The organism is Xenorhabdus griffiniae (genome assembly GCF_037265215.1).
In the GTDB taxonomy this organism is placed as follows: Bacteria; Pseudomonadota; Gammaproteobacteria; order Enterobacterales; family Enterobacteriaceae; genus Xenorhabdus; species Xenorhabdus griffiniae.
Window position 1 is genome coordinate 2,558,087 of the sequence record NZ_CP147737.1, and the last position, 57,671, is coordinate 2,615,757.

Genomic DNA, 57,671 nt, shown 5'->3' on the forward strand with positions numbered 1-57,671 from the left:
CTACTATTCACTTTCGATTGCTACCCGTTTTTCATTATGTTGCGCAACTTAAAACACCAGATGATGCTGGCATAAATGTTAATGGCTAGCGATTCACTCTTTTAATCCATTAAATCAGTAGATAGATTGTCATGAAAAAAACCAAAATTGTTTGTACTATCGGGCCAAAAACAGAATCCGAAGAGAAATTGACCGAACTGCTTAATGCTGGTATGAATGTGATGCGCCTGAACTTTTCTCACGGTGACTACGAAGAGCATGGTCAGCGCATTAAAAACATTCGCTCAGCCGTAGCAAAAACGGGCAAAAAAGCCGCAATCTTACTGGATACTAAGGGGCCTGAAATCCGCACCATGAAGCTGGAAGATGGCAAGGATGTCTCCCTTACCGCAGGCCAAACTTTCACCTTTACAACAGATAAATCTGTTATTGGCAATCATGAGCGTGTCGCTGTGACTTATGTCGGTCTGCCAGAAGATCTGAAACCAGGAAACACCATATTGGTTGATGATGGTTTGATCGCCATGACAGTTAAAGCCACTAGCGCCACTGAAGTCATCTGTGAAGTATTGAATAACGGTGATTTGGGTGAAAACAAAGGCGTTAACCTGCCAAATGTTTCTATCAACCTGCCTGCACTGGCAGAAAAAGATAAACAGGATTTGATCTTCGGTTGTGAGCAAGGCGTGGATTTCGTTGCCGCATCTTTTATCCGTAAACGTTCCGATGTGCTGGAAATCCGTGAACATCTGAAAGCTCATGGCGGCGAACACATCCAAATCATTTCCAAAATCGAAAACCAGGAAGGTCTGAATAACTTCGATGAAATTCTCGAAACGTCTGACGGTATCATGGTTGCCCGTGGTGATCTGGGTGTTGAGATTCCGGTAGAAGAAGTTATCTTCGCGCAAAAAATGATGATCGAAAAATGTAATGCAGCTCGTAAGGTTGTTATCACTGCCACTCAGATGCTGGATTCAATGATCAAAAACCCACGCCCTACCCGCGCTGAAGCAGGCGACGTAGCTAACGCTATTTTAGATGGTACCGATGCGGTAATGCTTTCAGGTGAAAGTGCGAAAGGAAAATATCCTGTTGAAGCCGTTTCCATCATGGCAACAATCTGTGAGCGTACAGATCGCGTTATGGGCAGCAAAATTGAACATACCAGGACTCAGAAACTGCGCGTTACCGAAGCAGTATGCCGTGGCGCGGTTGAAATTGCAGAAAAATTGGAAGCTCCATTAATTGTCGTGGCAACATATGGTGGTAAGTCTGCAAGATCTATCCGCAAATATTTCCCTAATGCCTCAATCCTTGCGTTGACAACGAATGAAATCACGGCTCGTCAATTGCTGTTAGTCAAAGGTGTTTCCACTCAGATTGTCAAAGAAATCGCTTCTACCGATGATTTTTATCGTATTGGTAAAGAAGCGGCATTGGCAAGTGGTATGGCACACAAAGGGGATACCGTTGTCATGGTTTCCGGTGCATTAGTGCCAAGCGGCACCACAAACACGTCCTCTGTTCACGTGCTATAAGCTAAACAACAGCGCTGTCTAAACTTGGGCAGCACTGGGATCTTGACATCCTCCCCGCCCTAAAGGACGGGGATTCCTACAGCGTTCAGACCGAAGCCTGACTCACCTCGGTGGGTTCCTGCTTCAACGGGCGGTCTGACTGCACCATCCCTCCACAGGCAAGCACGGCATGTCCTGCCGCTAAAATATTACGTGCGGCGTTTACATCCGCGTTCGCGCTGTAGCCGCATACCTGACACACGAATTGACTTTGCGTCTGACGGTTTTCTTTCGCCGTATGACCACAGCAGGCACACCGCTGGCTGGTGTATGCCGGCGGTATCGCCACTACCTGACCACCGCGCCAGAGCTGCTTGTACTCAAGCTGACGGCGCATTTCATGCCAGCCTTGATCCCGTATCGAGCGGTTCAAGCCTGATTTGCCTCTGACGTTTCTTCCGTGCTTCTCTGCCGTGCCTTTTGCCGATTTCGACATGTTACTGACCTTCAAGTCTTCAATGACGATCATCGCGTGGTTTTTGCTGATTTCACTGGTGACTTTGTGAAGGTAGTCGCGCCGGATATTGGCAATGTGCGAGTGCAAACACTGGATTTTCCGTTTTTGTTTCTGCCAGTTTGCGCTGAATTTTACTTTGCGACTCAACTGCCGCTGGAGTGTTGCCAGCTTACGTTGGTTTGCTTTGAAGCTGCTTACTGGCTGATATACCGTGCCATCTGAAAGCGTGGCAAGTTTTGTTACTCCGGCATCCAGTCCGACCATGGATTCTGCATTGTGAGCAGGGTCAGTCACTTCGTATTCAGTCTGGATACTGACGTACCATTTGCCGCATGACTGGCTGACCGTGACGTTTTTCACTTCGCCAATGACTTCACGGCTGTTGCGATAGCGTATCCACCCTAACTTTGGCAACGAGATTCGACTGTTGGGCTGATCGAGCTTCACGCCCTGCGGGTAGCGGAATGAGTCATGTTGACCACGTTTTTTGAAGCGGGGGAATGCAGCCCGCTTCTGGAAGAAATTTTTGTAGCCGCGCTCCAGATCTTTCAGTGACTGCTGCAACGGTTGCGAGGGAGATTCTTTCAGCCATTGTGTTTCAGGTACGGATTTCCACTCAATCAGCCATGAAGCCATTTTGGTGTAGGGGAGATATTTATTCCCTGCTGCATGGTTCTCATTCTGGAGTGCCAGTGCACGGTTAAAAACGAAGCGACAAGCCCCTGCGAAGCGTCGCATATCGCGCTCCTGCTGACCATTTGGTCTTAACTGGAATTTGAAGGCTTGAAGTCGTTTCATGACTATCATTATACTTTGGTCTATGACAAAAGAAACTGATATTCGACGCGGAAGACACGGTGTTTTCCTGATGCACGTCCACTTGGTATTCGTCGCCAAGTATCGACGAAAGATATTCGATCTGGATGCCATCGAAAAGCTACGCAGCTACTTTAGCAGCGTATGTGCTGATTTTGGTGTTGAACTGGTTGAAATGGACGGCGAATACGACCACGTGCATTTGCTGATCAACTACCCGCCAAAGCTCGCAGTATCGAATCTGGTCAACAGTCTTAAAGGCGTTTCCAGCAGGCTGCTTCGGCGTGACCGTCCAGATATTGCTCTACGCTATTACTACAAAGGCGTTCTGTGGACACCGAGCTATTTTGCAAGTAGTTGCGGAGGTGCGCCGATCTCGATCATCCGGCAATACATCGAGCAGCAGAAAACACCAGGTTAGTCGGAAAACCGCGCCTTATATCCCCGCCCTGAAGAGGGTGTCGTAAAAGCTCATGTTATCTATTAAGATCGGCGCTCTTCCTTTAGGCGCCGATCTTTTATGACCTTATTCACCCGAAAACTGGAATCGTCTGTTCACACCCAACGTCAATTTGTCAAAGCGCAGCATTTACCTGTATTGGATGGCTCTCTTTCCCTTGGGGATTATCTCAAGCAAATGGGAGAACACAGTGCACTTATTGTCGCGGAGATCCTGGATGAACAAGACTGGGGACCTTTCGAACGTCATTATGCTTCAACAGGCAGGGCTCCTTATTCTCCCCGCTCCATGATGGGGATCCTGCTTTATGGGATCATGAAAGGACAGCGTTCGCTCAGAGCACTTGAACGCTTGGCGCGTTTAGATTTGGGCTGTATTTGGGTCAGTCAGGGAATTACCCCTGATCATGCCAGTCTTGGACGTTTCATTTATCAGCATCAAACTGTCCTGACGGGGATGTTTTTTAAAGAGCTGACCTTATCTGTTTTGCGCCGCAGTCAATCCGGTATTTCGTGTCTGGCGGGTGACGGGACAGTGATTGAGGCCATGTGTTCTCATTATCATCTTTTGACTCAGGCAGCCATTTCCCGCGAAAAAAAGACCCTCAGTGCAGCGCCTGCCACGGGGCAGACAGAGAAACGTCTTCAGCAATTGGAACAGGGCACAGAAGTATTACGACGCCGGCAAGAAAACCGGGCAAAAAAGGGGAAAGATGGTAGCCAGTTACGTATTAATCCCACAGAGCCAGACGCTGTCGTCCAGAAACTCAAGCGGGGAAAGGGATTTTCAACAGCCTATAAACCGTCTGTTTTAGTCAACACAGGACGTATTATCGTCGCCCAAACCGTAGATCCATCCAGTGAGACACGGGTAATGGCGGATTTATTGGTGCAGAATTTCAATTTATCGGGATATCATCCGGACAAATTGTTGTTGGATGCCGGTTATTTCCATGACGCGGTGATGGCTGAGGCACAAAAATATCAGATCCCGCTGTTTTGCTCTGAAAATTCAACCCGGCAGAGCCCCCGAACAATCGCCCCCAAATCGTTATTTATCTATGATGCTGAGAAAGACACTTATCTCTGCCCGGCCCATCATTCATTATCGTTGAAAAGCACCGTGGCCGCGTCAGAAAAAGCGCGAGGTTATCGGGTCTATGGCAGTGCCAATGGCACTCAATGCCGGCAAAAAACCCAATGTACACGGGCCAAAGGTGGAAGAAAAATAAAACGCTATCGGGAAGATGAAAAGCGGGATGAACTGCGTTTGCATATGGCTAACCCTGAGTCAAAACGGATATTGAGTCAACGAAAAAGCAGAGTAGAACCGGTATTTTCAGCTTTGCGGGGAATTCAGGGACTGGAGCGCTTTCGGCGTAGAGGATTATCAGCGGTAAAGCTGGAATTTACCCTGCATGCGATGGCCTATAACTTATCAAGAGCAGTGGCTCTGATATTATGGATAATTTTCAGCCTGTTATTGGTTCAAATAACAGGCACTGAAAAATGGGAGAGGATCTCAACTTAACGCGTTGCAAAAATGACCTCCCCCCTTTTACGACACCCTCTGAAGGACGGGGTTTTACGGCGCACCTGATAAAAAAGCCCATATTTGTATTATGCAAATTGGGCTTTTTATATTTCTATACCAATCTAACTTCAAGTTTGCCGCTTGCAAATCAATGTGATTATTGATTTCTCTCCTCTAAGCGGGGAAAAATCAGGTTTCATAGCGTGTTGTAAATTGCAATTTGACGTTTAATGCGTATAAACGGATAAGCCACACTTTGTTTATGCGGAATTTTTTTCGTAGCAAAAATTTATTCTCTTTCTAAAATAGTTTGTGTAATACTTAGATGGCTACTTGGAGATTAACTTAATCTAGAGGGTAATGTAATGAATCGTACTAAAGTTGTATTTGGTGCAGTAATTCTGGCTTCTACTCTGTTAGCGGGTTGCTCAAGCGCAACTAAAGTTGAACAACTCGCCTCTCAGGTTCAAACTCTCGGTTCTAAAGTTGACCAGTTGAGCAGTGATCTTAGTTCTATTCGTTCTGATGTACAATCAGCCAGAGACGAAGCTGCTCGTGCTAATCAGCGCCTTGATAACCAAGTTCGTTCATACAAGAAATAATCTTTATAGTAGGTAAAAATTGTTGATAACAAATGGCGTACAGTGGTACGCCATTTCTATTTCTTCAGCTTACCCCTATCTTTCCCAATTTCTTAGGCATCAGGTTGATAGATTGGCCCTGGTTGATGTAATGGTGGTATCTTAGCTGGTTTAATTTCGGGGGCGGTATCTTCAATTGGTTTTAAAATCGCCTTTTTCACTTGGCTATTCGCAACCCGCCCTGTATTTACCTGTACTGGCATACCTGAACGACGAATAATCGCTTGATCAACAAGGAATTCATCTGTTTCACGATGATTAATGAACTTCACTAAGCCTTCAGAACGTGGGATCGGCACTGTTTGTGGATCATCTGTCTCTTTATTAGACAATGGCTGATGAACTTCCACATAGCGCTTACCATCTGGCTCTATGGCATATTTCACCGGTTCATTAATGATCTGGACTCGCGTTCCGCGTGGGACAGTCCGAAACAAATCTTCAATATCTTCAGGCCGCAAACGAATACATCCTGAACTGACACGCATACCAATGCCAAAATTCGCATTTGTACCATGGATCAGATATTCACCGCGTCCAGCCGCCAAACGTAAGGCAAAATCCCCCATTGGATTATCTGGGCCGGCGGGAATGACAGCAGGCAAAATAATTCCCCGGCTAGCGTAATCCTTGCGAATATTAACGGTTGGTGTCCATGTCGGGTTTTTAATTAATTGGCTGACTGACGTTGTCATAATCGGTGTGTTACGCCCAAGTTGACCTATTCCAATAGGATACACAACGACATAATTTTTTCCCTCAGGGAAGTAATAGAGCCTAAGTTCGGCCAAATTGATAATAATTCCCTGGCGGGGAGTGTCCGGCAATAGCATCTGTGATGGAATAATTAACTCAGTGCCAGGTTTAGGTAAATAGGGATCGACACCAGGATTTGCTTCCAACATCGCCAATAATCCTATTTGGTATTTGGCGGCAATGGATTCTAACGGACGCCCGTCATCGGGCACAATATGGGTAGAATTTTCGCCAATCAGGCGGCTATTGGCAGGAGGCAATGGATATTCGATAGCATGGGCGATATGAATCAATCCACTTAACGACAACATGCCAATCAAGAACATGCCGATAACAGTTAAAAATCGCTTCATACGTGCTTCCTGAAAATGATGCTTGAGGCTTGAGTGTTGGTGGTTAATTAATAGCCTACTTTGCAAAACTATTCTATCTCATTCGTAGTAATCAAAGCAGGATTTATATCGTTCAGTTGTTCCCGCCAGCCAAATACTGACAGGAACAAAAATGTAACAGGTAAGGTAATTAAGACAGAACTGCTGTTGTCAGGCGAGACGTACAGCATAATTGTTGTTGATCATTATAGATATCAATCTGCCAAACCTGATGTGAACGACCAAGATGGACAGGTTTACAAATGCCTTTAACCATGCCTTCATGAACAGATTTAAGGTGGTTAGCATTAATCTCTACTCCCACCACTTTCTGTTCGCCTTCCGAACAGAGATAACCTGCAATCGAGCCAAGTGTTTCAGCCAATACCACAGATGCCCCGCCATGCAAGATCCCGAATGGCTGTTTAGTTCGTTGATCGACTGGCATTGTTCCTTCGATAAAATCATCGCCAATCTGGGTAAATTCGATCCCGACATGTTTTACCATACACTCACTATTAAATTGATTCAGTGTATTTACATCTATATTACGTTTCCAAATCACGACATTATCTCCAATAGGGCTTGTAATGGATGTTTAAGCTGTTTTCCTTCTATGCGCTTCACTTGGCTACGACACGAATACCCTGTACTTAGGCAGTGTTCTAAGAATAAATTTTTCAGTGCCGGAGCCCATGACAGTTTGTAGATGCCAATGGATTTCTCCAGATTTTTCTTTTCGTGACCATAAGTACCCGCCATGCCACAGCACCCAACATTGACATGATTCAATTGGTGACCAAAATGGCAGAAGATATCAGCCCACTGTTTGCCGCTATTAGGCAATGCTGTTACTTCGGTACAGTGTCCAAGCAGATACCAGGCATCTCTGGACACGGAATCATCATTTTTCACTTGTGATATTTTTTCCGGCAGGATGCTGATTAGCCATTCATGTACCAACTGAACGTTAAAATCTCCTCTCCGCTCACCGAGAATAGCGTTGTATTCATCCCGATAACACAGAACTAAAGCAGGATCGACACCTACCATAGGAATATTCAGGCGCGCTATCCGATTAAGGAAGTCAGCCGTTTTTCCCGCGGTTTTGGCAAATCGATTCAAGAACCCTTTAACATGCTGCGCCTTTCCATTGGGTGAAAATGGCAATAAGACAGGCTTATACCCCAACTTTTCTGTCAACAATACAAAATCGGTGACCACTTTCGCATCGTAATAACTGGTAAAAGGATCCTGGACAATCAGCACATGTTGGTCACGCTGTAATGATGACATACCTTCCAATTGTTCCAGTGTTGTCCTTGCTGCATAATGACCAGCAAGTTGCTGTTGCAATGTCGGGTAGGAGAGTAACGGCAAGTCAGCCATGCCAATGGTATGCTGGCTGATTTTTTGTACCCACGGTTGTTTCAGGAAAAAATTAAATATTCGCGGCGCTTTTGCCATCAATGGCGTACTGTGTTCAACATTAGCAACAATATGATCACGCAATGGACGCAAATAACGGCTGTGATACAAAGCCAAGAAACGTGAACGAAACGAAGGGACATCAATCTTGATCGGACATTGTGTGGAACACGCTTTACAGGCTAAACAACCTGACATGGCCTCTTTAACTTCATGTGAAAAATCATATTCACCTCGCCACGCCAGCCAGCTATGACGAGTCTTTTCAATCAATCCCCGCAAACTGGGGCGCGCTTGATCCAGCCCATGCTCCAGCAATTTGGGTTCAACCCCTTGTTCGGTCAAAAGCCGCAACCATTCTCTCACCAGAGTCGCCCTGCCTTTGGGAGAATGTATGCGATGATGGCTGATTTTCATTGATGGACACATTGGGCTTTTGACATCGAAATTGAAGCACAACCCATTACCATTACATTCCATTGCGCCACGAAATGCGCTCCTTACATTGACAGGAATGGTACGGTCGTAAGTCCCACGCTTGGCTGCATCAACTTTCATCATGGGTGCATCGACGCCAATTGGTGGACAGATTTTCCCCGGATTGAGTCGATTGAGTGGATCAAATGCCGTTTTTATTCGGCGCAATTCGTTATACAAAACCTCACCAAAAAAGGCAGGGCTATATTCTGCTCGAAAACCTTTTCCATGTTCTCCCCATAACAAACCACCATATTTGGCCGTCAAATGAACAACTTCATCAGAAATCTGTTTCATCAAGATTTCCTGTTGAGGATCACACATATCTAACGCAGGACGCACGTGTAAAACACCTGCATCTACATGACCAAACATGCCGTAATTCAGTTGGTGATTATCCAAAAGCTGGCGAAATTCAGCAATGTAATCGGCAAGGTGTTGAGGAGGAACACAAGTATCTTCGACAAATGGAATGGGTTTAGCTGGACCTTTACTGTTGCCTAACAATCCGACGGATTTTTTCCGCATGGCATAAATGCGCTCAATATCCCTCAAATCATGGCATATCTGATAGCCAATAATGCCCGCCTGATTTTTTTCCATCAATTCATCAAGGCGTAAGCAAAGCTCCTGCAACTGCTGATCAATTTTCTGTTCATCATTACCACTGAATTCAACAATATTCAGACCTTGCATATCCTTATCAGGCACATCCGTAATCAATTCCTTCACTGAATGCCAGATGATATCTTCGCGCGCCAGATTGAGTACCTTAGAGTCTACCGTTTCCACTGAGAGCGCTTTGGCTTCGACCATAAAGGGAGCATTACGTAGGGCTGAATCAAAGGAATCATATTTGACATTCACCAGGCGCCTGACTTTAGGTAACGGTGTGATATCCAGCGTCGCCTCGGTAATGAAGGCCAAAGTACCTTCAGAACCCGTCAAAATACGGGTGAGATCAAAAGAGTGCATATCGTCGCTGAATACATGGCGTAAATCGTATCCCGTCAAAAATCGATTGAGTTTAGGGAACTTCTCAATGATTAGTTTCCGTTGTTCACGACAACGTTCCAATACCGTTTTATAAATACGACCAACGATATTCTCTTCTTGGGCAATCGATTCCGCCAATGCTGTACTCATAGGACGGGTATCCAACATTTCCCCTCCCAATAAAACAGCACGGACACCCAGTACATGGTCCGAGGTTTTACCATAAACCAACGATCCCTGACCGGAAGCATCTGTATTGATCATACCGCCTAACGTAGCACGATTACTGGTTGAAAGTTCTGGGGAGAAAAAATAACCGAAAGGTTTTAGGTATTGATTAAGCTGATCTTTGATAACACCAGCTTCTACCCTTACCCATCCCTGCTCTGGGTTGATTTCCAAAATACGGTTCATATAACGGGACATGTCCACCACAATACCATTGTTAAGTGATTGTCCATTCGTGCCAGTTCCACCGCCACGGGGAGTAAACGTCAGCGCCTTAAAACGCTCCTCTTCTGCTATTCTTGTCAGCAAAACAACATCAGCACTGGAACGAGGAAATACAACAGCTTGTGGTAACAATTGATAAATACTGTTATCTGTCGCCATAGTCAGCCTATCGGCATAACTACTGGCGGTATCTCCAGTAAAACCCGCTTCTTTCAGTACAGTCAAATAGTTCTGTGCCAGTTCACTGACATGGGGGGCTTGTGATATACGTGGGATCATTGGCTAATTGCCCCTTATTCTAATAAATATCCACATTGCTTTATCTATATACTATCTTGGATAACGTAACTCAGACAATTTTCTACTTTCTGAGCTGGCAGGTTTTCAACCATATCACAATATTTGTCGATTTTGAGCAACCAATGAAATATCGTTATATTTAATTACCGTTGTTACTGCCAACACTATTTAATTACCTGAGAAATGATTTCATGGAAAAATCACAATCACACCAAGATTTACCTAAGTTGTTATTCGCTCTATTCTTCATTTTATTGCTCATTACCACCAGCTTTTGGGTGTTAAGTCCCTTTATTTTGGGATTTATTTGGTCAGGAATGGTGGTTATCGCAACTTGGCCATTATTGGAAAAGTTACAACAACGACTATGGGGAAAACGCTGGATTGCGGTTTCTGTCATGACGTTACTGTTAGTTTTGCTATTTGTTATTCCGATTGCGTTACTTGTCAGTAGCCTGGTAGAAAACAGTGCGCCATTGATTGAATGGGCAAAATCGCCTTCCTCTTTCCACCTGCCACAGCTGGAATGGCTCAATCGAGTCCCTGTCATTGGCGAAGATGTATATCTTAAATGGCAGGATTTGATTGCTGATGGCGGTAACATACTGCTCAACAAAATTCCTCCTTACATCGGTAAAGCAGCAACATGGTTTTTTACCCAAGCCGCTAATGCAGGGCGCTTTCTTTTCCATCTGGCACTGATGGTCATGTTCAGTGTATTACTTTATTGGAAGGGGGATCAGGTTATGCTGAGTATCCGCCATTTTGCTATCCGGCTGGCGGATAAACGCGGTGACGCCGTCGTATTGCTGGCTGCTCAATCGATCCGAGCCGTAGCTCTTGGCGTAGTGGTAACGGCATTGGTTCAAGCCATTGCGGGCGGAGTTGGGTTGGCAATTGCCGGCATTCCGTACCCCATGATATTGACAGTGCTCATGTTCGTATGCTGTGTTGCTCAACTAGGGCCTCTGCTTGTTCTCATTCCCTCTATCGCATGGCTTTATTGGACGGGAGAAACAACCTGGGGAACGATTTTAATTATCTGGAGCCTGATATTAACCACTATGGATGGTGTCCTACGCCCATTCCTGATCCGTCTTGGTGCTGACTTGCCGATGGTATTAATTCTTACCGGAGTCATCGGCGGGATCCTTTCATTAGGTGTCATCGGGCTATTTATTGGGCCTGTTGTATTGGCTGTTTCTTACAGTTTGCTATTGGCATGGATGAATGAAGTTCCTAAACCCGAAGGAAAAATGACAGATATGGAAAAACATTTCGGGGAAAAGCACGTCAAATAATTAAATAATTGCGCGAAAAAAATAGTATTTTCGCGCAATTATAAAAATGGTGAATATATCATCACAATCCCATCTAAAATATAAAGTCATTTTTCGTAAAAAATAAAACCCGCAAAGAAAATTGTTGCAAAAAAGTTATTTTTATACAGTTTCTTTTCTAATCTCTATTTATTAAGAGGATTCTTAATGAATAAACTCACCTATTAAATTAGTATTCACTCCATCGAAACAAATGTTTCCCAGAGTATTGCTACCTCAGCTTATAACGCCATAGGCTGGGTTCAACGAAGTATATATATTGCTGTGTGTAGTCTTTGCCTGTCAGCCCATGATAGGCTTTTTTTTGCACTCCAAAAAATCTGTAACATAGAATATAAAAGCCTGAAAGGATCTTAACAGGCTTTTATATTTGAATTATACCACTCGCCTTTCAAGATGCGTCTTATATCTCTCCACTACGCGGGGAGATATAAACAATCACATTGATTTGCCAGCGGCAACTTGAAATTGGGTTAATACAAATGCTATTAATTACTTCCAGCCAAAGCAACCCACGTTTTCACAACCGTATCAGGATTCAATGATAAACTGTCAATTCCTTCCTTCATTAACCATTGAGCAAAATCTTCATGATCCGAAGGCCCTTGGCCACAGATACCAACATATTTCCCCTGCCGTTTAGCCGCTTGAATTGCCATGGAAAGCAGTTGTTTTACCGCTTCATTACGTTCATCGAATAATTCGGATACCACACCAGAATCGCGATCTAATCCCAGAGCTAATTGCGTCATATCATTTGAACCAATTGAGAAGCCGTCAAAATATTCAAGAAATTGATCTGCTAGTAGCGCATTCGATGGAATTTCACACATCATGATAACTTTCAAGCCATTCTCACCGCGTTTCAAACCCTGAGATGCCAATTCCGCTATCACTGCTTCCGCTTGAGCAACAGTACGCACAAACGGGATCATCACCTCAACGTTAGTTAATCCCATCACATTACGTACCCGCTTGATCGCCTCACACTCTAACGCAAAACATTGGCGGAAACTGTCAGAAACGTAGCGCCCTGCCCCACGGAAACCCAGCATTGGGTTTTCTTCCTGTGGTTCATACCTGTCTCCACCCACTAAGTTCGCATATTCATTGGATTTGAAATCTGATAAGCGAACAATCACACGTTTAGGCCAGAATGCTGCCGCTAGCGTTGCAATCCCTTCGGTTAATTTCCCTATATAAAACTCAATAGGATCATCATAACCAGTCATCAACGAGTTAATTTGCTCTTGCAGCTCAGGAGATTGTTTGGTGTATTCAAGCAGAGCACGAGGGTGCACACCGATCATTCGGTTAATAATAAACTCCAGTCGAGCCAAGCCAATCCCTTCATTTGGCAAACAGGCGAAATCAAAAGCGCGATCAGGATTACCTACATTCATCATGATCTTCACATCCAATTCCGGTAGTTTATCAATTTGGGAACTCTGAACACTGAAATCTAGTTTATGCTGATAAACGTAACCTGTATCACCTTCCGAACAAGAAACCGTTACCTGTTGACCTTCTTGTAAACGTTCAGTCGCATCGCCACACCCTACAACAGCCGGAATTCCCAGCTCACGAGCAATAATAGCGGCGTGACAGGTACGCCCTCCACGATTAGTGACAATGGCTGCTGCTCTTTTCATGATAGGCTCCCAATCCGGATCAGTCATATCAGTGACCAGCACATCCCCCGCTTGAATACGATCCATTTCACTCAGATTGTGGATAACCTTAACAGTCCCAACACCGATACGATGCCCAATGGCTCGACCTTCCACCAATACATTACCTTGCTCATTGAGTTGGTAACGTTCCATTACCTGCTGATTTGATCGGACAGTTTCAGGACGGGCTTGAACAATATATAACTTGCCATTATGCCCATCTTTCGCCCACTCGATATCCATCGGACGGCCATAATGTTTCTCAATTAGCAAAGCTTGTCTGGCCAGCGCTTCCACTTCACTGTCAGTCAAAGAGAAACGATTGCGCAATTCCTCTGATACAGCTTCCGTACGCACTTGCTTCCCATGCTCTTTACTATTTGCATAAACCATGCGTATTTTTTTAGAGCCAAGATTACGGCGCACTATTGCAGGACGATTGTTATTCAACGTCGGTTTGTGGACATAAAATTCATCCGGGTTTACCGCTCCCTGAACAACCATCTCCCCCAAACCATATGCTGATGTAATGAAGACAACCTGATCAAAACCTGATTCAGTATCAATCGTAAACATCACGCCAGAGGAAGCCAAATCAGAACGCACCATGCGTTGTATACCCGCAGAAAGTGCCACACCACGGTGGTCATACCCCTGATGGACACGATAAGAAATAGCGCGATCATTAAAAAGTGATGCAAAGACGTGCTTGATAGCCACCATCACCGCATCAATGCCTTGCACATTCAAGAAAGTTTCTTGCTGTCCAGCAAAAGAAGCATCCGGCATATCTTCCGCGGTGGCAGAAGAGCGCACGGCGAAAGAAGCATCAGGCTCGCCTTCAGACAATTGCAGATAGGCATCACGGATATCTTTTTCAAGTTGAGCCGTAAATGGCGTATCAATCACCCACTGACGAATTTGCGCGCCAGTTTTAGCCAACTGATTGACATCATCAACATTGGTTTCATCCAGCAATTGATAAATACGCTGGTTCACACCACTTTGTTCCAGAAAATCATTAAATGCCTGTGCAGTTGTAGCAAAACCATTGGGAACAGACACACCAAGCTCAGCCAGATTGGTGATCATCTCGCCAAGCGAGGCATTTTTACCACCAACCCGATTAACGTCGTTCATACCTAATTGGTTATACCAGAGCACATTGCTTGAGGTGAGGCCACTATTGGACATTAGAAACTACCCTTTTTACATTCGGAGGTACAAATCGGAAAATGAAAGCTGCACTTCACAGCAAGAAATAGCCTAGCACATTGTCTTGCCAGATATAGAAAGGTGAATCGATCAACCCAACAATATTATTTTTTTACAGGTATACTCGATAAACTTCAAGTTGCAATCCGCAAGACGAGGCGAGACCTTATATTTCCCCGCGCAGCGGGGAAATATAACACGCATCTTGAAGTTGGATTGGTATATAATTTGGAAAGGATCTTAAGGGCATATACCAATCTGACTTCAAAATGCGTGTGATTTTATAGAGTTGTGTCAGTTGCAACTTGAAGTTTAATGCGTATAACGATAAAAGAAGAGAGACAATGATAGACATTCATCCTTCCCAAACAACGGAAAATGAAATACTACAACGCAGCGTATTTTTTATTTCTGATGGAACGGCAATCACAGCTGAAGTATTAGGCCACGCCGTGTTATCCCAATTTCCAATTACGATCACTTCCTATACCTTACCTTTCGTGACAAGCAAAACCAGAGCAGAGGAAGTCAGAGATCAAATAAACGCGATATATCAGCAAACCCAAATCAAGCCATTAGTTTTTTATTCCATCATTTCAGATGAAGTCAAAAGCATTATTACCCGCAGTAACGGATTTTGTCAGGATATTGTTCAAACATTAGTGGCCCCCTTACAGCAAGAAATTGGCCTGGCGCCAAAACCGGAATTACACCGAACTCACGGCTTATCGAAAAAAAATCTGGGGCAATATGATGCTCGCATTGCTGCCATTGATTACACTCTCGCCCATGATGATGGTATTTCATTACGTAATCTTGATCAGGCTCAAGTCATTATTCTTGGCGTATCTCGGTGTGGAAAAACACCAACCAGCCTCTATCTTGCCATGCAATTTGGTATTCAGGCGGCAAATTATCCTTTTACCGCAGATGATATGGATAATTTGCAGTTACCCGCCGCTTTAAAATCCTTTCAGCATAAATTATTTGGACTGACGATTAGCCCAGAAAGGCTTGCTGCTATCCGTGAAGAGCGGCGTGAAAATAGCCGTTATGCGTCATTACGACAATGTCGGATTGAAATTGCTGAAGTTGAAGCTTTATTCCGAAAAAATAAGATCAATTACCTGAATACCACTAATTATTCTGTCGAAGAGATTTCGACCAAAATTATTGACAGTATGGGATTAAAACGCCGCATGTTCTGATTGCAAAACATAACATGTTTAACAATATTTATTCACGACACTTTCTCGCGTAAATATCATGATTGTCTGTTGAATTTACTGGGGGTTGAGTTATTGTGATCCCCAGTTATTTCAGACTCTGTCACAATATGAAGTATACCTATCTCACTTCAAGATGCACATTGTTTCTCCCTGCGAAGCGAGGAGAAACAATGAGTTATGTTGTCTTATAATGAGCAACTTGAAAGGTAATGCGTATAAAATCCGAGAAAGAAAGTATATGTACAAAACAGATGAGTTAAGAACCCACCGCATTGATAGCCTGATCACACCTAAAGCGCTTGCAGAACAATATCCTATATCAGACAAAATCTTACAAAATGTGACATTGTCACGAAAGCGTATTGAATCCATCCTAACAGGCGAAGATCAACGTCTATTGGTTATTATTGGCCCTTGCTCCATTCACGATGTTGATGCAGCTCTTGATTATGCCTCTCGCTTACGCCTCCTGCGCAAAAAATACCAGCAAAATCTCAACATTGTGATGCGAACTTATTTCGAGAAACCGAGAACCGTTGTTGGCTGGAAAGGCTTGATTTCAGATCCCCTGTTAGACGGCTCTTGCCAGGTTAATCAAGGGATCGCACTTGCCCGTAAGCTGTTAATTGATATCAATGAATTAGGCGTCCCGACAGCCACAGAATTTCTGGATATGGTCACTGGTCAATACATTGCTGATTTAATCAGTTGGGGAGCGATCGGCGCCAGAACAACAGAGAGCCAAATTCACCGAGAAATGGCTTCTGCCTTGTCATGCCCAGTGGGTTTTAAAAACGGGACGGATGGCAATACGCTTATCGCTATTGATGCAATACGTGCAGTACGAGCCAAACATATGTTTTTGTCCCCAGATAAAAACGGTCAGATGACAATTTATCAAACCAGTGGCAACCCCTATGGACATATTATTATGCGTGGTGGGAAAAAACCGAATTACAGTGCTGAAGATATTGCAGCAACTTGCCATAAATTACGTGAATTTCACTTACCTGAACGCTTAATTGTGGATTGTAGCCATGCTAATTGCCAGAAAATTCATCGTCGTCAATTGGATATAGCAAGAAATATTGGTGAACAGCTCCAATCTGGCTCAACAGCAATTGCTGGTGTTATGGCGGAAAGCTTTTTAGTTGAAGGAACGCAAAAAGTTATTAAGGGAGAATCTTTGACCTACGGCCAATCTATTACCGATCCATGTCTTGGCTGGCAAGACACGGAAGAATTTATCAATATTCTTGATGAAGCCATGAGAAATCGTTCCTGAATACTTTCCCTGTTTTGGCTCCCACCGACTATCGGGAGCCAATAATCATAAATTTAAATCATTTAAAATCAAAGTATTAACTTAAAATTTCAGGTATAGAAAAAATAGCTTGAAGTTAACCACCATTGAAACGATAATTATTCTCAATATCAGAATAATTATTGTTCAATAAAATCAACTGCATTGATGGTCAACTCTGACACAATAAAAAATCTAACAAACTCACTGCTAAATAACAGTGATATATCAGTTAATTGTGTTCATAAGAACGCACTATTTCACTATGGAAATTGACTTGCATGACTTTAATTAAATCACCAAGCCTGAAATTGTCTACATTAAGTGTACTCATCTTCGCGAGTTTATCTTCTGCGTATGCCACAGCAGTACCTTCGGAAACAGTACATTCCAAGCAAGAGAAATCTTCCAAAGACACGGTAACTGTCTATGCCACTGGCAACCAACGTGACAGTTTTGAAGCCCCTATGATGGTGACAGTCATTGAAGGCAATTCAGCCAGCAGTCAGGTTGCAGGCAACGCAAATGATTTACTGCACAATATTCCAGGCGTTAGTGTCGCGGGTATTGGCCGCACCAATGGGCAAGATATCAGCATTCGGGGTTATACCCAAAAAGGAGTTTTGACCCTTGTTGATGGTATTCGGCAAGGAACTGACACCGGACACCTTAATGGTGTCTTCCTCGATCCCGCTTTGATTAAGCAAGTGGAAGTTGTCCGTGGCCCATCAGCACTCCTTTATGGCAGTGGTGCATTGGGTGGTGTTATTGCCTATCAAACAGTAGATGCTGCTGATTTACTGGAAGCAGGCAAAAATACGGGTTTTCGTGTTTTTAGCCGCGCAGGGAGCGGTGACCACAGTCTGGGATTTGGGGGCGCTGCATTCGGTAAAACCGAACAGTTTGATGGTTTAGTTGCATTTGGCACCCGTGACGCGGGTAATATCCGTTTCGGTAAGGGTATAACAGAAAATAACGATGAATTCAGTGGCAATGCTTTGGTAAAAGGCTCCTGGAAAATAGATGATAGCCAAAAGCTCAGTGGCAACTTGCGTTATTACCGCAATGAAGCACATGAGCCTAAAAATCCACAAGGCACCTATGACGGGAGAAACAAACGAGTAGACCGCACCACAGCGCAACGTGATGCTCAATTGTCTTATCAATTAAACCCAGCCCAATATAGTTGGTTAAACGCCAGAGCAGATATTTATTATTCCGATATCAATATTAATAACAGAAGCAAAGATAAGGTTTTTGAAGGCCGTAAACAAGAAACTTATGGTATAAAACTTGAAAACCGCTCCCATTTGGGAAGTGCTGCCTTTGCAGCCCACCAATTTACCTATGGTGGTGAAGCCTATAAACAAAAACAAAAGCCAAGTAGCAGTATTGTAATGGGCTTTCCCAATGCCGATATCCGTTTTGCATCTGGCTGGGTTCAAGATGAAATGACCCTGCGTAATTTACCTGTCTCATTTATTGTGGGTACACGTTACGACAATTACAAAGCCACAAATAGCAAATATGATGATGTTAGTGCCGATAAATGGTCATCAAAAGGCGCCATTAGTATTACCCCTACAGATTGGTCAATGCTATTTGCCTCTTATTCTCAAGCATTCCGTTCTCCGACCATGGGTGAAATGTATAACGATTCCATGCATTTTCCTGGAAACTACTGGAAACCCAATCCAAACCTACGTCCTGAGAGTAATGAAACTCAGGAATACGGTTTCGGGTTGCGTTTCGATGAACTGTTTGCCAACAATGATGGCCTGAAATTTAAAGCCAGTTATTTTGATACTCAAGCGAAAGATTACATCACATTCACCATGGGGAAAGGTTTCACACAATCAATCAACATTCCAAAAGCTAAGATTTGGGGTTGGGATGTTTCTATGACGTATGATTCTGACTGGTTCTCCTGGAATCTTGCTTATAACCGAACAACGGGTAAGAACGAAAAAACTGGGGCATCTATAGGAGCACTCAGTCCTGATACCCTAACCAGTACTTTGGATATTCCATTATCTGACACAGATTTCTCTATTGGATGGATCGGTAAATTCACCCAACATACCCAAGTTAAAGGAGAATATGGCACTAATAGAGATGAATTCGGTCGGAAGGTTTCTCAATACGCAGGTTATGGCGTCAATGACTTCTACGTTAGCTATCATGGCACTGGAACATTAAAAGGGCTAACTACCTCCGTTGTATTGGGCAACGCTTTTGATAAAGCCTATTACTCATCAGTGGGAGCACCACAGCATGGCCGTAATGCCAAACTGTTTGTCAGCTACCAGTGGTAGAAGAACAAACAAATTATTATCTCGATTTTAGAACAACACTGTTTAAACACCGTTTTTTTAAGGAGCTAGCAACTGTGAATCAGTCACTTTATGAACGTTACCTACAAGCCAAGGCAGAAAACAAAGCTAAATATGCACGCGATTTGGCTGCTTACCTTAATGTCAGCGAAGGCGAGTTATTGCATAGCCGTGTCGGTATCGATGCAAAACGTTTGAATATTGACGCTCCTACCCTGCTTCAAGAACTGGCAACAGTTGGCGAAACTAAGGCGATTACCCGTAATGACTTTGCCGTTCATGAACATATTGGACGCTACGAAAATACCAAATTTAGCCCACATGTTGGTTTAATCCTTAACCCACGTGAGCTTGACTTGCGTCTATTCTTCGAACACTGGAGCAGTGTTTTCTCTTTGGTTGAACCCGCCAAGAATGGTGTGCGTCATAGCATTCAATTCTTTGACCGCCAAGGCGATGCGTTGCATAAAGTCTATGCCACCAACAACACCGATATGGCTGCATGGGATGCACTGATCGAAAAATATCAGACGAGTGAAAATCCAGCGCTGGAAATTCAGCCAGAAGAAGTGCCTGAACATGCAGAAGTAACGGAACAACTGAAAGTACAGTTAGATGAAGAATGGCGTGCCATGACGGATGTTCATCAATTCTTCATCATGATGAAACGGCACAATCTTAACCGCCAGCAGATTTTTAACGCCGTTAAAGATGATTTAGCTTATCGCGTGGATAATTCAGCACTCACTCAACTTGTTGACGTTGCCTATAAAGATCAAAACGAAATCATGATCTTTGTCGGAAACCGTGGTTGTGTCCAGATTTTCACGGGTAAATTGGAACGTTTGATGCCGTATCAGGAAGAAAATTCTTCCCAAAAATGGCTCAACATTTTCAACCGCAATTTCACGCTGCACCTGATTGAAAGTGCCGTCGCAGAAAGCTGGGTTACCCGCAAACCCACCGATTGTGGCTTCGTCACCAGCCTTGAATTGTTTGATGCCAATGGCAACCAAATCGCACAGTTGTACGGCCAACGCACTGAAGGTACGCCTGAACAAGCCCTGTGGCGTGAACAAATTGCTGCTTTACCTAAACTGCAACCAGAACAGGAAACTTGTGTAGCATGAAAAAATGGCTTCTAACATTTATGCTTGCCATCTCTTTCAATGTGTTCTCTGCTGAACGCATTGTGACCATTGGTGGCGATGTATCTGAAATTGTTTTTGCACTTGGCGAAGGACAGAACGTTGTCGCAAGGGACAGTACCAGCCAAAATCCCAAAGAACTGCTTTCCCTACCCGACATCGGGTATATGAGGATGTTGAATTCAGAAGGGATTCTATCCATGCGCCCCTCACTGGTGATTGCAAGTGAGTCGGCCCAACCGTCCCTAGCACTCAAGCAAGTCGAAGATTCCGGTGTAAAAGTTATTAAAGTGACCAGCGAAACCTCGTTAGAAGCCGTTCCTGCAAAAATCATGACCGTCGCCAAGGCGGTCAACCAGGAAAAACGTGGTGAAGCATTGATTGCTCAATATCGGCAACAACTCGCAGATATCGCCACATCAGATATTTCCACCAAAGTAGTCTTTGTTATGAGTCACGGTGGCATTATGCCAATGGCAGCTGGTCAGAAAACCGCAGCCGATCAAATTATTCGTGCCATTGGGGCAAAAAATGCGATGCAAGGTTTCCAGGGATATCGCCCTTTATCTCAGGAAGGGGTTATTGCCAGCAAACCGGACTTACTGCTAGTCAGCACCGAAGGGCTAAAAACGTTAGGTGGGATGGATAAAGTTTGGCAGCTTCCTGGGTTAAGTTTCACACCAGCAGGAAAGAAAAAACAAGTCGTGGTTGTTGATGAAATGGGCCTGCTTGGTTTCGGCCTGCAAACACCCGCTGTGATGAAACAAGTCCGTGATGCTGCGGAGAAAGCGCAATGAGCCATTCCCGCTCTCCCAGTTTCGGTGTGATAGTGCTGAGTTTATTGTTGTTCCTTCTGGCAATTAGCTCAGCAAATATGGGGGCATTGCCACTTTCTTTTAAAACACTGTGGGAATCCTCTTTGGATGACCCACAGTGGCAAATCTGGTTAAACATTCGGCTCCCACGTATTTTGCTGGCAATCCTCGTTGGAGGAGCGCTGGCTATATCCGGTGCCGTAATGCAAGGATTATTTCGTAACCCTCTGGCCGATCCCGGATTATTAGGGATCAGCAGTGGTGCAGCTCTTACCGTTGCAATGTTTATTGTGCTGCCTTTCGCCTTACCTGCCAGCATTGCGCTGTACGGACATATTATTGCCGCTTTTATCGGCAGTCTATTAGTATCAACCCTAATATTCATTCTCAACAAATATAACCACGGTAACCTGTCAAAGCTGCTTCTTGCAGGCATCGCCATTAATGCACTATGTTCGTCATTTATTGGTGTATTAAGCTATATCAGTAACGACCAACAATTACGCCAATTTTCCATTTGGATGATGGGTTCACTCAGTCAAATAGAGTGGCCAACACTGGCGATTGCGGCATCACTCATTATCCCTGTCTGTATGCTGACAGTCAGTCAATCACGCAAACTCAATTTGCTACAACTCGGTGATGAAGAAGCACACTATTTAGGTATTAATGTCCAACGCACCAAATATCAATTATTGCTGTTAAGTGCCTTGTTAGTTGGATGTGCCGTTGCTTTGACCGGTGTCATTGGCTTCATTGGCTTGGTTATCCCACACCTTGCCAGGCAGCGGTTTGGGGGAGATCATACTTGGCTATTGCCGATATCTGCCCTCGGTGGTGCCTGTCTTCTGCTAAAAGCCGACACATTAGCCAGGACATTAGTTTCCCCTGCTGAAATGCCAGTAGGTCTTATTACTGGTTTGATCGGTGCCCCCTATTTTTTATGGCTTATCCTTAAGCCATCAAGAAACCGTTCATAATGGAACCGATCATGTCAAATAATTTACTTAAAGCACGAAATTTAAATTATTTCATCGGGCAGCGTCAGATCATCAAGGATGTTTCCCTTTCCCTGCGTCAAGGGGAAGTTGTAGCAATTATTGGCCCAAACGGGGCGGGAAAATCAACACTGTTACGTCTATTGACCGGCTATATTCTACCCAATTCAGGAGATTGTCTGTTAAAAGGAACGCCTATTTCTCGCTGGCCAACTCAGCAACTGGCTCGTATTCGTGCAGTCATGCGGCAATATAGCGCCCTCTCTTTTCCATTTAGTGTAGAGGAAGTCATTGCTATGGGACGTGTTCCCCATGAAAATGCCCATAAAAAAATCGCCATTGATGAAGCGATTGCTTTGACAGAGTGTGAAGAACTGAGAAACAGGAATTATCAGCAATTATCGGGGGGAGAACAACAACGGGTTCAACTGGCAAGAGTGTTAGCTCAACTTTGGCACCCTGAACCTACCGAATCTTGTCTGTTTTTGGATGAACCCACGTCGGCACTGGATCTTTATCACCAACAACATACATTGCGATTGGTTCACCGCCTGACACGACAGCATCCCATTGCTGCCTGTTGTGTACTGCATGATTTGAACCTGGCTTCACTTTATGCCGATAAAATTATCTTGTTGCACAAAGGCCAATTAGTCGCATCTGGTACTCCACAAGATGTACTGCGTGACGATATTCTTAAGCAATGGTATCAAGCCGATTTGGGCGTTATGCAGCACCCCGAAACTCATCAACCACAGATTTATCTTCGCCAATAGACGGTTATCGTTTATTTTCGTTTAATGATGAGAAGCGGACAAGAAAGGCAAATTTTGCTGTGATCGGCAAAATTTGCTTCAAATAAGTAAGCATTGAAAAATTGAGTCCAAAACAGATTGAAATTAAATAATATTTTTAGAAATACGTTGCTTGCGGGCGGCAGGCAAATACCAAAGTGTGGCAATAAAACATAGGGCATAACCCAACATTTCACAGCCTTCTTCCACCATATTTTTAACCGTCCGGTTAAAATGTTCATCCATCAATCCCTGCCACAGCGCCCCCATACCAAATAAACGGGAAAACACCAATACACACAACAGACCACAAACCATCATGGAATAACTTTGGTGACGAGTGAAATAGACGAGTCCAGAGAGAGTTTGCCGCCCATTGTTGCAGGCATAACCAATACAGATTAAAGCGAGTGGAATGGCAAACCATGACCACGCACCATGAAAGAAGAGATTATCAAAATAGATATCTAATTCTCTGATCAGAAGACAACTGAAAAAACCAGCCATTAATGCCAATGCTGGACGCAACTTTACATTTTTCTTTACTTCATAAAACAGTAAAGCAGCAATAATCAGCAAAGTTAACTCCTGAAACATCTCAGTCAATGAATCTTCCTGTACACCATTTTTCAGGTAATTAACATCCAAAAAGAGTAAACCTGTGACTCCCGCTGTCACGAATGCGTAAAAAATAAAAAAAACCAGCTTTCTGGTTAAATAGATAATATCCGATTGCATTACATCCTCGTTTATAATTAATAACGCGGGGTATAATACCACTTACATTCAAATCTGATGAACATCTGGTGCGCTGGTTTATTTTATATACCAATCCAACTTCAAGTTGCCGCTTGCAAATCAAGACGCATCTTGAAAGGCTATTGGTATAAGAGAAAAAAATAAACCATAGGTAACAGTTACTAACCTGAAACCGCACATTTTGCGTATACGATAAAAAAGAAATTCTTAAAATGGCTCACATAATAACGTAACTTATTATTTATCAGTATATTTTTAGTAAAACCCCACCCATGTGGAAGGTAAACATGTTAGAAAATGTTATCAACGATATTGTAAGATGGTTAGAAAGCCAACTTCAACAAACTGAAGGTATCAAAATAGATGCGATAGCCCATAAAAGTGGTTATTCAAAATGGCATTTACAACGGATTTTTAAGGAGTTGAAAGGCTGTACGTTAGGTCAATATGTGCGCCGCCGTCGCCTCCATGAAGCAGCCAGATCTTTGCGTGAAGGCAATTTGCCCATTCTTGATATTGCTCTTCAATATGGTTTTAGCTCTCAAGCTACATTTACCCGAATATTTAAAAGACATTTTAATACTACGCCCGCTAAATTCCGGGAAAATGGATATCTGCCTGAATTAAAGACATTTTTATATTGTGAAGAATATAAATACTGTGAATAATAAAATAAATACAGGATCATACGGATCTGAAAATAACAGACATTAAATCCTGCGAGCTTGCCAAAAAACACGACGCCAATACACATTATCAAGAGAAGAACGTATTACGCCTTTACTTGTAGATGCATGAATGAATTCATGGTTAGTATCGTAAATACCCACATGCAACCCACTCTTTCCACTGCCGGTTTTAAAAAAAACCAGATCACCTGGCATCAGGTCATCTTTGTTTATCCATGTACCTATTCGGGTTTGTTCACTTGTTGTGCGAGGAAGCTGAATATTAAAGCGATCAGAAAAAGTCCGGTACACAAAGCCGGAACAATCAATACCATGCCTATCTATGCCACCATAGCGATACGGCGTATTTTGCCATTGTTCAAGTTGATCTTTTAACTGAGCAATGACCATTATCGGATCAGAGAGAGCTGCTTTCAGCGGAGACGAATTAGGCTTGGAAACAGGATTGGTGCAACCAATAAGAAAAAAACTCAATAACAAGCACAAATGCCTTATCCTTATTACCATCTGCTTTCCCTCAATCATCAATTTTCCTCAATTACCCATGGAAACAACAAACTTTATCTATTTTGTTTCCGGTCTGCTGATTAACCAAACACCCAATAAGATGAAAAAAACGCCCAACGTTTTTAACAGTGAGACAGTTTCACTAAACCAAGGTAATAAAGCCACCATTAAATAAACAAAAGCATAACTCAAGCTAATAATAGGGTACGCTTTATTCAATGGCAGATATTTCAATGTGAAAAACCAACATAACATAGATAGTATATAACCCGCCAATCCTGCCATAATCATCAGCAAAGGATTGTGATTTGCCCAAAGCCAGTTGATATCCAACCAGTGCATTGATAACGAAAGTTCCGGTAAATGAGCCACTCCCCACTTCAATAACAATTGCGCTACAGTGATCAGCAGGACACTCGCCATCCCCCAAAGATAACCTTTCATTGACTTAAACTCATCAATAAGATCCCGAACATAATGGCAAAAACCCCCATCCAGTGCTTTAATCCCACCTTTTCTTGATACAAAAATTGCCCAATCAAAGTCACTATGACAAAGTTTATACTAAGCATAGGGTAAGCAATGCTCAGTGGAAAAAATTGCAATAATCGCAACCAAAATATCATTCCTATACCCAACAGAAGAATAGCACTGGACAGCCATATCACCATCGATACCACTTTATGCGGGTTATTTTTTTTCTGCCAACAAATAACCGCTTGCTTCTGGCACAATTGCCCCGCACAAGTAAGCAGACTAACCAAAATCAATAATATTATGTTACTGCTCATGGCTGTTTCTTATAAATCACAAGCACAAGTCTATGATTACGGCGCACAAAATCCGGCTCAGGTAATTCAGACAACTCACCTTCTGAGGGTAATAGAAAAACAATCGCAACTTGACCTTTTTTACGTGCTTTCGCTAGCCACGCAGGAAATTCTTGCTCCGTGATATACCGATATTGGCTATCAAGATAAGCAAGGCCATATTCTAATTCCCCCTGACGATCAAACAGGTAAATATCACTGCGTTTCAATTCCCATGCAATCGCTGCCCCCACGCCAACAGATTGAGACAAGATATATTTACTGCCAGCCAACTCTTTTTCGTTTTGCTGAATGAAATGCTGGGGAAGTTTGGAATTTATCGTCTTATCAGGCAAAGCACTACCTATCGATAAGTTGAGCATAATTGAACAAGCGGCAGCCCATAACCAATATTGACCATCGCGAATAAAACAAAGATAACCAATGCCTCCCCAAACGCCAAAGGCAATGATTCCCATAATCCATTTTAGCCACTCGTCGGGTTGATAAAGTGGGGGATCTTTTAAGGTTTCCAGAATAAAAAGGACCAAAATGGCAAGCAATCCGATGAAAACATTCACCAACCCATTTATTTTCAACACGTTCATGCTGCCATTTTTGACGCAATCGACAGCATATTTTGCCATCATCAAAGCTAAAGGGCCGATAAAGGGTAAAATGTAAGTTGGTAATTTTCCTTTTGCGATACTAAAAAACACAAATGGAACAACAAACCAGCAAAACAAAAAAAACAATTCTGGGTGACTTTTTTTCTCCTTCCAGCTTTTGATTAAAGCACCTGGTAGTAACCCTAGCCATGGGATCACGCCTAAGATCAATACGGGTAAGTAATACCAAATAGGTGCAATATGCTGAGCTTTATCAGAAGCAAAACGCTGTATGTGCTCTACCCAAAAGAAATAATGCCAGTAATCCGGCTCACGCACGGCAATCGCAATCACCCACGGTAGGCTTATCAAAACAGCAAATATCACGGCAAGAGGACCGAAACGAACCATTTCCCAAAAACGCTTTTGATATATTGTAATGGGTAGCATGGCAATCACGGGGAGCGCTAATGCCAGAAAGCCTTTTGTCATAAAAGCCATCCCACAGGTCAGCCCCAGAACAGACCATGCCAAAATCCGTTCTCGGATCGCCACCGCCTTAAGCGCCCAATAACAGCTCACGATCCCCGCTGTCATCCATAAAGAAAACATAGGATCAAGCACACTGTAGGAGCCAATGGAAAAAACAATAAACATGGAAATGTAAATCAGGCTGGAAACAAAAGCAGTCTGGCGACATTGCCACATCATCATTGCTAAACGATAAAGAAGAAACGCACTGATTAGAATACTAAGCACGGAACCAAAACGGACCGCAAAATTATTATCACCAAAAATCCACTGGCTAATGTTGTTGATCCAATATCCTGCTACTGGTTTTTCAAAATAGCGAATATCCAGAAAATACGGTACGATCCAATCTCCGCGTTGCAGCATTTCCCGACTAATTTCTGCATACCGAGTTTCATCCGGCTGCCATAATAAACGACTATCCAGCGGCAATAAGTAAGTAAGAATAAAAAAAAGAGCCATCAGAACGGCTCCCGCTTTACTCGTTCGGGTGTTCAACATCTGTGCTATACCTCTTGTTGGCAACCTAACCAGCCTTCACGACCAAGAAAATCCGAACGAACAATTTTCCCAACAGGGAGCGTATCCCTATTTTCTGGTAATAAATGGCTTAATTTACAGAACTGAATATCTTGTTGATGAAGCATGTTCAGCAATGTCTCAAATTGTGAAGATTTTGACATTCCTTCCACTTCGGTATGGATCGTATAAACAGGAACCCCATGATCATTTTTAATCGCTGCAAGGATAAAATGATTAAAATCTGCATCGCTGACGTGTGTTCCAACAACTTCATCATAAGTAGGTAATGTGACAGGAATTTGTACAGTTCCCACTTGTCCATCGGGCAAGAGTGGCCTGAATGGATGTGTTCCGCGGCAATCACTGTTGTAATCAAAACCAAAATGTTGTTTAACAGCCAGCACACGTTCATCAGCTCGCCAACCCGCGACGGCTGAGCATGTCACAGCTTTTCCTGTTGCTTTTTGCAAAGCATCAACACCCAATTTCACTTGCTCTGTTAATTCCTTCTCCGACCAACGACCTACTTTTGCCTGCCAACCTTGATGATCCCATGCATGTAAACCAACTTCATGGCCTGCTTCTATTGTTTGCTTCATCAAATGCCCTAAATCTTTTGCGATTTTTTTTCCCGGCCAAGCTGTACCAGCCAATAAAATATCCAAGCCATAAAGAGACACAGCATTTGATCTCAGCATCTTCCAGAGAAACTTTGGACGTAGCAGGCGCCATAAATGGCGCCCCATGTTGTCCGGGCCAACACTGAAGAAAAAACTGGCTTGAATATGGTGCTTTTGTAAAACTTCAAGCAACCGTGGCACACCTTCCTTAGTGCCTCGATAAGTGTCCACATCAATTCGCAAACCAACTTTTTTCATTACGCTATTTCCGCTCTCGTCCTCAGTTTTCCAACTGGCTTTTTAGTTTTCTTCAACGGCCCCACGCAAAAAGAAATCCAATGTTTCATCAATGGTTTGTTTCATATCAATAGTGGGTTTCCAATCGAGCAAACGGGCTGCGTTTTTAATGCTGGGTTTGCGGTGTGCAACATCCTGATAGCCTTGTCCATAATAACTGCTGCTTTCGATCTTCTTGAATCCAGCAAATGGGGGAAAGTGTCCCCGCAACTCATGTTGCTCAAAGCTATCTAATAACATTTCGGCTAACTGACGAATGCTCGCTTCATTTGTTGGATTACCGATATTGATTATCTGACTATCGCATCGCCCATCCCGGTTTTCGATGATCCTGTACAGTGCTTCAATACCATCATGAATATCCGTGAAACAGCGTTTTTGCTCTCCCCCATCCACCAGTTTAATTGGCGAGCCTTCCACCAGGTTCAAAATCAATTGGGTAATAGCCCTTGAACTACCAATACGTGCTGAATGTAGGTTATCCAGCCTTGGCCCCATCCAGTTAAATGGACGGAATAAAGTAAATTTCAGACCTTCTTGTGTACCATATGCCCAAATGACTCGATCGAGTAATTGTTTTGAAACTGAATAGATCCAACGCTGTTTATTAATAGGTCCAACAATCAGACGCGAAGTATCTTCATCAAATTCTTTATCATCACACATACCGTAAACTTCGGATGTGGATGGGAAAATAATCCGTTTATTGTATTTAACACAATAACGCACAATTTTAAGGTTCTCTTCAAAATCCAGTTCAAAGACTCGCAAAGGATTGCGGGTATATTCAATTGGCGTCGCAATTGCCACTAATGGCAGGATGACATCACATTTTTTGATGTGATATTCAATCCATTCAGTATGAATGCTGATATCTCCTTCAATAAAGTGAAAGCGTGGATCACCAATAAATCGCTCAATCGCAGAAGAACCAATATCCATCCCATAAATGTCATAATTGCCATCACTCAACAACCGTTCAGTCAGATGGTTACCAATGAATCCATTGACGCCCAAAATGAGAACTCGTTTACGACGACTGATTTGGGTTGTTGCTTTAGGGCCAACATGAACCCCTGCGACAATACCCATCTCAAGAGCTAATCGATTACCTTGAACATAAAGCCCTGACTCCCCTTGGCCACTAATAATTTCCAGCGCACCATCACCACAAGCAATCACAAAGGGAGCCGTCGAGATTACGGTTCCTGGGCGTTTTCCGTGGGACTGAGTAAGTGGCCGTGAACGCCAAATCGTCATCTTACGTTCACCGAGAAAAGTAAATGCGCCTGGGTAGGGTTCTGTCACTGCCCTGACTAAGTTATTAATCTCTTTGGCAGACTTATTCCATACTATCTCACCATCTTCAGCAGTACGGCGGCCAAAATAAGTGGCCTGGCTTTCATCTTGTGGAATTGATGGATAATGGCCCGATTTTATTTGAGGCAGAATGCGATCCAATAATTCAACTGTCGCTTCACGTATTTTTTCATGTACTCTCAGCGAAGTATCATTTTCACCAATCTGTACAACCTGTTGTGCGATAATATCTCCCGCATCCGGCTTCTCCAGCATTTTATGTAATGTTACACCGGTTTCAGCCTCGCCATGGAGTACAGCCCAGTTAACCGGAGCACGGCCACGATATTTAGGCAACAAGGAGCCATGAAGGTTAAACGCGCCTTTTTCAGCCAGTGACAGAATTTCCTGGCTAAGCATGTTGCGATAGTAAAAAGAGAAAATAACATCTGGTTTCATCTCACGAATGCGTTCAACCCAAAGCGGGTGATTCACATTTTCTGGTGCAAACACAGGTAACCCCAAATCAGCACCGATACGTGCAACAGAAGAGAAAAAGTGATTTTCATTTGGATCATCTGTGTGAGTGAATACAGCCTGAACATCAAAACCCAATTTGACTAATGCATTAAGTCCGACACAACCAATATCGTGATAGGCAAAAATAATTGCTTTCATTAGCTTTCTTCCTGATTATCGTTAGTCTTCTTAATTCCGACCACTTTTTGAATAAAATAGCGCGGACGAGCACGTACATCGTTATATATTCGACCAATGTATTCACCCAACAGTCCCATGGCGACGAACTGTGCTCCAATGAACATGAAAAGAATAGCAAACAGGGTAAACACCCCTTCAGCAGCCCACATTGAACCAAATATAAGGCGCAGAACAATCAATAACACCGCCAACAAAAAACCTGTTATGGCAATGATACTTCCCGCGACGCTTAGTAACCGCAATGGTGCAGTAGTTAAGCACGTCAGAAGGTCATACATCAGGTTTATCAGTTTCATAAAACTGTACTTGGAGTCCCCAAACTCACGCTCTGCATGGGCCACGTCAATTTCTATTGTTCTGCGTGCAAAGGTGTTGGCAAGGATAGGAATAAATGTACTGCGCTCATGGCATTGAAGCATCGCACAGACAATATGACGTCGATAGGCGCGCAACATGCAACCATAATCCCCCATCGAACGCCCCGTCGCCTTGGTTATCATTGCATTGATTATTTTGGAAGCGGCTTTACGGAACCAAGAGTCCTGCCGATGAATACGACGTGTCCCCACAACGTCATATCCCTCTTCCGCTGTTTTAACTAAACGGGGAATTTCTTCCGGTGGGTTTTGCAAATCAGCATCAAGTGTAATAACCAGATCACCGTCAGCTTGATGGAAACCGGCTATGATAGCTGAATGTTGTCCATAATTACGGTTAAGCAAAATCGCAATCACATGATTTTCTGGAGATTCTGCCGCCTGAGTTAAGATCTCGGCAGAACTATCATGGCTGCCATCATCGACCAAGATTAATTCGTATTTCTGTTCTAATTTTTGGCACGCTGCGAGCGTTCTTTCCAATAATTGGGGTAAACTTTCTTCTTCGTTGTAAACAGGAATAACGACTGAAACTTTTTTGATCTTCTCAAATGTCACTTACTTATGCTCCGAAAGAATTTCAGTTATTACATTCACGACACGATCTACATCGTCATTGCTCATATCGGGAAAAAGAGGTAATGAACACAGTGTTGACGAATTCCACTCAGATACAGGCAGGGAGAGTTGTGGATAACGCTCACGATAATATTTTTGTGTATGCGCAGCTCTGAAGTGCAAACCCGTGCCAATATTCCTATCCTTTAGGCGGGCCATAAAAGTATCGCGGTCAATACCACAGATATTTTTATCAACTCTTACCATAAAAAGATGATGGGAATGCAAATGCGCATATTCGGGAGCTTTCAGCATTTGCAACGGCGAATCAATAAGAGCGGCAGAATAGCGAGCCACCAATTCCCGACGGCGTTCATTCATTGATGCCAGTTTGCCTAGTTGCACAACTGCCATCGCCGCATGAATATCTGATAGGTTGTATTTAAAACCCGGCTCAATCACTTCCGCTTGAGGTTTCCTGCCCTGAATTTGTCTATCAAAAGCATCAACAGCTAAGCCATGAAATTTTAAACAGCGGATCCGTTGGGCAAGCTCATCATCATCTGTAACGAACATGCCACCTTCGGCACAGGTCATGTTTTTTATCGCATGAAAAGAAAAAATTGCGCTACCCCGCTCACCAATCCATTCATTTTTATAACGAGTGCCGACAGCATGAGCTGCATCTTCAATCAGAGGGATTTTCGCTTCTTGGGCTACAGCGCGGAGAGCATCAAGATCACAAGGCGCTCCTGCATAATGGACGGGAATAATTGCTTTGGTTTTGGAGGTAATCGCTTTTTTGATTGTTTCTGCGCTGACCATTAATGTATCACGGTCAACATCCACCATGACAGGTTCAGCGCCCAGCAAGCAAATCATATTGATCGTGGAAACCCAGGTTTGGGAAGGCGTAATGACTTCATCACCTGGGCCTATGCCGAGAGCCAACAAAGCCAAATGCATTCCCGCAGTCGCGGAATATAGAGCAATTGCATGTTTGCAGCCAAACATATGAGAAAAATCTTGCTCTAACTGATGGTTTTGTGGGCCTGTAGTAATCCAACCTGAGTGTAAAACTTTCTCTATCGCTTCTATCTCTTCGCTGCCAATTGCAGGACGAGAAAATGGCAAAAAATTATCCATAATCGCCTTGTGCCTTGTCTATCCCAAATTGTTTTATAATTAATCGATTCTAGATGATGATTTTTTAACGAAACATCAACGAAAAACAAATTGTGGTCAACCGAACACCAAAAACAGATAACAAGCAATGATTATGGTGGATTTCGCTTACAGGAATTACATGTGGCTGACCCTCCATAATTTATAGCTGGCATTTCTAATATGTCCAATATTTACCTCAAAAACTTCTGACAAATTTCGTTCTGTCATTACATTCTGTGGCATACCTGATGCTAACAATTTGCCATGCGAGAGCAGCCATACTTCTGTTGCTTGTTCATATGTGTGGTTAAGATCATGGCTACTCAATAATACCGTTCCTCCCAACGCACAAAATCTTTTTATTAACTTATCTAAAATGGCTTGTTGGGTGATATCAAGATTATTTGTTGGCTCATCAAGTAAGAGTAAACTCCCAGCAGGATTTAGCTCCGGCCATATCTGAAAAAACGTGCCCGCCAATCTGACGCGTTGCCACTCTCCGCCAGAGAGTTGACCAATTGACGAAGTAAGCAATGGCAGGAGTTTCATTTGCTGGCACAGTTCATACAACACTTGTTCACTGTGAGCCAATGGCGCACATTCAGGGCGGAACATATCTAAATACTGAAAAACCGGCATGATAGGAACAGAAGAAGCCTGGGAGAACCAGGCACGGTGTTTTGCCAATTCGTGCTGGCGGTAATCCTGCAAGTTTCGTCCATGCAAACAAATAGTGCCGCTATAGGATAACACGCCCGCAATTGCTGCAAGCAGAGTGCTTTTCCCTGAACCATTGAGCCCCACCAGATGAGTTTGTTTCCCTGCCGCAACAGCCCCAGACAATGAACTCAATCTGTTGTTAACAGTAACATTATCCAGTTGCAAAATCGGCTGACCGATCATGTTATTACCCTCATTTCCTTATCTTGCATTAACAGGCAAGTGCGGTATTTCTTAATAGTGACGTGTTCTTAATAACAACCATATAAAAATGGGGGAACCTAAAGTTACGGTGACAACGCCTATTGGCACTTCTGCATGGGATAATGACAGACGGGAAACTAAATCTGCCAACAGTAAACCACTACTTCCAGCCAATGCACTGGCTGGAAGTAGCGCCTTATGATCAGTCAAACCCGTTAACCTCAAGATATGGGGAATAACCAAACCGATAAAACTGATAGCTCCCGCAAGAGCAACACTCAAACCAACTAATAACCCGATTATCGATACAAAAACATTACGCCATTTATGGTGAGACACACCCAGTTGCCGAGCCTGTAACTCCCCAAGAGAGAGGTAATTCAGAATGTTACCCTTACTGCTTAACCATAAGACAGCGGGAAACAATGCAACCATCAGCCATTTTTGGCGCCAATCAACGCCACTGAAACTTCCCATCATCCAATACATCAATTGCCGGAGATCTAAACTGGTACTGAAATAAACCATCCATGTCATCAAGGCGCCAAAGATCACCCCGAAAGCAACGCCAATCAATAACAGGCGGGTATTGGTCACTTGATGTTTTCTGGAAAATCCCAGCAAAATAGCGGTCATAAAAAATGCCCCAAATACCGCGCCAACACTTAATAACCACAATGGCGCAATACCATGAAAAATAAGGATTAAACATACCACTACAACACCAGCACCATTACTGATCCCAAGCAATCCCGGCTCCGCCAATGGGTTTTCGAACAACGCCTGCATAATGGCTCCTGACAGGGCTAAGCTCGCACCAACCACTATCACGGCAATCACTCGGGGCAATCTCAACTGCCAAACAAACAACTGAGCAGGCTCTGATAACCATTGATCAGGCCAAAACCAGATTTCACCGGCACATAATGACAAGATAAACAGAATAACGAATAAAACAGACAAAACCGCCATCACTCGATGGTTACGTTTTCTCTGATAGGTGATCAACTCGTAAACAGAGCGCATGTGTGAGGCCATTTAGAAAATAAATGCTCCTTCCATTGAAGGCAATGAAAAGAAAAGATAAGAAAAAGACCGCAAAATGCGGCCTTTTTATGTAGTTATTCTTTGGGTAACGCTTTTTCCACTCTGTTTTTCAATTTTTGACCAGGGCGAAAAGTGACAACACGGCGAGCCGTAATCGGAATATCTTCACCTGTTTTTGGATTACGGCCTGGACGTTGATTTTTGTCTCGCAAATCAAAGTTGCCAAATCCAGATAATTTCACTTGCTCCCCATTCTCCAAAGAACGACGAACTTCTTCAAAGAACATTTCTACCAGATCTTTAGCGTCACGCTTGCTAATACCCAGTTTCTCAAACAGATTTTCTGACATTTCAGCTTTAGTAAGCGCCATAAGTTCAGTCCCTCAAGGATGCTTGGAATCGCTGTTCTAGTGCAGCAACGCATTTGTTGACGGTCGCAGCAATTTCTTCTTCTTCCAGTGTACGCATGGTATCCTGCAAGATTAAGCTAATAGCAAGGCTCTTGTAGCCTTCCGCGACACCTTTACCACAATACACGTCAAATAAGTTTATGCCAACTATATGATTTACGCCAACTTTCTTACATTCAACCAGAACATCTTCTGCGGCTACATTTTCAGGCACAACAATGGCGATATCACGGCGGTTAGATGGGAAGCGAGAAACTTCCTTCATCTCAGGGATTACGCGGTCTACCAGACCAGTCCATAATAACTCGAATACCACGGTACGGCCGTTTAAGTCAAGTTTACGCTCCAGTTCTGGATGAACAACACCGATATAACCAATGTAATTATTTTCCAGATAAATCCCAGCGCTTTGTCCAGAATGTAAAGCAGGATGTTCTTCTGCCTTAAAGGAAATGTTAGATAGTTTACCTGTCAATTCTAAAACAGATTCTAAATCACCCTTCAAATCAAAGAAATCAACTGCTTGTTTTTCAATCGACCAGTGCTCTTCGAAACGGTTGCCTGCAATAACGCCACCGAGCATGAATTCCTGACGGATCCCATGCTCCGCATTTTCATCCGGTACAAAACGCAATCCTGTTTCGAATAAACGGACACGGTTTTGCTGACGGTTCTGGTTATAGGCAACAGTAGTCAATAATCCTGTCAATAAGGACAAACGCATTGCAGACATATCCGCCGAAATTGGATTAGGCAAAATTAACGCTTCTTCCTGTGGGTGAAGATATTTCTGAATCTTAGGATCTACGAAGCTATAAGTAATCGCTTCTTGATAACCTCTGTCCACCAACATTGTTTTAACCCGTTTCAATGGCAAATCAGCTTCACGATGTGAAGTCATAATCAGATCTGCGCGCACTGGAACGTCAGGAATGTTGTTATAACCGTAAATACGAGCGACCTCTTCAACGAGATCTTCCTCAATTTGCATATCAAAACGCCAGCTAGGTGCAACAGTCTGCCAACTTCCATCCTGGACCGTGACCTCGCAACCTAAACGCGTCAGGATATCTGTGACTTGTTCATCAGCAACATGATGACCAATCAAGCGATCCAATTTATTGCGATTAAGCGTAATCGTCGCTGGTTTTGGTAAGTGAGATTCGCTAGTAACATCAACAATTTCACCGGCCTCTCCCCCACAAATGTCGATCAACAATTGAGTGGCATATTCCATCGCTTTATGCTGAAGCTGAGGATCAACACCACGTTCAAAACGGTGAGAAGCATCGGTGTGCAAACCATAACGACGAGCACGGCCAGTAATTGCCAGTGGTGCAAAGAACGCACATTCTAGCATAATATGCTGCGTTTCTGCATTAACACCAGAATATTCCCCGCCAAAAATCCCCGCCATAGCAACCGGTTGTTTTTCATCAGAAATAATGAGTGTTTCAGCAGAAAGTTCGGTTTCACTACCATCTAGCAGAGTAAGTTTTTCACCTTGCTCAGCAAAACGCACAATAATTGAACCATTCAAACGTTCCAAATCGAACGCGTGCAATGGTTGGCCCAATTCGAGCAAAACATAGTTGGTAATATCAACAACCGGATCAATGGAACGAACACCACCACGACGCAGTTTTTCGCGCATCCACAATGGAGTGATTGCTTTGACGTTCACATTCTTGATCACACGCCCCAAATAGCGCGGACAGGCTTCAGGAGCCTCAACACGAATAGGGAATGTGGCATCTGTAGTTGGTTTAACCGCTTCGATTTTTGGCTCTGCCATGGACAATTTATTGATAACTGCAACATCACGTGCAACCCCCATGATGCTCAGGCAGTCAGCACGGTTTGGTGTAATGCTGATTTCAATCGCATTATCGTCCAATTTCATGTAATCACGCAGATCAACACCAATCGGAGCATCTGCTGGCAGTTCAATAATGCCATCATGATCGTCTGCAATACCTAATTCAGCAAATGAACACAACATGCCTTCTGACGGCTCGCCACGCAATTTTGCTGGCTTAATTTTGAAATCACCTGGCAGCACAGCACCAACCGTAGCAACAGCGACACGAAGCCCTTGTCGGCAATTAGGTGCACCACAGACAATATCTAACAGGCGTTCGCCGCCAACATTAACTTTTGTGACACGCAACTTATCTGCATTTGGATGTTGTCCACACTCAACAACTTCACCAACAAATACACCGTGGAATTGACCTGCCACTTTTTCAACACCATCAACTTCCAAACCCGCCATGGTGATTTGATCAGACAATGCTTCACTATTAATGGCTGGGTTTGCCCACTCGCGTAACCAGAGTTCACTGAATTTCATGAGATATACCCGCCTTATTTAAATTGTTTGAGGAAACGTAAATCATTTTCGAAGAATGCACGCAAGTCTGTAACACCATAACGCAGCATGGTCAGACGCTCCATTCCCATGCCAAAGGCAAAACCAGAATAGATTTCAGGATCAATACCAACATTGCGTAATACGTTAGGATGCACCATACCGCAACCCAAAACTTCTAACCATTTCCCATTTTTGCCCATCACATCAACTTCTGCGGAAGGTTCTGTAAATGGAAAATAAGAAGGACGGAAACGTATCTGCATATCTTCTTCAAAGAAGTTATTCAAAAAGTCATGCAGTGTGCCTTTCAGGTTGGTAAAGCTGATATTTTTATCAACGATCAGCCCTTCTACCTGATGGAACATTGGAGTATGAGTCTGATCATAATCGTTACGGTATACACGACCAGGTGCAATGATACGGATTGGCGGCTGACGCTCTTTCATGGTGCGGATCTGTACCCCAGAAGTCTGGGTACGCAACAAACGCGTCGCATCAAACCAGAAAGTATCGTGATCAGCACGCGCAGGATGGTGTGCAGGAATGTTCAGAGCATCAAAATTATGATAGTCATCTTCGATTTCCGGGCCTGATTCAACAGAAAAGCCCAACTCGCCAAAGAAAGTTTCAATACGTTCAATCGTGCGGGTAACAGGGTGCAAGCCACCATTTTCCATACGACGACCAGGCAACGAAACATCAATTTTTTCTGCTGCCAAACGCGCATTCAGAATATCAGCTTCCAGCTTTGCCTTACGCGCATTCAAAGCTTCTTGAACTTCTTGTTTCGCCTGATTAATAACAGCCCCTGCCGCTGGACGTTCTTCGGCTGGTAAGTCACGCAGCGATGACATCTGGAGGGTTAAATGGCCTTTTTTTCCCAGGTATTCAACTCGCACCAAATCCAACGCGGCAACATCCTGGGCTTCTTCCACGGCTGTTTTTGCCTTTGCAACCAGCTCAGTAAGATGTGACATCGTTTTCCTCTTCCTTCGGCCTGATGGCCCTTTAGTTGTTATCGACTATGTCCTCAATGTTATCGACTAATGAGGCCATAAAAATAAAAAAGCCTCCACACTGGAGGCTCAAGCGCTATTTTTCATTTCTTTTCTTACGCGCGAAGCCCCCTGATTTCAGGTGCTAAAGTAAAAAAAGAAACGAAAAAAGGCTAACTTTATCATTTACGTTCTTTCTCCTGTGTCCTTCTTGCATTTACTGATCGCAGATAGTATCTAATCTTTTAGAAAAAAGTAAAAGAGGGAGCAAGCTCCCTCTTTTAACCTGACTTATGCCAGAGCGCCCTTCGCTTTTTCAACCAAAGCAGCGAATGCTACTTTGTCGAATACAGCGATGTCAGCCAGAATCTTACGGTCGATTTCAATCGAAGCCTTTTTCAGGCCGTTGATGAAACGGCTGTAAGACATGCCGTTCTGACGTGCAGCAGCGTTAATACGTGCAATCCACAGTTGACGGAATTGACGTTTACGCTGACGGCGGTCACGGTAAGCGTACTGACCAGCTTTGATAACAGCCTGGAAAGCAACACGGTAAACGCGCGAACGAGCACCGTAGTAACCTTTCGCTTGTTTCAGAATTTTTTTGTGACGTGCACGGGCAATAACACCACGTTTTACGCGAGCCATATACTTCTCCTATCGTCTCTGAGTTCTAATCTAAAAAATTGCTTATGCGTATGGCAGACAAGCAACAACCAGGCCCAGATCACCTTTGGAGACCATGCCTTTTGGACGTAAATGACGTTTACGTTTAGTTGATTTTTTAGTCAGAATGTGACGAAGGTTAGCGTGCTTACGCTTGAAACCGCCGCTTGCGGTTTTTTTGAAGCGTTTAGCTGCGCCGCGTACTGTTTTAATCTTTGGCATTTTAATTTCCACTTCGCATTGTTAATTACAACGAACTAGTCAGGCGAATAGACTCCAGCCAGATTAACTGGAGCCCATTACTTGTTTGCCTGACTATTTCTTCTTAGGAGCGAGCACCATGATCATCTGGCGGCCTTCAACCTTCGTTGGGAAGGATTCGACCACCGCCAGTTCACTCAGATCGTCACGGATGCGGTTAAGCATTTCGATACCAATCTGTTGGTGTGCCATTTCACGCCCACGGAAACGCAGGGTGATTTTGGCTTTATCGCCATCTTCCAGAAAACGAATCAGGTTGCGTAGTTTGACCTGATAGTCGCCTTCATCTGTACCAGGACGGAATTTAATTTCCTTAACCTGAATAACCTTTTGTTTCTTTTTCTGTTCTTTGATTGACTTACTCTTTTCATAGAGGAACTTGCCGTAATCCATAATACGACAAACCGGCGGTTCGGCATTTGGGCTGATTTCAACTAAATCAACACCAGCTTCCTCAGCTTTTTCGAGAGCTTCTCTCAGACTGACAATACCAATCTGTTCGCCATCTAATCCAGTTAAACGAACTTCAGAGGCGCGAATCTCTTCATTAATGCGATTTGGACGCGCCGGTTGAATTCTTTTTCCGCCTTTAATACCTTATTCCTCCAATTGGTGAAGATTGCGACTGCGTATTTCTGTCAGCAGTTTTTCTGTAAACTCACTGACCTCAATGCTACCTAAATCTTTGCCGCGGCGAGTACGAACGGATACTTTTCCTGATTCGACTTCTTTGTCACCACATACAAGCATATAAGGCACACGACGCAGAGTGTGTTCACGGATTTTAAAACCAATCTTCTCGTTTCTCAAGTCTGCTTTTGCACGAATGCCTGCATCTTGAAGTTTTTTAACCAATTCCTGTACATAATCTGACTGGCCATCAGTAATATTCATAACGACGACCTGCTGAGGTGCCAACCATGTTGGGAAAAACCCAGCATACTCTTCTGTCAGGATACCGATGAACCGTTCCAGCGATCCCAGAACTGCACGGTGAATCATGACAGGAACCTTACGTTCGTTATTTTCCCCTACATATGACGCACTCAAGCGTGCTGGCAGTGAAAAATCGAGTTGCACAGTACCACATTGCCACGCACGATCCAAACAATCATATAGAGTAAATTCAATTTTAGGGCCATAAAATGCCCCTTCACCCGGCTGGTACTCAAATTCAATACCATTTCGGGTTAATGCTTGAGCAAGATCCGCTTCTGCTTCATCCCACTGTTTTTCCGTACCAATACGTTTTTCCGGGCGTGTTGACAATTTAACAACAATCTTCTCAAAGCCAAATGTGCCGTACACATCATAAATCATATTGATACAGCTACTGACTTCCTGAAGGATCTGATCTTCAGTACAGAAAATATGTGCATCATCTTGAGTAAAACCACGTACACGCATCAAACCATGTAAAGCGCCAGATGGTTCGTTACGGTGACAGCTACCAAATTCAGCCATACGCAACGGCAAGTCACGGTAAGATTTCAATCCTTGGTTGAAAATCTGAACATGGCCTGGGCAGTTCATCGGTTTTACGCAATATTCGCGGTTTTCCGATGAAGTTGTGAACATATTTTCTTTATAGTTTTCCCAGTGCCCGGTTTTTTCCCACAGAATACGGTCCATCATGAATGGGCCTTTTACTTCCTGATATTGGTACTCTTTGAGTTTTGTGCGGACGAAAGTTTCTAATTCACGGAAAATTGTCCAGCCGTCATTATGCCAAAACGCCATGCCTGGTGCTTCTTCTTGCATATGATACAGGTCAAGCTGCTTACCAATTTTACGGTGATCGCGTTTTGCGGCTTCTTCCAAGCGCTGTAAATAGGCATTAAGCTGTTTCTTATCCGCCCATGCAGTACCATAAATACGCTGCAACATTTTGTTGTCACTATTGCCGCGCCAGTATGCCCCTGCAACTTTTTGCAATTTAAAGTGATGACAGAAACGCATGTTAGGAACATGCGGCCCACGGCACATATCAACATATTCTTCATGGTGATACAGACCTGGGCGATCATCACGACTAATGTTTTCGTCCAGAATCTGGATCTTATACTCTTCACCGCGAGCTGCAAATGTGTCACGCGCTTCTTGCCAGCCAACCCTTTTCTTGATGACATCGTAGTCTTTTTTCGCAAGTTCCAGCATACGTTTTTCAAGCAGCTCGATATCTTCCTGTGTCAAAGAGCGATCTAAATCGACGTCATAGTAGAAACCATTGTCAATAACAGGACCGATAGCCATTTTCGTATCGGGCCACAACTGCTTGATTGCATGGCCCAACAAATGTGCACATGAATGACGGATAATTTCCAAACCTTCTTCATTCTTACTGGTGATAATGGCAAGATTGGAATCGGTCTCGATTAATTCGCAAGCATCAACCAATTCTCCATTAACACGGCCAGCAATACACGCTTTTGCCAAACCAGCACCGATATCACGAGCCACATCCATTACGGAAACAGCATGCTCAAATTGACGTTGACTACCGTCAGGAAGAGTAATTACAGGCATTTAAAATCCTTATGTACAGTGGTGACCCATACGAAAGATCACTTGCATTAAACAAAATTTATTATTAATCAACACGTTAGGAACAAATCCTTGCTTCACTCCGCAAGATGTGTACAGATTTAAGGTCACATTTTCGAAATGTATCCTGTACATTTGCCCTAACTCGCCCGACATACTAGCACACAGAGTCGGTGTTAAAATAGCTCTGTGGAAATATACGCATTAAACTTCAAATTGCAATTTACAACACGATATGAAACCCGATTTTCTCCGCGTTTCGCGGGGAGAAATTACACGCATCTTGAAGTTAGATTGGTATATATGCCTTAACGTAAATTGGAAATTGCAATAATTAATAAAAGGCTGTATCTATATAAATAGTTTTTTTCATAATATTGAGAGTATCAAATGTTGGCGTTCCTTACCCCGCGCGAGGTAAGGAATACTCCTATCATTTTGAAACGCTATTTATTATGCTAAATGCTTTTAATATAGAAACAGCCTAAATTACAATTGCAAATGTTAATCAGTTGTTATGATTTCATTTTCCCAATAATTACTATGTATCTTTTCATGAGTCACTGGATCAATGATATAATATTCAAAGCAAATCTTTCCGGCCCCACCAGTCACATATCCTTTCACATCATTAAGTTCTGGTGAATCAATTTTAACAATGACCGTCGATAATTTTCCTCCTGGTTTATCTGGAATATGAGGAGCAACAACTGGAAATATCTTATTAAAATTCTGATTCGCTGATTCAACATACATTCTTAAATATATTTCTTTTCCCCAAAGAGGATAAGAGAGATCATTTCCATCATTAGTACACAAAAATTTTACATATAACTGACACCCACTTACAGAATAATTAGATACATCTCTTTGAGTAACATCCTCATTATTTGGTTTTTCTTCATCATCTGAATGTTCAAGTTTAGGATCTTGCTTTATATCAGCAAAACTTGAGAAGATCATCGGCATATTATATATTCTTTTGACATTCTCATTAGGCCTGGTGAGCTCACCACCTATATATGTAACACCTCTAACATCTGAATACATGCTATTACCAAAATTTGGTGCTATTATATAATAAAGCCTTGAATCTTTCCCATATGGGAAAATATCTCTTCGCATCAAAAAGGTATAATTATAATCTTCTGAATCCATATCCCCCAAAACATCGGAAATCTTTTTGACTGGAAATATTAATCCTTCTGGATCAAAAGAACCATCTTTCTTTTTTTTGTTGAAAAATAAAATATTATCGGTCCTGGATGCATTAGGATAGGAATCAATCTCTGCTTCAAATAATTGACGACCATCGCCTTCTAATGAATCTCCTTCTAGTTCAGGGATATCTGGCGGATTAAGTGAGTTATCACGACTAGGCGGAACAACAGAAATCATATATATGCTACCAGAATGATATTCAGCAACTCCTTCGACTTGACTAATTAAATCTATAATAACAGGTGTATCCATAACAGGATAAACACGGAAATTGACTTTCCCATCTTTATCACTATTAATAATTAATTGAGTTTTCCCCTCATACTTTGTTGGTTTGATAATTTGGTATTTTTGACCTACTCCATCAGGTTCGGAAGTAATTATAATTTTTCTTTCTATATCCTCATTAATTTCAGAATAAATATTGATGGGAGTATTTTTAAGTAATTGGCCATTAGTATCAAATAATATCGTATCATAACTTATATAATGTTCCTCATTATCATCTATATCGTTGTTATTTGGTGTTGCACAAATACTTTTATTTTTCTTCAATTGGATTGAACTTTGAACTAAATCCTTTGCATAATATTTTATTACCTTATCAATACCTGTGAGTGTAAAATGTATTTCTTCTCCCATTGTTATTGAATCGCTTCCTTTAACAGTACATGAAAGGACCATGTTATATGATTCACGATTTTGTTGAGTATTAATTGTTTTAATTATCTTTATACTTTCAAAACCCTTAGAATCCTTTACGCCTATATTAAGGGATTGAGAAATTTTTCCTTTTGGTATTGCGATATCAAGGTAAAATTTTTGACCAATAGCAACATCAGCTCCATTTTTAACAGATAAAATTAAATCGTCATTTGACAAAATCAGATCTTTATCACTTTCCAACATATTTCACCTCTTTTATAATTCTTTCTTGATGAAGTTAGTATATACCAGACCAAGTTTTACCGTCAGGACAAGCATCTCCGCTAACTTCTCCTCCCGGCCTTACTGTATAAACATTGGCTTGCCAAATCTTGCCATAAGAAATATCGCCATAATAATTAACTTGAAAATCAAGATAAATATCTCCATTTTCTATATGGCTAACATAACTAAAAGGAATACCAAACAATAATGTTGCTGTATTACCATTATCTGGTTGAGTTGGCATTATCTTTACTTTAGACTGGTAAATGGTATTGGGATAATTATTAACATATAAGTTTAATGTCACTTCAGCACCAAGTGGAACTTTTGTTTTATCTTTATAATCACTCGATCCAATTATTTTAACGAATAACGCTTCATGATGTGAATTATTACATTTATTATCTATATCTTTTTCGTGAATTGTATCATGAATAATGTTTTTATCATCATGATAACCATAACTATTGTAAACTATACAACCATCATATATTCTTACTAAATTGTCAATTGGCTGATTATACCCTCCTCCAGGATATATTATACCTTGTGGATATGAAGATCGTACTGTTCTCAATCTGTCCACAACAGTATAAGAAAAATTAGCAAGTTCATTCACTCTAAGCATATTATAAGGGAATATCACATAGCTATTATTGCCTAATTCATTAACCTCTTGAACAAGAAATGATTTTTTCACATATTGTTTGTTAATGAAAAACAGTATTGTATCATTTCTCTTAGCACCAGGATAATTCTGAATTAAAACGTTAAAGACATTCGAATTAGGATCTACCAAAATACTGCTATTATCCTCGCTTATGACAAGAGGAGAGAGATTCAAGTCTTCTTTATTGTTATCTATAATATATACTTTATTTTTTGAAGATATACGTTCTGTTATATCCAATATTATAGAATCAACTTGAAATATTACTGAAGTTGATTTTTTAGGATAAATATAAAAAATTAACTCTCCATTTTTATCTGAAGTGATAGAAAAGTATTTCTGATCAGAAGAAAGGCTTTTAATTTCGACAGGTTTTTCTTTATCGGAATGATAAATACTAACCAATCCAAAATAAGCACCTTTTTTCTCAAGGATATCAACGGAAACATTCGGTAATGGTTTTCCTTCTTTATTTCTGACTAATGCAATTGCCTTAATACAATCACCATTAGGTGGAGTGATATCATAATCTAATATTTGCAAGAATTCTTTTTCAAAATATATTGATATAGATCTTTCATCGATTGATAGATTATTTTTCATATCATTTCCTTATCTCAAAGACTTTTTATTATATCAAAATACAATAGTTGACGGTTTTTTTTATAAAGGATCACATCCATCATTATCATCATGAGCCTGGTTTGGTAATACGGTATTAATTTGAGTAGTCCATTTTTTACTATACGTTTTAGAACCATCGCTATTTTCGATATAGTAATCGAAAGAAAGTGTCCCTAACCCTTTGGAGAATGAAGGCCCAGCGCGGTTAATGTCACAATATGGGATATTAACTACAACATGACCGGTTTGTTTTCCGGAATCAGCAGTAGATAACGAAAACTGATAACTTTTATGAGTATTTCTGGATGTTGGGGTTTTGATATAAACATTCAAATATCCCGTGCTACCGAGTTGTGGTAAATTTTTATTATTTTGATCATTCGTTCCCATAATCACGACATATAACCCTGTTACTCCCTTGGCACTTTGACCAGGTTTTTTGTTACGATTTATCATACTTAGGATAATGCCATGCCACTCAAAGGTTTCATTTACTTCACTATATACATCAATGGGAAGTGTTGCATGGCTGGTATATACTTTAACTTTATCGTAGACTTTGTTGTTAGATGAGTCGTTACCAACATATTCTAATGTAATTGGATAAGACTTCCTTACTCTACCTTCTATAGGAGAAATAAGATAATAAAATTCGCCCCGTTCGTTAATGGGTAAGTCACTGTATGACAAGCTAAAAGCCTTACCTGTCAACTCATTAACATTATTAACCTTATATATAGGTTCAAGTAACTTTGGTTCATCGTGTGAGCCACTTCTTATAAAAAACAGGATCCCATCTGTCGCATAAATAGGTTGATAAGCTGGTATTTGCGCATGAAAATATTTTGAAGAAGAAGTTAAATCCTGCTTAATTATATTACCTTCTCCCATTTCTTGTATCGTTGGACTACCTAGTTCAAATGGGAGATTATGAGGAGAATTAATAACATACAGAGTATAAGCTTGCGTAAATCCAGTAACATTAAGTATTGCTGTTGTCAAATCAAGCCTGATTTGTGTATATTTTATGGGATAGATACGGAATCTAATTTCTCCTTTTGAATCAGAATAGACAGTAATAAAATCAATTTTATTATAGGATTGAAGCGCAATAGGTTGAGGTGATTTATCATCTGTAGCAAAAACAACTAGATTTAATTTCTTGGGTTGTGAAGAAGAAATAGTCACGGCAACATTTTTCAATGGTTCACCATCATCTCCAGTAATTATCGAACTCATTAAAATATATTCACTACTGGGATCATCAATATTATTATCAATGGTTGGTGTTACCAAATAATTTTTATTATGTTCAAGTGAGATGGTTTTATAAGGGCTGAATGTCTTTGCTGTATAGGTGATATTTAATGATGTCACCTCTGGTACATCTAAGCCTGAATTTGAAACCGCATGAACACTATAATTTATTAATTTTTCTGGCAAAATATTACTCTTAACATTCAGCAGAAATATCGCACTACCTCCAGTTTTATCTTTTGTGGGTGTCCAATCAACATGACGCATCACTTCAATCACTATTGGATCATTTTTTATTGAAATACTTTGAATATTTTCTATTATTTTCGGATCTGCTATAAGTGACACTGTCAGATAAACAGATTGGCCAATAATAATATCTGAATTATCCGGTATAGATACACAAAGTTTTCCTGGCAGGCAAGGGACTGATAATTTTATCATATTATTTTCAATATTCATTTTTTCACCTTGGAATCCATATAATTTAGCCAAACATATATACCCATCATCATTATAGGCACTTGATATATAACTCTAATCAGGCACACCAATTAATATTAAAATACATTTAACGCCAATAAAAAATAATTTATTTAACAGATACATGATACTGTGCCAAGGGGATACTGTATTAATAACAACTTTAATTCATTAAAAATGATACTTTTAAATCAGTTGAATATTTATTTTTGATAATATTCCAATCCATGATATTGAATTGGAATATATGACACTGAAAACATTAATATATAATTAATTTTTATCTGTATTTCTTTATCTATAAATTAAGACGGACAGCCATAATAGTCATAATTATCATTTTCATCTGGCCCCATAGTATTAATATCAATCCCCCAAGTTTTACTGTATGTTTTATCTCCAGTTGAATTATCTGTTATAATATAATAATCAATATATAATCTTGATGGATTATAACCATCTATAGGCAATATTCCTTTAAGGAAACAAAATGGAATAGTAACCACTTGATATTTAACCGAACCATCTTTTTTTAAATTTTTTAAATCAAAATCATACTCTTTAGATACAAGTCCTTTAGAAGATTTTATTCTCACTCTCACTTTACCATTCTGATTAGGTTGAGGTAAATTTTCTATAGTAGAAGTACCTGCAGCTTCTATCAACACATATAACCCTGCACTATTGCTATTATTCTTACCTTCACCGAAAACAAGACCTTGGCTTATTAGGTCAAAAATTACGGCAGATGATTCAGAAATTATGCCATTGGTATTACTAGGTTTAATGGGAAGATCTGCATAAGTAGTATATACTGTTACTTTATCATAAATTCCTTTATTATCATCTGGTGAGTCAAGATCAAGCACATATTTAAAGTTTAAAGACTCAGAATACATAATGTTATTATTTCCAGATATTATGGCATAATATATCCCACCAGGTTTATTAGGTTCCAATTGATCGTATAGGAAAGAAAATACCCGATCTTCTATTCTATCTACCTTATTATTAACTCTGTATGTTGGGGATAATAAAGTTTTTTGAGTTGTTCCATCATACTCAGTAAAGAATGCAATAACATCTTTTGAACCGGGTGTCATATACCCATCATAGGAGTTAACACTCACAGTAAAATCTGTTTGTCCAGGCAGCTTCTTAAGTGTCCCTCCCTCTTCCATTTCATTAATAAAAGGATTATCTAAAGGATGATTTTGGGAATAGGCTGGGTATATACACATCGCTGCCGTATAATCATCCATGGTTAAATTTTGGATTTTAGCCACAAAATCCACTCTTCCTTCCGCTCCTGCTGTTGGATAGGCACGAAAACTGATTTCCCCCTGTGGATCGCTTGTTAGTACAAAGAAATCTCGTCCGTCGGGAAGCGTCATAATATCAATGGGTTCATTAGCGCCTGTAGCCCGGTCGTGGGTTATTTTTATCAATCCAGCAGAAGGTGACAATTGATTATGTCTTTGGGCTGCAATAACCACCTGAATATTCCCGATTGGCTTAGCTTTACTATCACTAATAATACCAGTGTATAGGTTATAAGTGCTGATTGAATCACTGATTGAATTAACCGTGGTCGGTGTTGCTATAAATTCATTTTTGGTTTTTAAAACAATCGAATCTGCTAGAATATTATTTATTACAGTATATTTAACCGGCCTGTCATTAAATCCGTGGATAGGTCTTTTATTTTTATCCTGAACAGAGATTGAAAGATTAAGTTGATTATTATCATTAGGTTTGTGGATGGTTAATGCTAATATGGCCTCACCATAACTATCAGCTTTATTTTGAGGAATTACAGCAAAATAACTTTCATATGTCTTGTAGCTAATGGATTTTTTACCTGTTGGATCTTTTATTATTACTGAACCGATATTATTAAGGGAGGAAACATCATTTGTAGTTGATTTTATAGTAACTTTAAGATAAATCTCTTGGCCGACTAAAACATTAGTGCCATTTTCTAATGATAGAGTAACTTGATAATCATCTTTTGCAGCCGCAGGTTGAGGTGGTTGATTATTTGGGGGGGTAACTTGTTTTTCGAATATTTCTTTGTTTTTATTCATTTCTATTTCCTTATGGAATAAAATAATTATTTCAGTCTACTAAAATGCATTGTCAAATATAACCAAAAGAAAACATTATTGAAAAAACCACCCATGAAGCTATTTTCCACATATCGTTAAATAAAAAAATTAAACTTTCCAATGAAAAAAAGTTATCACATTATGATATTATCAATATAATAAATAAATTACATTAATATTATAAAATATAGTTCCAAATATAGAAATCTACATTCATCAATGGAAGCGAGCTATGTCAGCTTTCCTTTTCAAATAAAGAAAATAGCTGAAACCCAAAACTAAAGCCGAAGATATAATATCGACAAAACAGATATAAATTAGTAGGTTTGTATAATATTTTTAGAGATACATTTAAACTCCATCAATTTCACTATGCGGGTTCATTAATTATCTTTTTTTAGTCAAAAATCTTATTTCTTATATTTTATTTGGTGAAAATTTCATTTTGAGCATATATTAAATATAGTTCATTCTGTTTTTTTACATCAAAATAAGTTATTTACAATATATACAATATCATAATGTGATAACTTTTTTTCATTAGAAGTAAATTCGTTTTTATTTAACCATATGGAAAAGATAGATTCATTGATATCATTTTTAATGAATTATTGTTAGTTGCGTTCATTATTTTATCTCAGTAAGAAATATTAAAATAACTTTATTACATAAGGAAATAGAAATGAATAAAAACAAAGAAATATTCGAAAAACAAGTTACCCCCCCAAATAATCAACCACCTCAACCTGCGGCTGCAAAAGATGATTATCAAGTTACTCTATCATTAGAAAATGGCACTAATGTTTTAGTCGGCCAAGAGATTTATCTTAAAGTTACTATAAAATCAACTACAAATGATGTTTCCTCCCTTAATAATATCGGTTCAGTAATAATAAAAGATCCAACAGGTAAAAAATCCATTAGCTACAAGACATATGAAAGTTATTTTGCTGTAATTCCTCAAAATAAAGCTGATAGTTATGGTGAGGCCATATTAGCATTAACCATCCACAAACCTAATGATAATAATCAACTTAATCTTTCAATCTCTGTTCAGGATAAAAATAAAAGACCTATCCACGGATTTAATGACAGGCCGGTTAAATATACTGTAATAAATAATATTCTAGCAGATTCGATTGTTTTAAAAACCAAAAATGAATTTATAGCAACACCGACCACGGTTAATTCAATCAGTAATTCAATCAGCACTTATAACCTATACACTGGTATTATTAGTGATAGTAAAGCTAAGCCAATCGGGAATATTCAGGTGGTTATTGCAGCCCAAAGACATAATCAATTGTCACCTTCTGCTGGATTGATAAAAATAACCCACGACCGGGCTACAGGCGCTAATGAACTCATTGATATTATGACGCTTCCCGACGGACGAGATTTCTTTGTACTAACAAGCGATCCACAGGGGGAAATCAGTTTCCGTGCCTATCCAACAGCAGGAGCGGAAGGAAGAGTGGATTTTGTGGCTAAAATCCAAGATCTGACTAGAGATGATTATACGGCAGTAATGTGTATATACCCAGCCTATTCCAAAGATCATCCTTTAGATAATCCTTTTATCAATGAAATGGAAGTGGGAGGGACACTTAAAAAGCTGCCTGGACAAACAGATTTTACTGTGAGTGTTAACTCCTATGATGGGTATATGACACCCGGTTCAAAAGATGTTATTGCATTCTTTACTGAGTATGATGGAACAACTCAAAAAACTTTATTATCCCCAACATACAGAGTTAATAATAAGGTAGATAGAATAGAAGATCGGGTATTTTCTTTCCCATACGATCAATTAGAACCTAATAAACCTGGTGGAATATATTATGCTGTGATATCTGAACAAAATGAGATTATGTACTCTGATTCTTTGTATGTGAACTATGTTAATCATGATGATTCTCCAGAACCGGATAAAGATAGGTTTTATGATAAACCTCAAGTATATTCTGCTTATATTCCGAAAGATTCTATTAATCCTAGTAGTGGCGATGGTAGAGTTAATGAATCATCTTATGTTACTTTTGATATGATAAACGTAGGACTTGAATTTGGTGATGGTACTGATAATAAAGCAAAATCGGGATTATATGTTGCAGTGCAAATTTTAGGTAATGGAGTTACAGGAAATTTACCAACTCCTAATGACACAGGACAAGTCAGAGTAACTATAGAATCTTACACAGGCGATGTGAAACAAAAGTCATATACTCTGGATCTAACTGAGAGTAATTTAAAAACAGATAATAATAATAGTAAGTCTAAGTTCCAAGTAGTCACTATTCCATTCTGTTTTCTTAAAGATATCAAACCAATAGGAGAGGACCAACCAACAAGATTATATATTGATTATATAATCAAAGATAATACAACAAATAAACAATTAGCAAGTAAAGTTTGGAATGGTTACATTTCCACCTACTCTGCAATAATAGGTGCTGATGATGATTACTATGGATGTTCCTAATAAAACGTTGTGTAAAACCTGCTTCTTTTAAGCTGAAAATCTGATATCTTTCTGATTCGGTCAGTTGTTTATAGGCCATAGTGCACTTTCCTTTGGCGAGAAAGGTGCCTACTATAGCAACTGACCGCCTTTTTCAGAATCGGTTAATAATTAAAAAATATACATAAGCCATTAATATCAACTAGTAAGGTTTATATACACACAATAAATATCCCTGACCATATTGATCTTGGGGGATCGTGTCAGTGCGAAGGTCAAATAAATACTTCGTAGAACCATTATAACTTGGCACAATCACTGAAACTTTTCCAGCAGAATCAAACTGATCAAGTATTCCCCAATCAAAGCTACGGGGAAACTCCTTCGTTAAAGAATCATCTTCATCAACCAAGTCCATATTAGTAATATTTTTAATTCCATTAATTGAAGCACCACCAGTACAGTCTGCGTCAGAATCAGTTCCTATCAAATCGATATTAGCACTACTGACAAAAAATCTTTTTATATCAAAATGATAATTATATCTATACTTGGCATAATTGGGTTTTTCAACTGTCATTTCCAAAGTCGTTTTTCCTGATGAAAAATCAAAATGTATTACGCCTTTATTATTAGGATCTTGCTCACCAAGGTCACTAATCTGACCACCTGTAATCTCAACTGTATCGTTACTTTGGGAAATTGGCTTTCCTGTCAACTTATCTACTAATTGTCCTTTTAGCCCCTGGAAAGTATTATAAGGTCTATTTTGTTCTTTATATAAATTCCCGCCAGGTTTTTTGTCACTGTATACATGGAGCCACGCTTCTTTCTGAGTAACAGGCTCGAAAACAACCGCATCCGCTTTTTTGGAAAAAGTTTTTTCTCCATCTGGAACTGATAAGATTACTATCAAACCATTACTCACCTGATTATTCGTAATATTTCCAATACCAACATTACTGGTCAAAATGGCTGTAATTTGACCATTCTGTACGATGTTATTACTCTTAATTTCCCACTCCGGATTATTATTATACATTTCGGCTTTAAAGTTTGTCTCCCATTTAGCATCTATCTGATATCCATCATGTGGTATTTGTATCTGATTTCCCTTCTTCTGAATAATCGTTGCCGTATAGGTATAAGAATTCTTACCATCTCCCAAGAGAGGATTGTTGGAATTAAAACCATCAACCTTAAGGTGTGTTATTTCAAAAAACTCCGATGGCTTTTTAAAATCCACAGGATCAGCACACTGTTCTGTTTCAGAGATCTCAACAGACTTTTCATCAACAGCAGCAAGACACACGATAACGCCTGTCACTACCGGATTTTTCTCACTGCTAAGCAGTTGAACTTTTAATGTGCCATCAGATTGAGCAGTCACTTCTCCCTTCTCTGATAGCCAGGTATTTTGTGGAGTACCACCCGCCTGCGATTTTAACCGCCACTTAAATTTAATCTCTTGCCCGGTATAAGGTGTTTTACCATCAGCACCAACCACATGCGCAGTATAGTGATAAGCGTGTTGCGGATCTTTATCTCCATCCGCCGGAACTGTGCCGGTTTTTTCGGCAACGGTGGGTTTGTGAATAGTTGGCCATTTGAATTCCACATCCACTGATGTCGCTGTTTCAACGCCTTCGACAGAAGCTTCTACCGTCACTGTTTGCGCTTGCGTACTGGTCAATGTTGTGGTAGCACTCCCATCACTCCGAGTTGTGCTGCTTGTTGGACTCAGTGTTACTCCTTTTTGATTGGGATTTTTTAAGGTCCAGTTAACTTTCTTATTAGGCTCCGGATTGTTACCCGTAGCATCCTTAACGTGAACGGTCAGGGTATAATTTTCATCCACCAATATGGGGCTTGGTGGTGTCGGTGTTATTGACACCTGTTCCGATTTGAAATCTACTGGCGGCTTTGCCTTAACCGGCGGTTGTTTTCCCACCGTGAGTGAAACGACAACCCCTTGGACTGCCTTAATGCTGGTTAAGGTTGCCGTTAATTGCCCATTACTACCTATTGTCTTATCTGATTGATCGAGTACGAGTCCATAAGCGTTAGGGTTAGCTGGATGCTCTATCTTCCACGTCGCATTATGAATGATTTCCCCTCCTTGAACGAGTTTTCCATCAATACCGACGATAGCCGCCGTATAGGTATATTTTTGGACACCATCTGCCGTTAACGTCCCTGACGGACTGGCCAGAATATCGCCCTTAACCTGATAATCTTGGGTATCCTCAGTAAAGGTCACCGGAGGTTGTGCAGGCACAGGCTGTTGGTTTTCAATGGACAGTGAAACCGTAACATCCTTTATTTCCACTATACTGGCTAACGTTGCCGTTAATTGTCCTGCATCACTCGTTGTATCCCCACTATGATTAAAAATGAGATTTTTATTATGGCTCTCATCCTGACCATTTTGCGTAATGCTCCACTTCACATTGGCAATTTTTTGATTCTGCACCGGATGATTCTGAGCATCAATAATGACCGCCGTATAGGTATACGTATCCTTGCCGTTTGCCACCAGCGAACCTGTTCCTGGCTGTGCCACACTCACCTCTTGAATATGATATTTCGACGTATCCGCAGTAAAAGTCACCGGAGATTGTGCAGGAACAGGCTGTTGGCCTCCAATGGACAGTGAAACCGTGACATCCTTTATTTCCACTGTACTAGCCAGGGTTGCCGTTAATTTTCCATCCCCGTCCGTTGTGATTTCACCATTTAATGGAGTCCAAATAAGTCCATCATGGTTTTTGTCTTTACTCCAATTCACATTGGCGATTTTCTGATTTCTCATTGGATGGTTATCACTATCTAATACCACAGCGCTGTAGGTATACGTCTGGGAACCATTGGCTACCTGTGACGGTACTGCCGGTAAAACTTCAACTTTATCCACGTGGAAACTGGCATGATTTTTATCAAAACTGACCTCCCCCACTAACTGCGGTGGTTGGCTATTCAGTTGCAGGTACACTTTGACGTTTTTATGTGGCCGGCTACTTATTAAGACCGGTTTGCGTTTGAAATGACCATTTTCATCCAATGCCACAGCGTCTGATGTTTCCCAGTCAAGCAATTGCAATCCCGTATCTGTACCGATTTTAGGATCGGTTATCCACTGAACGTGGCTGATAGTGGTATTTTTTATCGGTGTCCCATGAGCCGTATCAAAGGTAATCACCGGATTAAACGTATAGCCATCCTTTTTATCCCCCGTCGCAGGCAATGGCCCGGCAGGAGTAAAATAAGCCCTTTCCTGTTTTTTCAGCATAAAGGGCCTGACAATCACACGCATTGCAACTGGCGCTGATTTTAGGCCATCTTCCAATTCAGCCAGGGCATAAATGGGGTAATTGTTATTCTGGTTATCGCCGGATAAATAAGTTGGCAGGGTGATTTTTATGGTATGACCGACGCGGGAAGAGAGTTTCCCGCCGTTTTTTTCAAAATCTTCGTTCGTTGTCCAATGAATCTGCTTAACAAAATCATTAGACGATAATTTGACGGTAATCTCGTGCTGCTCATGACTGTATCCCACAATCGCTTCCGGTAACGATAATTGGGCAATCGGCTTTTTCTGGTGTTCAAGCACAATATGATGATTTCTTTCTACCAGATCATAACGACTGCCCGCTAATGTTCTCGCCGCTGCCACATTTTCTGGCGCCAATTGCACACTCAGGGGAACACCCAGTTTATAATTAAAATTCGCCAAAAACTGTGTTTCGCTGTGTCCACTTCCCCCTTGTTTATAATCTACACCCAGGGTAAATAGCGGAACTGGGGTATAAGTCAGCCCCAATTTAGCCAAGTTAGGATTTTTCTGTTTTGTGTCACGATTGAATAAAGTTACGTTATCGCCAAAATACTGTTCATAGGTCAGTTTGGCCCCCAGATGAGGGTAAGCAGGTAAGAAAAACTCCCCATTAATGTCATAACCGTTGGCTGGGCGTTCATAATAACCGACAAAATCCCGCGAGTCTTTCCAGTCAGTTAAACGATAATAGGTATTAGCGGAAAGTTTAATGTAGTCTCCCCCGATTTCTCCACCCAAACCAAGGCGCTGATTTTTACCTGTCAGGTCATAATCATAAAAGGTATTCAGGCCATACATCCAGTTTTGAGAAAAATAACGCCCACCTAATCCCAGGTTTATGGTATCCCGACTATCTTTGTTGCGATAACCTAGCTGAGAAAAGAGCAACCAATCCGCTTTATTATCATAAAGTGGCAATAACAGATCGAATGAATTGTTTTTTAGTGTTCCTTTTTTATCTAATCCAAAATTAATTCTGACAGTACCAAATTGTGATAACCATTTTTGTGCACCGGAAGATACCGTGTTATTAAACTGCCCTATCGCGTAGGATTTGGCTTGTTCTGCCAGTTCAGAAGGTGAAGATGACAGGATTTTTCCTGCCATCTGGATGTTTTTAGCAATAACGCCTGGTGTATTAGAATCAGCGGTGTGATCGTTTTTTTTAATTCTATTTTTTTCACGAATATTTGAATTCAAATTTTTTTTACTTGATTCATTAACCCAAGCATTTACATTATCTTTGTTATCTGTTTTTTGCGTGTCTATTTTCTCAGATGCCAGATGACTCTCTGCAAAAGGGCTCGTTATCGTATAGGGTACTATTAACGTATAAAGAAAGAGAAAGAAGAAAATACCCTTACCAATATATGATAACATATACAAACACCTTATAAGTTCTGATATTAACCCGGATTTTAGTTACGTGCACACTTACTCATAAAATGCCTCGGATCTACTCTTGATATGATATTAGTTGCATGATTTATTTTTGCATCATTAAAAATAGTTATCACATGATAACTATTTTTAATGACATAATAATTCAAGACACTGATGAGATTAGCCAAATGTTTACCAAGGTAAAAACAATAAGCCTCGTTAAGTTAAACGAGGCTTATTAGAGATTAGAACAATTTTTTATATTTTTTGGGAGATGTTATAAGACTCGTCTTAATATATGGGAAAAATTATCTTTACTTCCATATATATCACCTACAGCATAGTCAATCAGAACCAGTTTCCCGCGGTTTTCCTGTTCCCAATCATAGGGGATATCTATTGCTATCCGTTCTACATTGTCAAGTATTTGATAATTAGTTTGCCACATTGTCTGACCTACCAACCGGATGTTTACTGTCTGATTTAATCTCATATCAGGATAGCGTATTATGACTTGAATAGAATTATCATTGTATTCAAGGTTGGGTGCAGGTAAATTAAGTGCTTGCCCTTCAATCTCAAGCTGTAAACCTCCTGAGTATTCAACAACATCACCAGGTGTTCTTGTGACTGAAAAACGCAACGTAGCAGTATCGCCTATCGTGTCAATAAACTCCATACGAGGAATATAGAATGCCATCGGTGTTACACTATTTACTGTCTGAGTAGGTGGCATATATGTAATATCACTACGACGCCCTTTCCATAAAACTTTGATAGTATGGCCAGGAGCCATCCCCTCATAAACTGGCACAATAACTTTCAACTGATCCAACCGATAATAATCATCTCTTGTCAGCAAGGTACCTTGCTTACCAGTAGCTTCTGGAACACTAGGAATATAATCAGATAATTCAGATGAATCAAAAAATATAAGATTTATATTCACTGTTGGTGACTCACGTTCATTGCCATGACTTATTATCTTATATTTAGCTTGATAGGCACCATATTGGGAAACCTCATCCACAGGAAATAGCAAATTATATGGTGATGTATGCAATTTATCGGGTGTAATATAATATGGTCTATTTTTTATAACTACCTCATCATTATCTTTTAAACAAAGATATCCCTCTATTTTATCGCCAGTCATAGCATCATTATATTTTGGCACTTCCATTAATATATATTCAGTATTCGTGATACGCAGATCGTGTATGTTAATGGTATCGGTTCCATGTGCCTGTGGAAATGTAGGAGGAGATAATTCTATACTGTTTATATTATTCATTTATTGTTCCTTAATTAAGCATTCTTAATATATTAACTTCAAACATAGTCACTTGATTTTTTCATTTATTGACAATAATATTTATAGAAATACTCATTTTAATTAT

The 57,671-nt window shown here is 41.1% G+C and carries 44 protein-coding genes and 1 other annotated feature; of the genes, 14 read left to right on the forward strand and 30 right to left on the reverse strand.

Annotation, left to right across the window (positions count from 1 at the left end; genetic code table 11):
* The first annotated feature begins 131 nt into the window (after window positions 1–131).
* Window positions 132–1,541, forward strand: a complete 1,410-nt coding sequence (pykF, locus tag WDV75_RS10920; protein WP_273558188.1) for a pyruvate kinase PykF — start codon at window positions 132–134, stop codon at window positions 1,539–1,541.
* 85 nt (window positions 1,542–1,626) lie between these two features.
* Here pykF and WDV75_RS10925 read toward each other — a convergent pair whose 3' ends face one another.
* Window positions 1,627–2,835, reverse strand: coding sequence for a transposase (locus WDV75_RS10925; RefSeq protein ID WP_338859767.1), 1,209 nt, complete (start codon window positions 2,833–2,835; stop codon window positions 1,627–1,629).
* A gap of 22 nt (window positions 2,836–2,857) precedes the next feature.
* On the opposite strand from WDV75_RS10925, the gene tnpA reads away from it, so the two are divergent.
* The 3 genes from tnpA (at window position 2,858) to WDV75_RS10940 (ending at window position 5,448) form a co-directional block, all read left to right on the forward strand.
* On the forward strand, window positions 2,858–3,274 hold the full coding sequence (tnpA, locus tag WDV75_RS10930) for an IS200/IS605 family transposase (RefSeq protein ID WP_338861193.1): 417 nt from the start codon (window positions 2,858–2,860) through the stop codon (window positions 3,272–3,274).
* A gap of 99 nt (window positions 3,275–3,373) precedes the next feature.
* Window positions 3,374–4,843 (forward strand): transposase, encoded by a 1,470-nt coding sequence (locus tag WDV75_RS10935; RefSeq protein WP_338859769.1) that lies wholly within the window; start codon window positions 3,374–3,376, stop codon window positions 4,841–4,843.
* Between the two features lie 368 nt (window positions 4,844–5,211).
* Window positions 5,212–5,448, forward strand: a complete 237-nt coding sequence (locus WDV75_RS10940) for a major outer membrane lipoprotein (protein WP_047770169.1) — start codon at window positions 5,212–5,214, stop codon at window positions 5,446–5,448.
* Window positions 5,449–5,540: 92 nt separating this feature from the next.
* On the opposite strand, the gene WDV75_RS10945 is transcribed toward WDV75_RS10940, so the two are convergent.
* From WDV75_RS10945 to ydiJ, 3 genes are all read right to left on the reverse strand, one after another.
* The gene (locus tag WDV75_RS10945) at window positions 5,541–6,596 is read right to left on the reverse strand and encodes a L,D-transpeptidase family protein (RefSeq protein WP_273570747.1); all 1,056 of its coding nucleotides are present in this window, start codon (window positions 6,594–6,596) and stop codon (window positions 5,541–5,543) included.
* Window positions 6,597–6,765: 169 nt separating this feature from the next.
* The gene (locus WDV75_RS10950) at window positions 6,766–7,179 is read right to left on the reverse strand and encodes a hotdog fold thioesterase (RefSeq protein ID WP_273570749.1); all 414 of its coding nucleotides are present in this window, start codon (window positions 7,177–7,179) and stop codon (window positions 6,766–6,768) included.
* Window positions 7,176–10,247: a D-2-hydroxyglutarate dehydrogenase YdiJ gene (ydiJ, locus tag WDV75_RS10955; protein WP_273570751.1), complete on the reverse strand. Its 3,072-nt coding sequence runs from the start codon at window positions 10,245–10,247 to the stop codon at window positions 7,176–7,178. Before ydiJ ends, WDV75_RS10950 begins: the two co-directional genes overlap by 4 nt.
* Window positions 10,248–10,459: 212 nt before the next feature.
* Here ydiJ and ydiK point away from each other — a divergent pair, with 212 nt between their 5' ends.
* Window positions 10,460–11,569, forward strand: coding sequence for an AI-2E family transporter YdiK (gene ydiK, locus WDV75_RS10960; RefSeq protein ID WP_273570752.1), 1,110 nt, complete (start codon window positions 10,460–10,462; stop codon window positions 11,567–11,569).
* A gap of 527 nt (window positions 11,570–12,096) precedes the next feature.
* Here ydiK and ppsA read toward each other — a convergent pair.
* Window positions 12,097–14,475: a phosphoenolpyruvate synthase gene (gene ppsA, locus WDV75_RS10965; protein ID WP_273570754.1), complete on the reverse strand. Its 2,379-nt coding sequence runs from the start codon at window positions 14,473–14,475 to the stop codon at window positions 12,097–12,099.
* Between the two features lie 365 nt (window positions 14,476–14,840).
* On the opposite strand from ppsA, the gene ppsR reads away from it, so the two are divergent.
* The 7 genes from ppsR (at window position 14,841) to WDV75_RS11000 (ending at window position 23,098) form a co-directional block, all read left to right on the forward strand.
* A complete protein-coding gene (ppsR, locus tag WDV75_RS10970; protein WP_189760379.1) occupies window positions 14,841–15,704 on the forward strand; it encodes a posphoenolpyruvate synthetase regulatory kinase/phosphorylase PpsR in 864 nt (287 codons plus the stop codon).
* Window positions 15,705–15,963: 259 nt separating this feature from the next.
* Entirely contained in the window at window positions 15,964–17,010 is a 1,047-nt protein-coding gene (locus tag WDV75_RS10975) for a 3-deoxy-7-phosphoheptulonate synthase (RefSeq protein ID WP_273570756.1), read from the forward strand.
* Between the two features lie 299 nt (window positions 17,011–17,309).
* Entirely contained in the window at window positions 17,310–19,343 is a 2,034-nt protein-coding gene (locus WDV75_RS10980; protein WP_273570758.1) for a TonB-dependent hemoglobin/transferrin/lactoferrin family receptor, read from the forward strand.
* 74 nt (window positions 19,344–19,417) lie between these two features.
* Entirely contained in the window at window positions 19,418–20,491 is a 1,074-nt protein-coding gene (locus WDV75_RS10985; protein WP_273570760.1) for a hemin-degrading factor, read from the forward strand.
* Entirely contained in the window at window positions 20,488–21,306 is an 819-nt protein-coding gene (locus tag WDV75_RS10990; protein ID WP_273570763.1) for a heme/hemin ABC transporter substrate-binding protein, read from the forward strand. Before WDV75_RS10985 ends, WDV75_RS10990 begins: the two co-directional genes overlap by 4 nt.
* Complete coding sequence (locus WDV75_RS10995; protein WP_273570765.1) at window positions 21,303–22,304, forward strand: FecCD family ABC transporter permease; 1,002 nt, start codon at window positions 21,303–21,305, stop codon at window positions 22,302–22,304. Before WDV75_RS10990 ends, WDV75_RS10995 begins: the two co-directional genes overlap by 4 nt.
* The gene (locus WDV75_RS11000) at window positions 22,304–23,098 is read left to right on the forward strand and encodes a heme ABC transporter ATP-binding protein (protein WP_420497545.1); all 795 of its coding nucleotides are present in this window, start codon (window positions 22,304–22,306) and stop codon (window positions 23,096–23,098) included. The genes WDV75_RS10995 and WDV75_RS11000 overlap by 1 nt, the downstream gene beginning before the upstream one ends.
* Before the next feature lie 123 nt (window positions 23,099–23,221).
* On the opposite strand, the gene WDV75_RS11005 is transcribed toward WDV75_RS11000, so the two are convergent.
* A complete protein-coding gene (locus WDV75_RS11005; RefSeq protein WP_273570769.1) occupies window positions 23,222–23,854 on the reverse strand; it encodes a hypothetical protein in 633 nt (210 codons plus the stop codon).
* A gap of 308 nt (window positions 23,855–24,162) precedes the next feature.
* On the opposite strand from WDV75_RS11005, the gene WDV75_RS11010 reads away from it, so the two are divergent.
* Window positions 24,163–24,543, forward strand: coding sequence for a helix-turn-helix domain-containing protein (locus WDV75_RS11010; protein ID WP_189760076.1), 381 nt, complete (start codon window positions 24,163–24,165; stop codon window positions 24,541–24,543).
* A 42-nt stretch (window positions 24,544–24,585) separates the two neighbouring features.
* Here the strand turns inward: WDV75_RS11010 and WDV75_RS11015 are convergent, their stop codons facing one another.
* From WDV75_RS11015 to WDV75_RS11115, 22 genes are all read right to left on the reverse strand, one after another.
* Window positions 24,586–25,071, reverse strand: coding sequence for a C40 family peptidase (locus WDV75_RS11015; RefSeq protein WP_189760080.1), 486 nt, complete (start codon window positions 25,069–25,071; stop codon window positions 24,586–24,588).
* A gap of 57 nt (window positions 25,072–25,128) precedes the next feature.
* Window positions 25,129–25,515, reverse strand: coding sequence for a 4-amino-4-deoxy-L-arabinose-phosphoundecaprenol flippase subunit ArnF (arnF, locus tag WDV75_RS11020; protein WP_189760075.1), 387 nt, complete (start codon window positions 25,513–25,515; stop codon window positions 25,129–25,131).
* Window positions 25,512–25,862, reverse strand: a complete 351-nt coding sequence (arnE, locus tag WDV75_RS11025; RefSeq protein WP_189760074.1) for a 4-amino-4-deoxy-L-arabinose-phosphoundecaprenol flippase subunit ArnE — start codon at window positions 25,860–25,862, stop codon at window positions 25,512–25,514. The genes arnF and arnE overlap by 4 nt, the downstream gene beginning before the upstream one ends.
* The gene (gene arnT, locus WDV75_RS11030; protein ID WP_273570775.1) at window positions 25,859–27,520 is read right to left on the reverse strand and encodes a lipid IV(A) 4-amino-4-deoxy-L-arabinosyltransferase; all 1,662 of its coding nucleotides are present in this window, start codon (window positions 27,518–27,520) and stop codon (window positions 25,859–25,861) included. The genes arnE and arnT overlap by 4 nt, the downstream gene beginning before the upstream one ends.
* A gap of 5 nt (window positions 27,521–27,525) precedes the next feature.
* Window positions 27,526–28,419, reverse strand: coding sequence for a 4-deoxy-4-formamido-L-arabinose-phosphoundecaprenol deformylase (arnD, locus tag WDV75_RS11035; RefSeq protein WP_273570777.1), 894 nt, complete (start codon window positions 28,417–28,419; stop codon window positions 27,526–27,528).
* Window positions 28,420–28,461: 42 nt separating this feature from the next.
* Complete coding sequence (gene arnA, locus WDV75_RS11040) at window positions 28,462–30,435, reverse strand: bifunctional UDP-4-amino-4-deoxy-L-arabinose formyltransferase/UDP-glucuronic acid oxidase ArnA (protein WP_273570779.1); 1,974 nt, start codon at window positions 30,433–30,435, stop codon at window positions 28,462–28,464.
* Entirely contained in the window at window positions 30,435–31,412 is a 978-nt protein-coding gene (arnC, locus tag WDV75_RS11045; RefSeq protein WP_273570780.1) for an undecaprenyl-phosphate 4-deoxy-4-formamido-L-arabinose transferase, read from the reverse strand. The genes arnA and arnC overlap by 1 nt, the downstream gene beginning before the upstream one ends.
* Window positions 31,413–32,558, reverse strand: coding sequence for a UDP-4-amino-4-deoxy-L-arabinose aminotransferase (gene arnB / locus WDV75_RS11050; RefSeq protein WP_273570781.1), 1,146 nt, complete (start codon window positions 32,556–32,558; stop codon window positions 31,413–31,415).
* Window positions 32,559–32,714: 156 nt separating this feature from the next.
* Window positions 32,715–33,482, reverse strand: coding sequence for a vitamin B12 ABC transporter ATP-binding protein BtuD (gene btuD / locus WDV75_RS11055; RefSeq protein ID WP_273570783.1), 768 nt, complete (start codon window positions 33,480–33,482; stop codon window positions 32,715–32,717).
* 51 nt (window positions 33,483–33,533) lie between these two features.
* Window positions 33,534–34,529, reverse strand: a complete 996-nt coding sequence (gene btuC, locus WDV75_RS11060) for a vitamin B12 ABC transporter permease BtuC (RefSeq protein ID WP_273570785.1) — start codon at window positions 34,527–34,529, stop codon at window positions 33,534–33,536.
* Window positions 34,530–34,624: 95 nt separating this feature from the next.
* Window positions 34,625–34,921, reverse strand: a complete 297-nt coding sequence (ihfA, locus tag WDV75_RS11065; protein ID WP_038233943.1) for an integration host factor subunit alpha — start codon at window positions 34,919–34,921, stop codon at window positions 34,625–34,627.
* 4 nt (window positions 34,922–34,925) lie between these two features.
* Window positions 34,926–37,313: a phenylalanine--tRNA ligase subunit beta gene (pheT, locus tag WDV75_RS11070; RefSeq protein ID WP_273570787.1), complete on the reverse strand. Its 2,388-nt coding sequence runs from the start codon at window positions 37,311–37,313 to the stop codon at window positions 34,926–34,928.
* Window positions 37,314–37,327: 14 nt separating this feature from the next.
* Window positions 37,328–38,311 (reverse strand): phenylalanine--tRNA ligase subunit alpha, encoded by a 984-nt coding sequence (pheS, locus tag WDV75_RS11075; RefSeq protein WP_189760066.1) that lies wholly within the window; start codon window positions 38,309–38,311, stop codon window positions 37,328–37,330.
* Between the two features lie 82 nt (window positions 38,312–38,393).
* Window positions 38,394–38,516, reverse strand: a sequence feature (Phe leader region).
* The gene (gene pheM / locus WDV75_RS22120; protein ID WP_152669842.1) at window positions 38,468–38,515 is read right to left on the reverse strand and encodes a pheST operon leader peptide PheM; all 48 of its coding nucleotides are present in this window, start codon (window positions 38,513–38,515) and stop codon (window positions 38,468–38,470) included. Its footprint overlaps the feature before it by 48 nt.
* 104 nt (window positions 38,517–38,620) lie before the next feature.
* Entirely contained in the window at window positions 38,621–38,977 is a 357-nt protein-coding gene (gene rplT / locus WDV75_RS11080) for a 50S ribosomal protein L20 (protein ID WP_010847342.1), read from the reverse strand.
* A 42-nt stretch (window positions 38,978–39,019) separates the two neighbouring features.
* Entirely contained in the window at window positions 39,020–39,217 is a 198-nt protein-coding gene (gene rpmI / locus WDV75_RS11085; protein ID WP_006118955.1) for a 50S ribosomal protein L35, read from the reverse strand.
* 93 nt (window positions 39,218–39,310) lie between these two features.
* Entirely contained in the window at window positions 39,311–39,850 is a 540-nt protein-coding gene (gene infC, locus WDV75_RS11090; protein ID WP_273570799.1) for a translation initiation factor IF-3, read from the reverse strand.
* A 3-nt stretch (window positions 39,851–39,853) separates the two neighbouring features.
* Window positions 39,854–41,782, reverse strand: a complete 1,929-nt coding sequence (gene thrS / locus WDV75_RS11095; RefSeq protein WP_273570789.1) for a threonine--tRNA ligase — start codon at window positions 41,780–41,782, stop codon at window positions 39,854–39,856.
* Between the two features lie 522 nt (window positions 41,783–42,304).
* The gene (locus WDV75_RS11100) at window positions 42,305–43,930 is read right to left on the reverse strand and encodes a hypothetical protein (RefSeq protein ID WP_273570791.1); all 1,626 of its coding nucleotides are present in this window, start codon (window positions 43,928–43,930) and stop codon (window positions 42,305–42,307) included.
* 34 nt (window positions 43,931–43,964) lie between these two features.
* Window positions 43,965–45,224 carry a hypothetical protein gene (locus WDV75_RS11105; RefSeq protein WP_273570793.1) on the reverse strand — a complete coding sequence of 420 codons (1,260 nt, stop codon included), beginning with the start codon at window positions 45,222–45,224 and terminating at the stop codon, window positions 43,965–43,967.
* Window positions 45,225–45,284: 60 nt separating this feature from the next.
* Window positions 45,285–46,997: a hypothetical protein gene (locus tag WDV75_RS11110; RefSeq protein ID WP_273570794.1), complete on the reverse strand. Its 1,713-nt coding sequence runs from the start codon at window positions 46,995–46,997 to the stop codon at window positions 45,285–45,287.
* Between the two features lie 293 nt (window positions 46,998–47,290).
* Window positions 47,291–49,072 (reverse strand): hypothetical protein, encoded by a 1,782-nt coding sequence (locus tag WDV75_RS11115; RefSeq protein WP_338859789.1) that lies wholly within the window; start codon window positions 49,070–49,072, stop codon window positions 47,291–47,293.
* Window positions 49,073–49,775: 703 nt separating this feature from the next.
* On the opposite strand from WDV75_RS11115, the gene WDV75_RS11120 reads away from it, so the two are divergent.
* Window positions 49,776–51,575 (forward strand): hypothetical protein, encoded by a 1,800-nt coding sequence (locus WDV75_RS11120; protein WP_338859791.1) that lies wholly within the window; start codon window positions 49,776–49,778, stop codon window positions 51,573–51,575.
* Window positions 51,576–51,756: 181 nt separating this feature from the next.
* Here WDV75_RS11120 and WDV75_RS11125 read toward each other — a convergent pair whose 3' ends face one another.
* Together WDV75_RS11125 and WDV75_RS11130 are read right to left on the reverse strand one after the other, a co-directional pair.
* Window positions 51,757–56,268 (reverse strand): inverse autotransporter beta domain-containing protein, encoded by a 4,512-nt coding sequence (locus WDV75_RS11125; protein WP_273571257.1) that lies wholly within the window; start codon window positions 56,266–56,268, stop codon window positions 51,757–51,759.
* 280 nt (window positions 56,269–56,548) lie between these two features.
* On the reverse strand, window positions 56,549–57,565 hold the full coding sequence (locus WDV75_RS11130) for a hypothetical protein (RefSeq protein ID WP_273571258.1): 1,017 nt from the start codon (window positions 57,563–57,565) through the stop codon (window positions 56,549–56,551).
* Window positions 57,566–57,671 lie beyond the last annotated feature (106 nt).

What these genes read in the sequence shown, in the direction of transcription:
- pykF (WP_273558188.1), top strand. Translation starts at nt 132, where the DNA reads ATGAAAAAAACCAAAATTGTTTGTACTATCGGGCCAAAAACAGAATCC.
- WDV75_RS10925 (WP_338859767.1), bottom strand. Translation starts at nt 2,835, where the DNA reads ATGAAACGACTTCAAGCCTTCAAATTCCAGTTAAGACCAAATGGTCAG.
- tnpA (WP_338861193.1), top strand. Translation starts at nt 2,858, where the DNA reads ATGACAAAAGAAACTGATATTCGACGCGGAAGACACGGTGTTTTCCTG.
- WDV75_RS10935 (WP_338859769.1), top strand. Translation starts at nt 3,374, where the DNA reads ATGACCTTATTCACCCGAAAACTGGAATCGTCTGTTCACACCCAACGT.
- WDV75_RS10940 (WP_047770169.1), top strand. Translation starts at nt 5,212, where the DNA reads ATGAATCGTACTAAAGTTGTATTTGGTGCAGTAATTCTGGCTTCTACT.
- WDV75_RS10945 (WP_273570747.1), bottom strand. Translation starts at nt 6,596, where the DNA reads ATGAAGCGATTTTTAACTGTTATCGGCATGTTCTTGATTGGCATGTTG.
- ydiJ (WP_273570751.1), bottom strand. Translation starts at nt 10,247, where the DNA reads ATGATCCCACGTATATCACAAGCCCCCCATGTCAGTGAACTGGCACAG.
- ydiK (WP_273570752.1), top strand. Translation starts at nt 10,460, where the DNA reads ATGGAAAAATCACAATCACACCAAGATTTACCTAAGTTGTTATTCGCT.
- ppsA (WP_273570754.1), bottom strand. Translation starts at nt 14,475, where the DNA reads ATGTCCAATAGTGGCCTCACCTCAAGCAATGTGCTCTGGTATAACCAA.
- ppsR (WP_189760379.1), top strand. Translation starts at nt 14,841, where the DNA reads ATGATAGACATTCATCCTTCCCAAACAACGGAAAATGAAATACTACAA.
- WDV75_RS10975 (WP_273570756.1), top strand. Translation starts at nt 15,964, where the DNA reads ATGTACAAAACAGATGAGTTAAGAACCCACCGCATTGATAGCCTGATC.
- WDV75_RS10980 (WP_273570758.1), top strand. Translation starts at nt 17,310, where the DNA reads ATGACTTTAATTAAATCACCAAGCCTGAAATTGTCTACATTAAGTGTA.
- WDV75_RS10990 (WP_273570763.1), top strand. Translation starts at nt 20,488, where the DNA reads ATGAAAAAATGGCTTCTAACATTTATGCTTGCCATCTCTTTCAATGTG.
- WDV75_RS10995 (WP_273570765.1), top strand. Translation starts at nt 21,303, where the DNA reads ATGAGCCATTCCCGCTCTCCCAGTTTCGGTGTGATAGTGCTGAGTTTA.
- WDV75_RS11000 (WP_420497545.1), top strand. Translation starts at nt 22,304, where the DNA reads ATGGAACCGATCATGTCAAATAATTTACTTAAAGCACGAAATTTAAAT.
- WDV75_RS11005 (WP_273570769.1), bottom strand. Translation starts at nt 23,854, where the DNA reads ATGCAATCGGATATTATCTATTTAACCAGAAAGCTGGTTTTTTTTATT.
- WDV75_RS11010 (WP_189760076.1), top strand. Translation starts at nt 24,163, where the DNA reads ATGTTAGAAAATGTTATCAACGATATTGTAAGATGGTTAGAAAGCCAA.
- WDV75_RS11015 (WP_189760080.1), bottom strand. Translation starts at nt 25,071, where the DNA reads ATGGTAATAAGGATAAGGCATTTGTGCTTGTTATTGAGTTTTTTTCTT.
- arnF (WP_189760075.1), bottom strand. Translation starts at nt 25,515, where the DNA reads ATGAAAGGTTATCTTTGGGGGATGGCGAGTGTCCTGCTGATCACTGTA.
- arnE (WP_189760074.1), bottom strand. Translation starts at nt 25,862, where the DNA reads ATGAGCAGTAACATAATATTATTGATTTTGGTTAGTCTGCTTACTTGT.
- arnT (WP_273570775.1), bottom strand. Translation starts at nt 27,520, where the DNA reads ATGTTGAACACCCGAACGAGTAAAGCGGGAGCCGTTCTGATGGCTCTT.
- arnD (WP_273570777.1), bottom strand. Translation starts at nt 28,419, where the DNA reads ATGAAAAAAGTTGGTTTGCGAATTGATGTGGACACTTATCGAGGCACT.
- arnA (WP_273570779.1), bottom strand. Translation starts at nt 30,435, where the DNA reads ATGAAAGCAATTATTTTTGCCTATCACGATATTGGTTGTGTCGGACTT.
- arnB (WP_273570781.1), bottom strand. Translation starts at nt 32,558, where the DNA reads ATGGATAATTTTTTGCCATTTTCTCGTCCTGCAATTGGCAGCGAAGAG.
- btuD (WP_273570783.1), bottom strand. Translation starts at nt 33,482, where the DNA reads ATGATCGGTCAGCCGATTTTGCAACTGGATAATGTTACTGTTAACAAC.
- btuC (WP_273570785.1), bottom strand. Translation starts at nt 34,529, where the DNA reads ATGCGCTCTGTTTACGAGTTGATCACCTATCAGAGAAAACGTAACCAT.
- ihfA (WP_038233943.1), bottom strand. Translation starts at nt 34,921, where the DNA reads ATGGCGCTTACTAAAGCTGAAATGTCAGAAAATCTGTTTGAGAAACTG.
- pheT (WP_273570787.1), bottom strand. Translation starts at nt 37,313, where the DNA reads ATGAAATTCAGTGAACTCTGGTTACGCGAGTGGGCAAACCCAGCCATT.
- pheS (WP_189760066.1), bottom strand. Translation starts at nt 38,311, where the DNA reads ATGTCACATCTTACTGAGCTGGTTGCAAAGGCAAAAACAGCCGTGGAA.
- rplT (WP_010847342.1), bottom strand. Translation starts at nt 38,977, where the DNA reads ATGGCTCGCGTAAAACGTGGTGTTATTGCCCGTGCACGTCACAAAAAA.
- rpmI (WP_006118955.1), bottom strand. Translation starts at nt 39,217, where the DNA reads ATGCCAAAGATTAAAACAGTACGCGGCGCAGCTAAACGCTTCAAAAAA.
- thrS (WP_273570789.1), bottom strand. Translation starts at nt 41,782, where the DNA reads ATGCCTGTAATTACTCTTCCTGACGGTAGTCAACGTCAATTTGAGCAT.
- WDV75_RS11100 (WP_273570791.1), bottom strand. Translation starts at nt 43,930, where the DNA reads ATGTTGGAAAGTGATAAAGATCTGATTTTGTCAAATGACGATTTAATT.
- WDV75_RS11105 (WP_273570793.1), bottom strand. Translation starts at nt 45,224, where the DNA reads ATGAAAAATAATCTATCAATCGATGAAAGATCTATATCAATATATTTT.
- WDV75_RS11115 (WP_338859789.1), bottom strand. Translation starts at nt 49,072, where the DNA reads ATGAATAAAAACAAAGAAATATTCGAAAAACAAGTTACCCCCCCAAAT.
- WDV75_RS11120 (WP_338859791.1), top strand. Translation starts at nt 49,776, where the DNA reads ATGAATAAAAACAAAGAAATATTCGAAAAACAAGTTACCCCCCCAAAT.
- WDV75_RS11125 (WP_273571257.1), bottom strand. Translation starts at nt 56,268, where the DNA reads ATGTTATCATATATTGGTAAGGGTATTTTCTTCTTTCTCTTTCTTTAT.
- WDV75_RS11130 (WP_273571258.1), bottom strand. Translation starts at nt 57,565, where the DNA reads ATGAATAATATAAACAGTATAGAATTATCTCCTCCTACATTTCCACAG.